This is a genomic window from Aeromonas sp. Y311-2, from assembly GCF_027706025.1.
GTDB lineage: Bacteria > Pseudomonadota > Gammaproteobacteria > Enterobacterales > Aeromonadaceae > Aeromonas > Aeromonas veronii.
Map to the genome: position 1 here is coordinate 399796 of NZ_JAPDCL010000001.1, position 57671 is coordinate 457466.

Here is a 57671-nt window from a genome sequence, read left to right on the forward strand (position 1 = left end):
GGGGCAAGCAGGTGCAGGGGGAGTGGATCCTCGCCGAAGATGGCCGCACCCTCTATTTCCCGAACGTCCAGCCTGATAAAAGCTATGAGGTGAGCCTCAAGGCGGGGCTGGGCCCATCCCCCCAGAGCTGGACCCTCAAAACCCGGCCGCTGGAGGCGGGAGCCTCCTTTACCGCCAGTGGCATGGTATTGCCGCTGCGCCAAGAGCTGCGCCTGCCCATCAGCGCGGTCAATGTGGATGAGGTCAATATCGACTTCTTCCGGGTCGATGCGGAATATCTGCCCCGTTTTCTGGCGGAATATCGCCCCGGTGCCGGCATGGGTAACTGGGAGCTTGAGCAGATTACCCAGCGGGCCAAGCGGGTGTTCAGTGGCCGCTATGCGCTGGAGCTCGATGCCAACCGGCGCGAGACCCGTCTCATCAATGTGAAAGAGCCGCAGTTGGCCGAGGCTGGCGTCTACTTTGCTGTGATGTCGCCCCTTGGCAACTATGACTGGCGCAAGGAGACCACTTATTTCGCGGTGAGCGACATGGGGCTCAGTGCCCGCCGTTACCGCGATCAGCTGGAGGTGTTCGTGAGCTCCTTGGCCAGCGCCGACCCGCTCAAGGATGTGCAGCTCTCCCTGCTCGATGAGAAGGGCAACCGGTTGCAGGTGCAAACCACGGATCCACAGGGTCATCGTCGCTTCGATCAGGTGCAGGGGGCTCGCCTGCTGCTGGCCGAGCAGGGCAACCATCTGGCGGTGCTGCGTCTCGATGGGGCTGCGCTCGATCTCTCCACCTTCGATCTCGGCACCCAGCCCTGGCAGGCCCAGCAGTTGTATCTCTTTAGCGGGCGCGACCTTTATCGCCCCGGCGAGCGGCTCGACAGCGAGATCCTGCTCAAGGGCCAAGATGGCCAGCTGCTGCCGGGGATGGCGGTGGAGCTGGAGGTGAAACAGCCGGATGGTCAGCTGCTCGAACAAAAGCGGCTGCTACCGGACAATCTTGGCGCGGCCCATTACGGCCTGCGTCTGCCGGACGATGCGCCGCTCGGGCGCTGGACCATTAACCTCAAGACCGCCGCTGGTAGTCGTTTCGAGTGGCCCTTTTTGGTGGAGGAGTTTCTGCCAGAGCGCTTGAAACTGCAGCTTGGCAAGGGGCCGGATGGTGAAGTGACGGATCTGGACGCCGCTCTCGCCCTGTCGCTGCAAGGGGACTATCTCTACGGTGCGCCAGCGAGTGCCACTAAGGCCAAGGCAGAGGTGAAGATCAGCCGCGCCACCATGCCCTTTACTCAGTGGCAGGAGTTCACGCTGGGTGACGTGCTGCTCGCCGAGCAGGCCAAGGATCTCGAGGCGCGCAGTCTCACCCTCAATGAGCAGGGGCAGGGGACTTTTTCGCTTACTGATGAGCTCGATGGGGTGCGCGCCCTCGGGCCGCTGGAGGTGGCCTATCGGGTGTCGCTCTCCGAGCCCGGTGGCCGCGCCGTCAATCGCAGCCGCACCCAGTATGGCTGGCCTGCGGGCAGCCAGTGGCCGGCGCTCAAGGCCGACTTCGTGGCGGATCGGGTAGAGGGGGGCAAGCCTCTGCCCTTCCAGATCCTCAATCTCGATGAGCAAGGCCAACCGGTGGCGGGGGCGGTGAAAGTGCGCCTTATCAACGAGTACCGCGACTACTACTGGCACTACGCCGATGGCGAGGGGTGGAAGTACGAGTTCAACAGCCAGCCCTATCTGGAGCAGGAGCAGACCCTGCAGCTGGACGGCAAGGGGCCGACTCCGCTCACGCTGCAACTGGCGGCGGGCTGGTATCGGTTGGAGGTGGAGAACAGTCAGGGCCATCAATCGAGCCTGCGGGTGGAGATCGGCAGTTACGCCTGGGGCGGCGGTGGCGAGCAGGCAAGGCCCGACAAGATTGCCATCACCCTCGACAAGCGCGCCTATCAGGCGGGTGACAAGGCCAAAGTGACGCTGGTGGCGCCGCGCCCCGGCAAGGGGTTGCTGCTGGTGGAAGATGGCGACGGTCTGCGCTGGTGGCAGCGTATCGAGCTCAAGGGGGCCGCTGACGATGCCAAGGATGCCCGCGGCGAGTTCGAGATCCCGGTCAGCCCCGAGTGGCAGCGCCATGACTTGCATATCTCGGCCCAGCTCGCCGCGCCAGACAGCGCCTCCAAGCCGGTCAGTAGCCAGCAAGGGCAGAGTCTGCGCTCGGTTGGGCTGGTGCCGCTCACCCTGGATCGGGAAGCGCGCCGTATGCCGCTCACCCTGAGCGCACCGGATAAAGCGGTGCCGCTTACCCGGCTGGAAGTGACCGCCACCTCCACCCCCAACAGTCAGGGACGGGTGGTGCTGGCGGCGGTGGATCGGGGCGTGCTCAATATCAGCGACTACCAGCCTCTCGACCCGTTCGAGATCTTCTTTGGTCGCAAGCGCTTCGCCCAAGATTTGTTCGACAACTACGGGCAAGTGATCCCGCCGCAGGATGGCAAGCTGGCCCGCCTCAATTATGGGGGTGACCGGGCACCGCTGAAAAAGGGCGGCGCGCTGGAGAGCCGGGTCGAAGTAGCCGCACTGTGGAGTGGCGAGGTGAGTTTTGATGAGAGCGGCAAGGTGGTGATCCCGCTCGATCTACCCAACTTCAACGGCGAGCTGGCACTGATGGCGCTGGCCTGGAACGAACAACAGGTCGGTGAGGCCGAGCGCGCCGTCAAGGTGGTGGCGCCCTTGGTGGCCGAGATCGGCTGGCCGCGCTTTGGCGCGAGAGGGGATGAGACCCGTGCGCTGGTGCAGCTGCGCAACATGAGCGGCGAGGATCAGACCCTCTCCCTTGTCTGGACCCTCAACGGTGGGCTCAAAGCAAACGGCGAGCTGCCCGGCAACCTTTCCCTTAAAAATGGCGAAGAGCAGTGGTTGACCCTGCCGCTCACCGTGACCGGGGCGAGCGGTGTGGCGAGCCTGCAGTTGGCGGCCAGCGGCAAGGATTTTGCCATCAGCCGCGACTGGACTTTGCCGCTGCGTTCCCCCTGGCCTGCCGAGACTCGCCAGCGCTATCAGATGTTGGCTCCCGGCCAACAGATGAGCTTTGCGCCAGCTGAGCTGGTCGGGCTGGATCGTGCCAACCTGCAGGGGCTGCTCAGCCTCTCCGGTACTCCCCCCTGGGATCCGGCAGCCCAGTGGCAGGCTCTGGCCGACTACCCCTACGCCTGTCTGGAACAGACCCTGTCGCGGGCCTGGCCTTACTTGTTGACAACGGCGGATGAGCGGGCCGCCTGGAGCAAACCAGCAGAGGACAAGAAAGCGGCGAGCGAGGCGGATGTGCAACGCGTCCTGCTGCAGCGGCTACAGCGGTTGCAACTGCCCAGCGGCGGTTTTGGTCTCTGGGATGGTCGCTCCGACGAGGAGCAGTGGCTCACCGCCTATGCCGCCGACTACCTGCTGGCGCGCAAGGAGGCGGGCGACGCAGTGCCGGAGGCCATGCTCAATCAGGCGCTGAACCGGCTGCAAAGCTATCTCACCGACAGTCAGTATGGTGAGCGCTGGAGCAGTGCCCCCGAGCACAGCCGGTTGGCCTATCAGGCCTACAGCGCCTATGTGCTGGCCCGGGTGGGCAAGGCACCGCTCGCTACCCTGCGTCTTATCTGGGAGCAGCAGGCCGATCACGCCCGCTCAGGTTTGCCGCTTTTGCACCTCTCGCTGGCGCTCTCGGCCATGGGGGATGAGCAGAACGCCGCCAAGGCCCTCAGCCGGGCACTGGCGACCGAGCGTGGTGACGACTATCTCGGGGATTACGGCTCGACGCTGCGCGATCAGGCCCTTGAGTTCTCCTTGCTGCGCCAGCACAAGCTGGCTGCGGAGCGCTGGCCTGATCTCAGCGCCAAGGTAGCCGATACCCTGGCCCATCGTCAGTGGCTCAGTACTCAGGAGCGGCTCGCTCTGTTGCGACTCGCCCGCTTCGATCCGGCCGTCGACTGGCAGGCCAAGGTCGCCTCATCCTCTGGCATCGAAGCCTTGAGCGGTTCGGCCCCGTTGCAACTGGGTGCCCCCGAGGCACTGGCGGCCAGTGTGGTTACCAACGAAGGCAAGGGAGCCCTCTATGTACAGCGCACTCTGGTCGGCTACCCCGAACAGGCGCCAGCACGGATTAGCAAAGGGATGAGCGTGACCCGCAGCTGGTTCAACAGCGATGGTCAACCGTTCGATCCCGCCACAGTGATGGTGGGCGATCTGGTGGTGGTACGGCTCAATGTCAGCAGCGAATCGGCGGTGCCCGATGCCCTGCTGGTGGAGATGGTGCCCGCTGGCTTCGAGCTGGAGAACCCGGCCCTTGGCAACAGCATCAAGCTGGAAGAGCTCTCCATCGAGGGGAAACCAGCGTGGCAGAGCGAATGGAACGACTATCTCAAGCATCAGGAGTTTCGCGATGACCGCTACACGGCAGCGCTGGATCTGAGCGAGGGGAGCAACCAGCAGCTGGTCTACCTGATGCGGGCGGTGACGCCGGGTCGCTATCAGGTGCCGCCGACCCAGGTGGAGGATATGTACCGGCCCGAGCTGCGGGCTGTCGGTGAGGATATCCACGAGGTGCGTATTTCTGAGTAACAAACCCTCCCTTGAGCGGGTTCGCCCGCTCACTTTCTGGCAGCGTGGCTGGCTGAAATTGGGTCGCAGTGGCCGCGCTGGCTGGCGCTGGCTTGGCCGTCTACCACGCTGGCTGCGTGTCTCGGTGCTGGGGGTTGTCGCACTGCTGCTGTCATTGCTGGCGCTGGATCGACTCTTCCCGCCGCCGCCACTCGACCCTGCCTATGCACGGGTGGTGCTCGACATGAAGGGGCGGCCGCTGCGCGCCTTTGCCGATACCAGCGGCGTGTGGCGCTACCCCGTGACCCTGGAGCAGGTCTCCCCCCGCTATATCGAGGCGTTGCTGGGTTACGAGGATCGCTACTTCTGGCGTCATCCCGGGGTTAATCCGGTGGCCATGGTGCGCGGGGTCTGGCAGTGGCTGCGCTATGGGCGGGCTGTGTCGGGCGGCTCGACCCTCACCATGCAAGTGGCGCGCCTTATCGAGCCCTACCACAGGAGCGTGCCCGGCAAACTGCGTCAGATGGCCCGTGCGCTGCAACTGGAGTGGCACTACGACAAGCGCACCTTGCTCACCGTCTACCTCAATCGGGCGCCGTTTGGCGGCAACCTGGAGGGTGTGCAGGCGGCAAGTTTTGCCTACCTTGGCAAGAGTGCGGCCAAGCTGACCTATGCCGAGGCGGCGCTGTTGGCGGTGCTGCCGCAGGCTCCCAGCCGCAATCGGCCGGACCGGCATCCCGAGCGGGCCCGCGCCGCCCGTGACAAGGTGATGCAGCGGCTGGTAGCGCAAGGCGTCTGGCCCGAACAGGTGTGGCTGGAGGGGCGTATCGAGCCGGTGCTGGCCCGCGGTCACTTCACGCCGATGGAGGCGCCGCTCTTTGCCCGTCTCGCCGCCGACCATCAGGCCGGGGCGCTGGTGCACACCACCATTGATGGCGATCTGCAGCGCTGGTTGGAGGGGCGGGTGGCGAGCTACATTCGCCGCTTCCCCGAGCAGACCTCAGCGGCGTTGCTCTTGGTAGATAACAAAACCATGGCGGTGCGCGCCTATGTGGGCAGCGCCGAGTATGGCAATTTGCGCCGCCACGGTTATCTGGACATGGTGCAGGCGATTCGCTCTCCCGGCTCTACGCTGAAGCCCTTCATCTACGGTCTGGCGATGGATGAGGGGCTGGTGCACTCGGCCTCCCTGCTCTCCGATGCGCCAAGGCTGGGATCTGATTATCGCCCCGCCAACTTTTCCGGCGCCTTTCAGGGGCCGGTGACCCTCGCTCAGGCGCTGCAGCAATCCCTCAACGTGCCGGCGGTGCAGGTGCTGGAGGCGCTCGGGCCGGACAAACTGGTCAGCCGCCTCGACAACGCCGGGGTGAGACTGGCGCTCTCCGACAAACCCAATCCGGCCATCGCGCTGGGGGCTGCGGGCATTAGGCTCGAGCAGCTGGTGGCCCTCTACAGCGCACTGACCCGGCAGGGGCAGGTGGCGATGCCGGTCTGGCTGGCGGGGCAGCAGGCGGTGTCACGCCCCTTGCTGAGCCCGGGAGCGGCCTGGATCATCTGGCAGATGTTGAGTGCCCAGGGGCGCGCGGATCAGCCCTTTGCCAGTGAGGCGACCGGCCGGGTCAACCGACTGGCCTGGAAGACCGGCACCAGCTACGGCTATCGCGACAGCTGGGCGATGGGAGTCTCCGGTCGCTGGACCATCGGCGTCTGGCTGGGGCGCCCCGACGGTACCCCCATGCCCGGTTTTTACGGCCAGAGCGCGGCGGTGCCGCTGCTGCTTTCGGTTTACTCGCGACTGGCTGACAACAGCCCTCTGCCGGCACAGCCCAACACGGTGAGCGAGGCCGAAGTGTGCTGGCCGCTGGGGCGCAAGGCCAGCGCGACCCTGTCTGAGGTTTGTTTGCAGCGCCAGAGCGCCTGGTTGCTGGCAGGGCGCGATCCTCCCACCTTGCCGGATCCCATGGACTGGCCCTCGCCGCTGCGCCAAGTTGCACTCACTACCGAAGGCAAGCCGACTCTGACCCGTTGCCCCGATGCGGCGCAATCCGGTTTTCGGGCGCTCTGGCCATTGTCACTGGAGCCGTGGCGAACGCCCGGCGAGCGACGACAGGCGCTGCTGGCAAGTGGTTGTGCTGGGGAAGGGCAGAGCGCCGAGCAGCAAGCTCCAATTCGCATCATGGCGCTGGGGGAGGGCAACCTTATCCGCAGCCAGCGCTACCGGTTGCAGCCCAAGGTGCTTGGCGGTGTTGGCAAGCCAGCCTGGTTTCTCAACGGCCAGCGACTGCGCTGGGACGGGGATCAGGTGCTGAGTGTGGCGGGTCGTTATCAGCTGGTGGTGGTGGATGAAGCGGGCAACAGCGATCGTATCGAGTTTCGCGTGGTGCATCCTGACAGTGATGCCAGCACCATCACCCGTTGATCGTTTTGCCGACAGCCATTGAGGTGAATGTAATTAACTATTTGAAATGCATCAATATTTGATTGGATGAATTAATTTGTGAATAATTACGAATTCATTCAAATCCAATCGGGAGTTCTCTTTTGCTGCGTGTTCTGTGTCCCTTGCTGGTGCTGATGAGTTCGGGTTGTGCCACAACCAATCATGGTGATCACCATGTTTCTCCTGAACGTACCGGGTTCTATTCACCTTTCGAACCTGCTTCCGAGAGTTTTGCGCGTTGCTATCAGAAACAGTTTGCCTGTACCCCTGCCAATATCCGCCGTGACAGGGCGATGGAGGCGCGCAGGCAGGCGCAAGAGCGGGCCAATCACCGGGGTGATGATTGGTAGGCAGCAGAAAACGAGAGGGGTTGGCAGATGCCAACCCCTTTTTCATTCCGCCAATTCAGCCCTGTTGGCGCAGATGACCGAGCCGGGTGAAGAAGTGCTGGCTCTTGCGTTGGTGAAAGTGGCTCTTCTTGATGGGATGGAAGATGAGGCGGCTTTCGGGATGGCTCGCCTTTAACTGGTGGAGCATGGCTACGGCGGGCAGGCTGGTGCTGACCAGGGTGGTGAGTGGCATGCTGAGGGTCTCGGGCCCGAGCAGTTGATTGAGCCCTTGCTGAGCCTGCTCAAAGCGGGTCACGGCCGCCGGGTCGGCATAACCGCTACCCAGCATGGTGAGCAGGTTGTCGAGGGCCAGATGAAATTCGGCCAGCTGTTGGCGAAAGCCGCTGCGCCCGCGCAGGGCAATCAGCTCTGCCAACGGAATGTCGGCCAGGTGAGTGGGCACTTGCAACGGGATCTCGAGGTGGAAGCAATCCTGACCACCGCGATTGTGGTAGCGGGATTCGAGCAGATGGAGCAGTCGGTCGAGATAGTCGTGATCGGTAATGAGCGCCCCGTCATTGGCGAGTGCCCACTCACGGGCGAGACGCATGGAGAGCAGATTGGCAAAGCGCCGCGCCATTCTGATCCCACCCTCATCCCGGGTCGCAAAGCCGTGAGTCAGGCAAAAGCCGTGTAGTCGCTCCAGTCCCGCCTGATCCGGGCAGAAGCAGTCGTGGTTGGCCTCCTGACGCCAACGACCAATCAGCTCCTTGTTGCCAAACACCTTGTGGCGGACGAAATCGGGGGCCACCAGGCCGCTTATCTGGTTCTCCAGTTGCGGGGTAATGGCGGCAAAGAAGGCGGCATCGGGTCGCTCGGCCAGCAGATCGGTCTGCTGTTGAAGGGTATCGAGCAGGGCGGTGAGGCCGCTCTTTTCGCTGACGGTGAAGACGAAGGCGAGCCGCTCCAGATAGAGCAGGGCAAATTTGAGCCAGAGTTCGTCGCGTACCTCCATGCCGGGGTAATAGATATAGGTCTTCATCGGATCAGTCTGTTGTCAAAAATCTGGCGAGGCGCAGGGTCGGGAATATACGCAAGATTGCGGCCGCGCGGCAAACACTGCGTGGGGGAATGTGAGCAAACGCTCATCCAGTAGGCGCTGGCCACAAAGTTCTGATATAATTCGCGCCCTTAAATCAAGGTCACCCGAGTCATTACCATGAAGTTCATTATCAAGCTGTTCCCGGAAATCACCATCAAGAGCAAGTCGGTTCGCCAGCGCTTTATCAAGATCCTGCAGGGCAATATCCGCAATGTCCTGCGCCGCTTCGACGACGATGCCCGCGTACGGATGGATTGGGACAAGCTGATCGTGAGCTCCCGCAATGACCAGTTCCGCGAGCAGGCTATCGAAGCTTTGGCCTGTATTCCGGGCATTCAGGCCTTCCTCGAGGTACAAGCCAGCAAGTTTACCGATCTGCACGACATCTTCGAGCAGGTGAAAGCCGTATGGGGCGACCAGCTCAAGGGCAAAACCTTCTGCGTGCGCGCCAAGCGCCACGGCAAGCATGAGTTCTCCTCCCTCGAGGTTGAGCGTTACGTGGGCGGTGGATTGAATCAGCACTGCGAAAGCAATGGTGTGCGCCTCAAGAACCCGGATGTGAAGATCAACCTCGAGATCGACGGCGAGGAGCTCTTCATCGTCAGCGCCATCCATCAGGGCCTGAGCGGTATGCCCATCGCGACCCAGGAAGATGTGCTGAGCCTGCTCTCCGGCGGTTTTGACTCCGGCGTGGCGTCGTTCCAGTTCATCAAGCGCGGCTGCCGCGTGCACTACTGCTTCTTCAATCTGGGCGGTGCTGCCCACGAAATCGGCGTCAAGCAGGTGGCCTATCACCTGTGGAACCGTTTCGGCTCCTCCCACCGGGTACGCTTCACCGCTGTGGACTTCGAGCCGGTGGTTGCCGAGATCCTCGAGAAGATCGACAACGGTCAGATGGGCGTGGTGCTCAAGCGGATGATGATGCGTGCTGCCGCCAAGGTGGCCGACGAATTCCAGATCCCGGCGCTGGTGACCGGCGAGTGCGTGGGTCAGGTATCGAGCCAGACTCTCACCAACCTGAACGTGATCGACCGGGTGACCGACAAGGTGATCCTGCGCCCGCTCATTACTTGGGACAAGCCGGATATCATCAGTGAAGCCCGCCGCATCGGCACTTTGGAGTTTGCCGAGACCATGCCGGAGTACTGTGGCGTCATCTCCAAAAAGCCGACCGTGAAGGCCGAGCTCTCCCGCATTGAAGAGGAAGAGGCCAATTTTGACTTCTCCATTCTGGACAAGGTGGTCTCCGAGGCCCGTTACCTTGATATCCGCCGTATCGGTGAAGAGACTGCCGCTGAAGTGCAAGAGGTGGAAACCACCCAGGTGCTGGGCGCTGACGAGGTGATCCTGGATATCCGCTCTGCCGATGAACACGACGAGAAGCCGCTGGTGGTGGAAGATCGTGAAGTACTGCATATCCCCTTCTTCAAGCTGGCCACCGCCTTTGGCGATCTGCCCAAGGAGAAGACCTACCTGCTCTACTGCGATCGCGGCGTGATGAGCAAGCTGCAGGCGCTCTATCTGAAAGAGAAGGGCTTTGACAACGTCAAGGTGTACCGCCCGTAAGCGCGCTTTCGCCTTCAATAAAAAATCCGGCCAATGTGCCGGATTTTTTATTTCACTGAGTAATGACTATCAAGGGCAGGGAACCGGGGTGAAGGAGTCTTGCCCCTGGCAACGCCAGCCCATTTCAGCTTCCCGCATCTGCCACAAGTTGTCGCTGCGATAGAGGGTCAGGATGTAGATCATGTCGCTCTTGCTGCCATCGAGGGCGACCGAGAGTACCAGATCATTATCTAGTTGCTGGGCATGGATGCGACTGGGTATGTCGCCATGGCCGACGAATCGCAGTGCTACCTCACGGTAGTCATTTACCCAGTTTTGCTGTTGATGGCTTGCCTGGCGTATCTGCTGGTTGAACTGCTGCACCGGCGCCGAGGCCAGTCGTCCAAATACCACTTGTGCTTCGGCGTGGGCTGCCGTCACGTTCGCCAGGAGAAGGGTGGTAAGCATACCGATTTTGCGCATGAGAAGTTCCGGCTAACAACGACTGCTTCTATGACAACAGAAAAGCTTATTTGGTTCAACGCGTGGCCCACAGCGACATGATGACGCTGTGGGCCTGCTCTCAATTGCGTTGCAGGGAGAAGGTGGGCAGCGACAGATGCCAGTAGATAGCCGCGACCCGCAGGCCAAACACGGCCGTCATGCAGATGAGCATGGCCGTTACTCTGTCCATGTTGGCCTCAAGCGCCAGGGTATAGAGAATGCCGCCAAGGATACAGGCGGTGGCATAGATCTCTTTTTGCAGCACCATGGGTACCTCCCGCGCCAGTACATCGCGGATCATGCCACCGGCTACCCCGGTCATGGTGCCCATGATCACGGCAATCAGCCCCGGGGTGCCGAAATTGAGGGCCTTCTGGGCACCGATAACGGTAAAGAGGGCCAGTCCGAAGGCATCCGCCACCGGCAGCACATACCAGGGCATCCTGCGGGGCAGCTTGACCATCCACATACCGATCAGCGCCGTTGCGATGACGACCCATATATAGAGGGGATCGCGCACCCAGAATACAGGGGTGGCTCCCAGGATCATGTCGCGGATGGTGCCGCCGCCGATGGCAGTGACCGCCGCTAAAACCATGACGCCAAACCCGTCCATTCTGAGTCGGCCAGCCACCAATACCCCTGAAAACGCGAATACCGCAGTACCAAACATGTCGCTGATGTAAACAATCTGCTCAACCAGTGTCTGCATGGAGAACAACTCACGCCAAATTGTTGATGGGGCCGCGATTTTAGGGGCTGGTGAGCCCAATCGCCAACAGTGCTCGACAAAATTGAGAGTCGGGACGGATTTTTTCTCGCGGCATGAACCGGGTGAGGCTCGTGCGTGCCCGTAGCTCTCCGCCGTTGGCGAGCTTTAGAAGGTTGAGTTCCATCACAGGTTTAGGCCCGATTTTTTCCTTAAGTATCCCCCCGACCCGCCGATATATAAGATAAGCGGCGTTAATGCGATGAAGCGTTGAAAAAAATGCTAAAGACATCCAAAAACGAGCCGTTAAATAAGACGCATCGGGCACAGAAAATAATAAAGCTCGAGCAAATAGAAGAGTAAATTTAATAGCTTAGGAGAATAGTCATGGGCCTTTTTATCAACACTAACGTTTCATCACTCAACGCTCAGCGTAATATGATGAATGCGACCAAATCACTGGATACTTCCTACACTCGACTGGCATCTGGTTTGCGTATCAACAGCGCCAAAGATGATGCCGCGGGTCTGCAAATTTCCAACCGCTTGACCTCTCAGATCAACGGTCTGGATCAAGGTAACCGTAACGCTAATGATGGTATCTCTCTGGCACAAACTGCGGAAGGGGCCATGGATGAAGTGACCGGCATGCTGCAGCGTATGCGTACTTTGGCACAACAGTCGGCTAACGGTTCCAACTCTGCCAAGGATCGTGAAGCACTGCAAAAAGAGGTGGATCAACTGGGAGCAGAGATCAACCGTATATCTACCTCTACCACATTTGCGGGGACCAAACTGTTGGATGGTTCTTTCGGGGGGACTTTCCAAGTCGGTGCTGATGCTAACCAGACAATCAGCTTTAGCTTGTCACAGGCCAATGGTTTCAGTATCTCCGGTATTGCGGCTGCAGCAAACACAACAGTGGATGTTGGTACTGTTATAGGTACAGCTATCAACGTGACAGCTATATTTGTCGCCGGTAGTTCTATCAGCATCAGTACCCAAAGTGGTGCACAGCAAGTGTTAGCTGCTGCTGATGCGATGCTCGGGGTCGTTGATAGCAAGCGTGCTGAACTTGGTGCAGTACAGAACCGGATGGATTCGACTATTCGCAACCAAGCCAACATTTCGGAAAACGTTAGTGCAGCTCGTTCGCGTATCCGTGATGCTGACTTCGCGATCGAAACTGCCAATATGACCAAACAGAATATCCTGCAGCAGGCAGCTTCCAGTATCCTGTCACAGGCCAACCAGAGACCTCAGTCAGCACTTCAGCTGCTGCAAGGCTAACAAAAGAAAACAGGGCGGTTGTTCAGGCCGCCCTGGTCAAGAGATGGAACAAAGGGGTGTTCGGGTTCGCACTCTGTTCTATCGGGAGAGATATAATTCTCTACTAGTAATGCCAAGTGTTGTCCAGCTGTTCAGTTCTGTCACGCTTGGTCATATTCTCCTGAGCATATGCTCATTTTTAGGCCGGTTCTCCGGCCATTTTTTATTGTGTCGCCAAATTGGCGTCACTCCTCCCAGTGTGTGCATACATCATGCCAAAATTATATTTCCTCAGGCTCATCTATGGGCATGGCTGGAAGGCTCTCCCATAGAGGGTGGGGTGATTGAGTATGTTACCCCTCACAGGAGAAGACTTGCCGCTATCGGCAACAATTTTCCTAAAGCTTGGCTAAATTCTGCCGCTAAAAAGATGACGCAATCGAGGGGTGTTCGGAATCCAACGTTTGCATAGCTGCGGGTAGTCTGTCTGTTCAAACAGGTACCCGCCAGAAGAGAGAGGCCAGTTCAACCTCCTCTTCTACGGTGGGTCGTCACTCAGTTATGGTGACGCAACCCGCAGTCGCATGTTCTTCGGGAGAATTTATTATGGCTATGTTCATTAACACTAATACGTCATCACTGAACGCCCAGCGTAATTTGATGAATACCACCAAATCTCTGGATACCTCGTATACCCGTTTGGCATCCGGTTTGCGTATCAACAGCGCAAAAGATGATGCTGCGGGTTTGCAGATCTCCAACCGTTTAACTTCTCAGATCAATGGTCTGGATCAGGGTAACCGTAACGCTAACGACGGCATCTCTCTGGCACAAACGGCTGAAGGCGCAATGGATGAAGTGACCGGCATGCTCCAGCGCATGCGCACCTTGGCGCAACAATCTGCCAACGGCTCAAACTCAGCAAAGGACCGTGAGGCTCTGCAGAAAGAGGTTAACCAGCTTGGGTCCGAGATCAACCGTATCTCTAAAGACACTACGTTTGCAGGTACTAAATTACTGGACGGCACTTACGGTGGAACTTTCCAAGTCGGTGCTGACGCCAACCAGACCATCGGTTTTAGCTTGTCTCAAGCTGATGGCTTCAGTATCTCTGGAATTGCTGCTGCGGCGAATACTACCGTTGACGTAGGCACCGTGATTGGTACCGCGATTAACGTTACTGCTATTTTTGCTGCAGGTAGCTCCATCAGCATCAGTACTCAGAGCGGAGCACAGCAAGTCCTCGCTGCTGCAGACGTCATGCTGGGAGTTGTGGATAGCAAACGAGCTGAGCTTGGTGCCGTACAAAACCGCTTGGACTCAACCATTCGCAACCAGGCAAACATCTCTGAAAACGTCAGTGCTGCACGTTCGCGCATCCGTGATGCCGACTTTGCGACTGAGACAGCCAATATGACGAAGCAGAATATTCTGCAGCAGGCGGCCTCAAGCGTTTTAGCTCAGGCTAATCAACGTCCTCAATCAGCACTATCTCTGCTTGGTTAATAGTTCCTCACTTTTGTGTAGCAGTCTTGAACTCAAGCGGCCAACTTAAGGCCGCTTGAGTTTTATTGAGCTTTCTGAATACAACCTGGGAAAAGTCGGGTAATGCTTGCGTTATGTCTGCAAGGCTGGTTGAAAAAGTGATGAGAGAAAGCGTTCTGTTTTTGCCAATAATGTCCTAAAGATTGCGACTTGGCCGCCGTTAACCAAGATGAGGCAATCGAGGGGTGTTCGGAATCCAACGTTTGCATAGCTGCGGGTAGCCTGTCCGTTCAAACAGATACCCGCCAGAAGAGAGAGGCTCGTTCAACCTCCTCTTCTACGGTGGGCCGTTGTCAGCTTTGACAGCGCAACCCGCAGTCGCATGTTCTTCGGGAGAATTTATTATGGCCATGTTTATTAATACCAATACGTCATCATTGAACGCCCAGCGTAATTTGATGAATACCACCAAATCTCTGGATACCTCGTACACGCGTTTGGCATCCGGTCTGCGCATCAACAGCGCGAAAGATGATGCAGCGGGTCTGCAGATTTCCAACCGTCTGACCTCCCAGATCAACGGTTTGGATCAGGGTAACCGTAACGCCAACGACGGTATCTCTCTGGCTCAAACGGCTGAAGGCGCGATGGATGAAGTGACCGGTATGTTGCAGCGCATGCGTACGTTGGCACAGCAATCTGCTAACGGTTCCAACTCAGCCAAAGATCGTGAAGCATTGCAGAAAGAGGTTGACCAGCTGGGGTCAGAGATCAATCGCATTTCCAAAGATACGACTTTTGCGGGAACCAAGTTACTTGATGGTTCTTATACAGGTACTTTCCAGGTCGGTGCTGACGCCAATCAGACGATCGGCTTTGCACTTGATCAATCCGCTGGTTTTAGCATCTCCGGTATTGCTGCCGCCGCAGCGACAACTATTGCTACAACGGCAGCTGCTGTTGGTGTCACGACCATTTTTGTTGGTGGAAGTGCTGGTGGTATCAGCATTAGTAGTCAGAGTAACGCTCAAAACGTATTGGCGGCAGTGGACTCAATGTTGGGAGTGGTTGATAGCAAACGAGCCGAGCTTGGTGCGGTACAAAACCGATTAGATTCGACTATTCGTAACCAAGCTAATATCGCGGAAAACGTTAGTGCCGCTCGCTCTCGTATCCGTGATGCGGATTTTGCGACCGAGACTGCTAACATGACCAAGCAGAATATTCTGCAACAGGCCGCATCCAGTGTCTTGGCTCAGGCTAACCAGAGACCGCAGTCTGCTCTTTCCCTGCTTGGGTAATGGGTTGACTAGGCTGACTAAGATGGGAGAGATAAGATGGCAACCGAAATAGGCAATCTGTCATCTGCCAATGGCGCTTCCTTACAGCTAAGTGACAAGAGCGGCCAGGTGGCCGCTCAACTGCTTTCTGGCACGGTAGAGGATGCCGGGACTGTACAGCAAAAAAGTCAGGAGCAGGCCAAGGAAACTGAGCTTCAACAAGTGCAGAGCCAGGCAGATTTTGAAAAACAGGTACAAAACTTGCAGGAATTTGGCAAATTGCAAGGGTGGACCGTTAATTTCAGCATGGAGCAGGAGTCTGGCCAGGTGGTAATAAAGGTAATGGATTCTGATACCCGCTCGGTGATCCGCCAGATCCCTACAGAAGAGTTGATTGCTATCCACAAGCGGATCCAGGCGTTGCAGCAAGGTGAAGCAGGGGCGAACCCTAAACGCGGACTGTTGTTTGATAGCGAGATTTGAACCGAATTGATGAGGAGAAGATAACATGGCCATTACTTCTGCCGGGGCGGGCTCTGGGCTTGATCTTGAGAGCGTCATCGCTGCTAGCGTAGCGGCCAAGAAGGCCCAGCTACAGAAACCGATTTTGACCAAGCAAAACAGCACCCAGATCAGCATATCTGGTATAGGCCAGCTGAAGTCATCCCTCACCGCATTCACCGATATTCTCGATACCTTGAGCAAACCAGGGGCCTTCAACAAGCGAGCCGTCACCATCACCCAAGATAAAGATAACCCGGTGATGAAGGTGGAGAGTAAAAGTGGTGGCTCCAATGGTCAGTACAATATTACCGTCAATAAATTGGCAACCACTAGCCGTGTTGAAGGTGAATTTGCCAGTTCGACAACTCCACTTGTGACTCAGGATGGTCAGTTGACCTTCAAAGCCGGTGACAAGGAATTCAAGGTTGATGTCAAGGCCGGGGATACTCTGCAAGACATTCGTAAAAGTATTAATAGCAACGGAGATAACTTCGGTCTTAGTGCAAATATTGTCAATACTGCCGATGGTAAGGCAAAATTTGTTATTGACTCTGGGATATCTGGAGATGGCAAAGATTTGCTGATCACTGGTAATAATTCTGAGCTGGATATCTTTGCAACTGGTGCTACTGGTTCTGCGATGAGCCAAAAGCAAGCCGCTAGTAGTGCTGAAATTACTGTTGATGGTAATACACTTAAAAGTGATACCAATGTGTTTGACGACTCTATTCAGGACTTAAAATTAACGGTTTTACGTGTATCCGATAAAGAGAATGATGGCACAACTCTGAAATCCAATAAAGTTGCCATAACAACTGATAAAACTGCGATTCAGGATATGGTCAAGCAGTTTATTGATGGTTATAACGCGCTGCAAGATAAAATGGACGCGTTGGGCAAGCGTAATAGTATCGTTGGTGGAGTTAGACAAGATGATGGTGGCGCGCTCGCTGGTGATGCGAGCACTCGTACCATTAGCAGTTTTATGGCTAATACTGTAACAAATAAAGCAGGTACCAGTACGACTTACTCAACCATCTTTGAAGTAGGCATTAAGATGGATAATAAAGGCAAGTTGTCTCTGGACAAAACAAAATTTGATGATGCTGTTGATAAAAACTTTGACCAAGTCGTTGGGCTTTTCGGTGGAGAAAAGGGTATTGCTGCAACCTTGAATACAGGTTTAAAAGAGTATTCCAAGTCTGGCGGTATGCTGGATCAACGTACAGATGTTTTGAATGCCGATCTGCGTAGCTTGAACCAGAAGCAGGCCACATCAAACGCTCAATTGGTTAAATACGAAGCTTCACTACGTGCTCAATATGGTAGCCTAGACGCCTTGTTAGTGAAAATGAATCACTCAGCGGCAGCACTGCAATCATTACAGATTAATAACAAGAAATAAATTTATATTACGAGGAGCAGGCTATGTACCAGCGTAATCTTAAAGCATATAAGGCAACCAGTGTCGCTGCTGACTTGGCTGTTGCCGATCCTCATCGTGTTATTCAGCTCATGATGCAAGGTGTACTTGAACGTTTGGCTCAAGCCAAAGGTGCAATTGAACGTCGTGATATGGAAGCAAAATCTACCGCTGTATCGAAAGCTCAGGGGTTATTACATGGTTTGCAGGATGCACTTGATATGAGTCAAGGGGCTATTGCTGAAGATTTATATAGCCTCTATTCCTATATGGATGAGCGAATTTGGGATGCAAGCCTTGCATTGGATGTAGCCCCGATTGAAGAGGTCATGGCTTTGATGGTTACTATAAAATCTGGTTGGGATCAGTTACCAGATTCTGCTAAACAACAGGGCTATCAAATGAGACAGCAACTGGGTGAGTTGTAATGACCACTTTAGCCTCTTTGCAACAAGCTCTCACAGAAAATTACGAGCAACTTCAATATCTATTAGCCAGAAAAAGCTATGATGATGCTCTGATCTGTATGGATTATCGGATTTCTTTGATTGACCGTTTGTTGTATCTCGTTGAAAGTGAGCCTTCACTAAAACAAGATGCCACTTTATTGGCTACATTACTTTTTCAACAAGAAGAAAGCATGAAAAAAGTGGCATCTGATCACCGTAAAATCATTTTCAATGAGTTGTCTGTGATTGGGTTGGCGAGTAAAGCAAAGCAAATTTATAGTGTGAATAGCAAGGAGTTCTGATGTCGGAAAATATTGATGATATTTTGGAAAAAGCTGAAGGTGTTGCTTTACGACTAAAAGAACGTGCAGAGCAAGAGGCTGCCATGTCGGTGGCCTTGCCGCTTCGATTCTCACAGAATATTGCTGCATTTCGTAAATATATCCCCCATATTGCAGATATGTATGAGTCATATCAACCAAGCCGACCATTTCGTTTTTTTTGTAATGAAAATGGCCAGCCAAATATGGCTTGGATCGATGATGATGTCGCGGTATATGGTGATGAGCCGTATCTTATCTGTGAGACATTAGTTAAAGAGTTCATGGATAAAGGGGGATTATCCAAGTTCTCATTTAGTCAAGAAGCCAACCCACTCGGATTTATGCACGTTGAGTATCTTAATAAACTCAATGCTTATCTTGATGATCTTGCTGCTCGAGAAGAACCATTAAAAAAAGTACCAACTGAAGTTCCGACCGCACTGGTGTTTGGGGTTGGGTTGGGTTACCACCTTGGTTATCTTTATGAACAATGCAAAATTGGCACCTTATTTCTTTTTGAACCAGATCTAGATCTTTTTTATGCATCTCTTTTTTGTTTTGATTGGGCACCTCTGCTTGATTATTTATATAAAGAGAACCTTGGTCTCCATATCCTGTTAGGCCAGGATGAAGATACTATTTTTAATGATTTTGCATCTGCTATTCATAGCCGTGGTTCTTTTCTTATCGCTAATGCCTTTATCATGTGGGGTTACCAAAATGATAAAATTAAATATTTAATTGAGAGAATCCAGCGGGAGTATTATCTTCTGGTGATGGGGTGGGGTTTTTTTGATGATAATCTGATAGCTCTTTCTCATACGGTTGATAATCTTGAACGAACTGTTCCGTTCCTGGTGCAGGGGAAGAAAATTCCATCGGAATATAATAGAACCCCAGTTTTTGTGATTGCTAATGGTCCATCTTTGGATGCATCTCTTCCTGTTATTGAAAGGAATAAAGAAAAAGCAATTTTAATTTCATGTGGTAGTGCTATTTCTGCATTGCATAAAGTAGGTATTAAACCAGATATTCATGTTGAGACTGAACGAACTAAGGTTGTTTATGATTTCTTGGTTAATATGAATGACCCAGATTATCTTAGAGATATACTTTTCCTAAGCACGGATGTTATTCACCCCTATTGCTCAACGCTGTTCGACAAATCAGCATTAATGTTTAAACTTAGTGAGCCTGGAGTTATCCTCTATCATGTAAACTTCCCTCTTCTTCCCAAATATGCTGCATTGGGAGGGGTAAACCCTTTAGTCGGGAATATCGGGGTGAGTGCACCTATTCATCTTGGTTTTAAAAATATATATTTATTTGGCCTCGATAATGGTTATAAAAACAAAGGGCATCATCACTCGAAATTTAGTGCTTATTATAACAGTGATAAAGGTGCTGAGGTACTAGGTGAGTTGATGTATGGAGACAGCCAGTGGCAGCATGAAGGTAATTTTGGTGGTGTTGTAATAAGTAACGCCATGTTTAATACATCTCGAAAAGTTATTGAGCAAGTATTAGCTGCGAATGAACATGTTCAGTGTTTTAACTGCAGCGACGGGGCTAAAATTGCAAAAGCAAGGCCATTGCCTGATAGTGAGATCAGTTTTTCAGGAGTCATAGATAAAGCTGAGCTGATTCACCAAATTACACAGCTATCAACCCCGATCCCTCTGTCAAAAGAAGACTTCAAACCATATCTTGATGTTGAGTTTTTCGATGTTTTAATCGATAAAATGATGGGTGAGTGGCAACAGAAGTTCTCATCTAGAAATGAAATTAATCAATTAATGTTGCGTAATTTTGGTTATCTCGCACAGATTGCAGCAACTCGGCAAAAACATATATCTCAAATTATGATTGGCTCAATGAACTATGTGTTTACCATATTGAGTTCAATTCTCTATTCTTTTGATGGAGAGGAAAAAACGATGGAGCTGATGAGGCCAGCAATCAGCTTATGGTTAGACTTTTTGGCGAAAGTAAAAGAGATGTATCCAAGAGCTTTCGATAGTGTTGATATGGTTGATAATGAAATTATGTCATTTTTTAGAAAATAATGATGTTTCTGATGTAGTGAACAATGCATTATTCTTTTTGTGGGAGGCTAATGCCTCCCTTTTTTATTATTAATTTGGGTGGGGATATGGATTTTTTGCATCAAGAAGCTGCGAGTCTTTTTTCAATAGTTGAACAGAAACCAATGCATCTGGTTCCAGCTCGTGAGTACCATCATGATGCATGACGTGCTCAAATACTCGACAATAACTTGGGTGCCAACTGAACATACTACTGTAATTCATTTTATGGCTAAAAAGGTTGGCATGATGCTGGTAGTCATTTCGATAGTGTCCTGTCGGAGGACAAAAATCGTAAATAGCCATTACCCCCTTGTCTGCGAGCAATCTGTCACTATTAGCCGCAATTGTGAATAAATCCTGTGGATCGCATAGATATAAACAAAAACCGAAAATAATCAGGTCGACAGGTTCAAAGTCAGGTAAACCATCTGCAGTTCCAACACTTAGATTTAATGCGGGATAGCTCTTAGCTCCATCCTCAATAGCTGCTTGTGAGGGATCTATACCATAGCAGGTGGCACCATAATGGTTAGCCAGTTGTGCTAATCGCCAACCATTGGCACAGCCAATTTCAAGGATTCGTTTCGGTTGGTAGCCGATATTTTGTAGTGCTGTGAATATGGGGTCATTACTCAGAGATTTTTGATTGATGCAGAACTTATTTCTCTCATACCATGCATCAGCCTCTTCTTGCATGAAGATGCTTTTCTGTATCATGTAAATTCCCCTTTATTGCAAGTTATCAGAAAATGTCATTTAAGGTATTATAAAACGTCATCAAAATGGACAGATTTACCTCGATGAATATCATAACGAGCTTTTCTTCCCAGTATCTTTGGTAAAGCTTCGGGTGGCAATCCATAGCCAGGCCTTATCCTTCGAATATGCTCCGGTTTGATGATTTCTCCAGCCTGTATATCAGAGACAAAATAAAGAGAGCGACGAAATATTAAGCTGGATTCTTCAGCTTGGTTGTTACCACTTTCACCGGTTCCCAATGTTTGCCAACAGAGGTTGGTCTGGTCACATAGTGCTTTCAATTCATCTGGCTCTAAAGAAAATTCAGCATCAGGTCCGCCATCTTCACGAGCCAGAGTCACATGCTTCTCGATGGCTACAGCGCCCAAGGCGACAGCCAACTGAGCGGCGGTATTGCCCAATGTATGATCAGACAGACCAACGGGTACTGAAAAGGTCTCGGCCAAACGAGTGATTCGTTTGAGGTTGATATCGGCAAGTGGTGTCGGGTAGCCGCTTACACAATGAAGCAATAGAATCTGTGTACATCCGTTCTCACGTAAAATGGTCAGAGCTTGGGCTATTTCGGTTTCACTAGACATTCCTGAAGAAATAATGACTGGTTTTCCTTGTTTGGCCACATACCTTATCAAAGGGTGATCTGTGATTTCGAATGAGGCAATCTTGTATGCAGGTGTGCCTAGACTCTCTAAAAAATCGACAGCACTCTCATCAAATGGTGTCGAGAAAATAATTAGTCCTCTAGTTTTTGCTCGCTCGAAAAGTGCTTGATGCCATTCCCACGGCGTATGGGCTTGTTTATATAAATCATACAGTTTATACCCATCCCATAATCCACCTTGAATATGAAACTCTGGCAAATCGATATCCAATGTCATTGTATCAGCAGTATAGGTTTGTAATTTTATGGCATCAGCACCAGCATCCGCAGCTGCATCGATGAGCGCTAGTGCATTTTCTAATCTCCCATTATGATTACCTGATAGCTCCGCAATAATGAAGGGTTTTTTGTGATGCCCAATCTCTCTTCCATCAATAGAAAAATATGACATGGTGTCCTACTTGCTTAACATGTGATCATAGTTGAAGTATTCATTTTTGCAGGCAATCTGTCAAATAAACAGTTACCATCATAAAAATTGACTACATTGCTTTTTGCTATGTATTACTTACTCGAAGTAAATTATTTTATGATTTTTTCAATTTTTATTTTATACGTGTGACCATTTCTTTCAAAGAAAGCGGGATAGCGTTCTGGATCTGCCACGCGTAGCAAGTTAAATTGCTCATCAATGGTCTTTTTGATATCAATTCTGCTATCTTCAGGAGTTCGCTTTCTGTAGAAAGTTGGTTCACCAACTTGTTCAAATGGAGATGATGTGTAAATATTTTTTATTGCCCATGACATCAACTCTATTTCGGATGAAAAAATTTTATTATTTATTTCATCGAAAAGCTCACTACCATCAAAGAATATTTCTTTTTGTTTCCATATTTTCCCAGAATCTAGTTTGTCTTCTGCATTTAAAAGTGTTAGGAGAATACGGTTTTTCCCTTCAACTATTTGCCAAATATGAGGAGACATGCCCCTACCATAAGGCAGATTACTTGCGTGGAGGACTAGTGTGTAATCGAAATTGTCTCTTGTTTCTTTATCTATTATTTCATGGCAAGAAACTAAAAAGAGAATGTTGCCAGTGGTTAACTGGTTTGATTTAGTTACTATGTTGATCTCGTGTCGTTCACTTATATTGTTCGCCCAAGTGTGAATCCAACTATTTACAGGGTGGTTACTCTCTGAACAAATTATTGATATCTTCATTTAAGAACCTATCAGCACATTAATTAATTTGTTAACGCCCTGCCCATCGATGAGTGATTGTGCATGTTTGGCAATTGAATCTCTATATATGGGGGATGACATTTTCGTTAACTGAGTGGCTATTTTTTCATCAAAGAATGGATCATCCCAATATATCCCATCTGGGAATAAGCTATTTTCCTGACTCCATTTAAATTGTTTTTCTTGATTGTCAACAACACAAACCAAAATGCTAGGTAAGCCACATTTAGCAAGTTCAAACATGGTTTGTCCCGCCGAGCTAATGGCAAGGTCACATTGAGACATCAATTGCAACATCTCAATGTCATTAATATTTTTGTAGATGGTGCACTCTTTATTAAACGCAACATCTTGATTGTTTGAAATAATATTTACATGTGCGTTTGGATACATGGCAATAACTAGGTTGAATATACGCTCAGTCAGATTTCTGATATCTGTTGCACCCATAATGATTAAAATATCAATAATATCGCTGGTCGATTTTTCCCTCACAGCAGTATTCCAAAAAGCTGGCCTCAATGGTTGCCACTCAATACCCATAAGCCATTTTGCATCAACAAGATGATCAGGTTTTTGCTCTGGTATACAGTGAACTACTAATCCATTTGGATAATTCAATCGGAAAGTATCATCAAGATACACAGTTTGTAAAAAACAATCAGAAATCTTTTTTAAAACAGGTGGTGATGCATAGTAACTATCAATAAGTGCAAAGCCAGTGATGCTATTAACTACCCCCGGATTATCTTGCCAGCATATCCAGGAGATATTTTCATCTGGAATAAAATTCTGCGCACATGAATCCCCATCTATTATCCAATAGACGTCACCGCCTCTTTGCTTCCATGCGCATGCATAGGCACTACAGCGGCTTATATGTCCCATGCCGCGCTGTAGATCTCCTTCGGTAAATATCCATAGTGGTAGCAATTATCTCACCTTGAATACAGGTTGAATAGGTTCTCCATCAAGCGCACTGGCCAGTGTCAGATCTCTATCGTGACGAATGAGCACTGGCAGTATGTCGCGATAGGCGGCCAGCAAAGCGGCCACATCCTGTTCGCTGTGGGCCAGATTCATATTGTGACTGCCAAGGGTGAGGATCCCTCGCTTGCACAACTCCTGGATCAGATAGCTCTTGAGAAGCCAGGTAGAGTGGTTTACTGAATCCGCAACCAGCAGAAAGCTCCAGCTCGGATGTCCGGCGGTATGCAGCCAGTCCGGGGCATCGATCTCTTTTAGCAAGCTATCGAGCCCATCCAGTACCTGTTGTCCCCGCTCTGCAAGCCTCTTTGGTACATCCAGTCGCCGCATCTTTTTGATGACGGCGTTGGCCGCAGCGAGGGCAATTACATCCCCGCCGAAGGTGCCGGAGAAGAAGATATCTTCCATCCGTTTCATATATTGGCGGCGGCCAACAACGGCGGAAATCGGGAAACCATTGGCCATGCCTTTGCCGAACGCAGCAAGATCCGGCGTCACACCAAAGAGGCTCTGTGCCCCGCCCAAGTGGTAGCGAAAACCGGTAATGGTTTCATCAAAGATGAGTAGTGCGCCATGAGCATCGCAGAGTTGGCGCAGACCAGGCAGAAAATCCGGGGTTGGCCAGGTTACATTCATCGGTTCCAGAATGACGGCTGCAAACTCGCCCGGGTGAGCTTCCAGTAGGCACTGTAGCGAGGCAAGATCGTTGTAGTCAAATCTGTGGGTCAGCTCTCTCACGCATTCGGGGACCCCCAAATGGCGGGTGGTTGAGCCGATGTACCAGTCTTGCCAGCCATGATAGCCACAGACGGCTACTCGCTCGCGGCCTGTGACTGCTCTGGAGAGCCTGATACAGGCTGAGGTGGCATCAGTCCCGTTTTTGCCAAAGCGAACCATTTCGGCGCAGGGGATGAGCTCAATGAGCTGTTCTGCGACTTCAGTCTCCAGCCGGTGGGGAAGGGAGAAGATCGAGCCAAGACTGAGTTGCTCCATTACCGCTTCATTCACATCCGGATCGCAATATCCAAGACTGATGGCCAGTAGGCCGCTGGCAAAATCAAGATACTCGTTGCCATCTACATCCCAAACATGCGCCCCATTGCCGCGCTCGATAAAGAGTGGGGCGGCGCCATAGGGGAAACAGAGGCGACTTTTGGAGAAGGTTTGGGAGCCGAGTGGAATGCTCTGTTCCGCACGTGCCGAGAGAGCGAGTGAATGTTGATAACGTGAGGTCATATATGATTCTCCTTGGCCAGCGAATTAGCCAATCCTTCGTTGCGCTTGTGCCGGGTATTAAGTGTTGTCAGCTCCGGCTGCTGCGCCAGCAGGGCGAGGATATCGTCGGTCGTAAAGGTTGGGTTGGCAGGATAGAGAGCCTGATAAATTCGCTCTACCAGTTCAAAGTCGGCAGGCTCATCGACAGTCCAGCGCAGGTGGGCCAGCGAAGGCGAGCGCTGTAGTTCGCCGATAGAAAACTGTTCGGAATGACAGCGAACGTAATAGGTGACATGTTCCCGCTCGGTCTGCGTGGCGGCCTTTTCCTGCAAGGTTGCCAGAGTCGCTCCACTCATGATCTCGGCATCCAGCCCATCCGGATAACTGGGGTTGCCGCAGTTGCTGCTGTAGTCGAACTTGCCCGAGAGATGGAGGGCTATCAGCTCGTCTATTACCATAGGGTCAGCCAGTGGGCAGTCACCAGTGAGACGCACAACATGGGTCGGACTGTAGGGTTGGGCCGCCAGATAGAAACGCAGCAACACATCGTCAAGAGGACCGCAGAAACAGGGGATATTCAACCTCTCGCACAGCTCGGCAATGGCGCGATCTTCCGACTGATCGCTGGTGGCAACCAGCAGCTTGTCCAGTAGCTTGCTCTGTTGCAACCGTTCAATCTGCCTTGCCAGCATGGGTTCGCCCAGCAGTTCCTTTAGTACCTTGTTGGGCAGGCGGGAAGAACTGGTTCTGGCCTGCAGAATACCCAAGATCATCGTGTTCTCCAGAGTCCGGGGTTGATAAGTTCCTGTTCCATAGACGCCAGGTGTGCGATATCGGCCTCGTAGCACTCGTGCTGTACTTGACTGGCCGCAACGATGGCGGCCAGCTCTTGGGCATGACAAACACCGACAACAAAGCGGCTCACCTGTGGTAGGGCTGTCATGATGGAGAGGGCTCTGCCAAGCGGGGCCACCGAGGGATGCCAGTGGTCAAACCGTTCAAGTGCGGTAGCGAAACGCTGAAAATAGTCAGGTCGCTGCGCTGGTTGCATCAATAACAGGCCCTGTAAAAAGAGCGAGCGAACATGGATTTCACACCCCATATCTACCAGTTTGTCGAGCCATCCAGTGCGTAAAAAGCGTTGATCGAGCAAATTGGCAGGTAATTGCACCAGTTCCAGAGGATAGCCAGCTGCGCTCCAGGTATCGAGCTCGTCCGGGGAGTAGACGGAGATCCCGAGTTTTCCGATCGCGCCCTGTTGCTGCAAATCGGTGAGTAACTCGAACAAGGCAGGTGAGGCATCTTGGCTACGGTGCAGCAGCAAACCATCGAGCCGTTTTCGCCCCAGCCAATGCAAGCTGTTGTTGAGCGCAGCCTTAACATCGGACAGCGGTAGCCCTGGTGCCAGCTTGTCGATGAGAGTGAAGTCGGTGATATCTCTTTGCCCCAGCCTCTGCTCGGCATTGCCATAGGCTTGCGCCGTATCCAGGGTATCGATACCTGCTTGACGAGCTAACGCAATGATCGCGTCGAGTTCCTCATCGCTGACTTGTCCGTCGTGATTGCTGATCCCGTAATCCAGACCGAATTGCACTGTGCCCAGAGCTAGCCGCATAGTGCCTGCTCCAGCGCATCTACGACCTGTTGCTGCTCTGAGAGAGTCAGAGCCGGGAACAGTGGAAGAGAGATTGCTCCCTGATAGTAGGCTTGTGCGCCCGGATAGGCTGCTGGGTCATGTCCCAGCCCACGGTAGTAGGGCTGGGCTGGGATAGGAATATAGTGAACGTTGACGCCAATGCCGGCAGCACGCAGGCGGGCAAACACCTGATCGCGTTCAGCCACCTGAATGACATAGAGGTGATAACCGCTCTGGCGATTATTACTCTGCTGCAACGGCTGGACTGGCAAGGGGGATAACAGCGTGTCATATCGCCTGGCAAGTTCACGACGCTGGGTAATGAACTGGTCAAGACGGCTCAACTGACTAAGCCCTAGTGCCGCCTGAATGTCGGTCAAGCGATAGTTGAAGCCCAGAAGTTGTTGCTCGTAATACCACTCTCCGGGAGAGGGCATGAGCAGCGCTTGCGGATCTCGAGTGATTCCATGGCTGCGATAGAGTCGCAATTTGTCGGCCAGCACCTGATCCCGGGTGGTGACAGCGCCTCCTTCTGCGGTCGTAATCGGTTTGACCGGATGAAAGCTGAAGACCGTCATATCGCTGTGACGGCAACTACCGATAGGTGACCCCTGATAGTGGGCACCCAGTGCATGGCAGGCATCCTCGATCAGAATGATTCCGTACTGGCGACAGAGCGCACCGATCTCTTCGAGATCGCAGGGCTGTCCGGCCAGATGTACAGCAATCAGCGCTTTTGGAAGGGAGTGGGTGCGCATAGCTTGCTGCAGTTTCTTATCCAGTGCCACTACATCGAGGTTACCGGTAGCAGGGTCAACGTCGACAAAATCAACGTTGGCATTGTAGTAGCGAACGCAGTTCGCCGACGCAACAAAACTGACCGCAGAAACCCAAACTGTATCTTGGGCGCCAATATCCAGTACTGCACAGGCCAGATGAAGCGCAGTGGTGCCGTTACTGCAAGCAACCACATGCGGCACTTGGCAGTAATCGGCCAGTCCTTGTTCGAAAGCGGGAACGGCTTGGCCTTGGGTCAGATAATCAGATTTCAGTACGGCAACGACGGCTTCTATATCGGCATCGCTGATCGATTGGCGGCCATAAGGGATCATTCGGACAATACCTGCTGGTTCATGCTCTGTAGTTCGGCTATCGACAGAAAGTGCTGATTATTTAGGGAATTGTATTCAAAGCCCGGTGCAACCAGTGTGGCTGTTTCACCCAGAGCATTAACGCTGAAATCATTGTTGCGGCTGGTGAAACTGATGCTGGGGGCAATCACGTAGTAATCGTTGAACTCATAAGTGTGGAAAGAGTCGTCAGCCGGACACATCACCTCGTGCAGCTTCTCCCCCGCACGGATGCCGATGATCTCCTGCTTAAGGGTCGGAGCCATGGCTGCCGCCAGATCGGTGATCTTGACCGACGGGATTTTCGGCACGAACAGTTCGCCACCGCGCATACGCTGGAAGTTGCTAAGAACAAAATCTACGCCTTGCTGCAAGGTCAGCCAGAAGCGGGTCATCTCGGGGTGGGTGATAGGCAGCGTACTGGCGCCGCTCTTGATCAGATTGTCGAAGAAGGGAACTACTGAGCCCCTTGAGCCGACCACGTTGCCATAACGTACCACCGAGAAGATGGTCGGGTTCTTGCCCGCCATATTGTTGGCGGCGACAAAGAGCTTGTCAGAACAGAGCTTGGTTGCCCCGTAAAGGTTGATCGGGTTGGCAGCCTTGTCGGTTGAGAGTGCAATGACCTTCTGCACGCCATTGTTGAGAGCGGCCTTGATGACGTTTTCGGCTCCTCCAACGTTGGTCTTGATGCACTCCATTGGGTTGTATTCGGCAGCTGGCACTTGCTTGAGTGCAGCGGCATGCACCACAAAGTCGACGTCGCGCATCGCCATGTCGAGGCGCTCGGCATCGCGAACATCGCCGATAAAATAGCGCATGCAGGGATGGTTGAAACGCTGCTGCATTTCAAACTGCTTGAGCTCATCACGGGAGTAGACGATCAGTCGTGCCGGTTGGTAGCGGGATAGCACGGTTGCGATGAATTTTTTGCCAAATGACCCTGTGCCACCGGTAACCAGGATTGTTTTTCCATTAAACATGACGGTGTCCCATGATGAAGATTGGTATCTATGGAATTCTAAAGCACTTTTTATGCCATTTGCAGACGTAAATTGGAAGGCGTGATCTGAATGGCTGTTTTTTGGCTATTTGTTGCTGCGTTGGGCAATGGCTCGGCAAACCTGCTCCACCGCATTGAGGGCTCTCGGGGTGAAGCGGTGCAGCTCATCCGAGTTGATCAAATCGAGTCGCTGATGCTGCACCGCGTCGAGATTTGGCCACTTTCGCCAGTGAAGCAGGGCGTCAGGATCTTGACTTCCTGCCAGGATCAGCGATGGGTTGGCTCTGATCACCTGTTCCATGTCCACTTGAGGGTAAGGGGTCTTGGCATTCGCCATGATGTTGATCCCGCCGCAAAGCTCGATGGCCTGAGCCGGCCAGGCATTGCCACTGACGCTGGTGAGCGGCGGGTACCAGAGCTGGTAGAACACCTTGACACCGGTTGGTTGGCCATAGCGCTGTTGCAGGGAATGCAGGCGCGTCAGATAGCGATCGGCGGCTTCGTTGGCACTCTTCTCCACTCCAAGCAATTTGCCCAGCGCCCGCATTTCGGTGGCCAGCGAGGCAAAATCGGTGGGCTCAGAGTAGAAAACCGGGATTCCCAGCCGCTCCAGCGGGGCCAGCATGCGAGACTGGGCCGAGCGCCAGCCCAGGATCAGGTCCGGTTTTTGCGCCAGCAGCGCCTCGACATTGATGCTGCGATAATTGGCCACCTTGGGTTTGTTTTTCACCTCGGCGGGATAGTCGGAGGCATCGTCGATGGCCACCAGCTTGTCACCGGCACCTATGTCGTAAAGCAGTTCGGTAAGATGGGGTACCACGCTCACCACCCGGCTCGGAGTGGCTGCCTGCAGCGCAGCGGGCAACCAGGCAAGCAACACGCAGGGCAGCCAGATAGGCAATCGCAACCATCTAACCATGAAATAACCCCGCCACAGTGACAAGCAGCGCCAGCATCAACCAGCCCCAGCCAATTCCTTGCAGAATATTGAGCACCTTGCGCGGTGACTCACCGTCGGGGTCATCACCGCTGCCAAGTATCGGCCAGCGTTGCAAGGTTCCCTGATAGTAGCGAGGGCCACCAAGACGGATCCGGCACTTGTCTACCAGCAGAGTGAGCAGCATCCCGATGGCGGGATAGGGCCAGATCGCGCCACTTCGCAGCAGCTGTGCGGCCTGTTTGAGCCGCGGTAGCAGGAGCGGTAGCCCCAGTAGCAGGATGGTGGGAGCATTGAGCCCCTGATAGAGGGCGCTGGCGGCGCGGCCAAAATAGCCAAACGCGGGATCCTTCATGCTCCAGCCCTGGCTCATCAGCTGTACCAGCCGCCAGAGCAGGGCGCCTTGTACCCCCGCGAGGGCATACCCCAGCAGCGGGCCAGCCCATTGGCCGATCAGGCGCAGGGCGCAGCTCTCCGTCACTGCTTTGGCGAGCCCCATGGCCGAGAGCTTGCCAGTCTCTCGCTTGAGCCAAGGAGCCGCCTGCAATCTCGCCAGCGGCAGGGTCTCCTGCGTGGCGAGTGAGTGAGTGGCATGGGCGAGTTCGCGTAGTGGACGAGATTCGATCATCAACAGCAGAAACAGCAGGTCGAAGAGCGGCTCGCTCAGGGCCAGATTGCGTAGCGACCAGAGCCCGGCAGCGCAGGGTGTCCAGACCACCAGTATCGCCAGCATACCTGCTTGCAGCTGCTGGTGTGGCGTGCCATCAGTCCTGTGCACCTTGTGCCCCAGCCGGGTCAGCAAGGGCGTTACGGCCGAAAGACGCAGATGGGATGGCCACGGGATCACCGCCTCCAGCAAAGCAGCCCCCACCAGAATGGCCGCCGTCGTCGAGAGGAGGGCGTCGGCCATCAAATCAAGCGAGCCGGTTTCGATCACAGTTTGCCGAGCATCTTGATAATCACTTCGGCGGAGTGCTTGCCGGCCACTTCGATAAAGGCATCGAAGGATTCAACCTGTTCCTTGCCGGCGATATCGGACATGGCACGCACCACCAGATAGGGCACTTTGAACATGTGGCACACCTGACCGATCGCGGCACCTTCCATCTCGACCGCCAGCATCTGCGGGAAGTCGGCGCGAGCCTTGGCGATGGCGTCCGGTTTGCACATGAACTGATCGCCGGTGCAGATAAGGCCGACCTTGGTCTGGTGTTTGCCTTGTTCGGCGATGCAATCCTGAGCGACCGCGATGAGCTTCTCGTCGCAGGGGAAGGCGGCGGGTTGCTGCGCCATCTGGCCCATCTCGTAACCAAAAGCGGTCACGTCCACATCGTGGAAACGCATCTCGCTGGCGATCACCACATCACCGATGTGCAGATCCTGGGCAAAGCCGCCCGCAGAGCCGGTATTGATGACGCAGTCGGGGGCGAATTTTTCCAGCAGCAGGCTGGTGGCCACGCTGGCGGCGACCTTACCGATACCGGAGCGGGTCAGGATCACCTCTTTGCCCGCCAGCATCCCTTGATAGAACTCGCAGCCGCCCAGTTGCAGAGTGGTGGGGTTGCTCATCTGGCTGCGCAGCAGGGCTACTTCTTGCTCCATGGCGCCGATAATACCTACTTTCATTGCTGACCTCGTCTTGCTAGCCGTGTGGCTGAATTTAAGTTGCTGTAGATCATAACAAAAGATGGCGTCGGCGCCGAGAGGCACACGCGAAAGGAGAGATGAAGTGCGGCGCCCCATATGGAGGCGCCGCAGGTGACCACAACAGCATTCATTGGTTAGAGATCAGAGGGGGCCTTTAGCCGAGCGCGGTGTCTAGCGTCATCATCAGGGCAAAGCCTGCCATCAGGCCGAGGGTGGCATAGGTCTGGTGACCGTTGCGGTGAGTCTCCGGGATCACCTCGTGCGAGACCACAAACAGCATGGCGCCGGCGGCGAGCCCAAGTCCGATGGGGTAGGCGATGGCAAGGCCGCTGGAGAGCCCCACCCCGAGCAGGGCGCCAATCGGTTCGAGCAGGCCGCTGGCGATGGCGACCAGCACAGCCACCGAAGGGCGAAAACCGGCGGCGCACATGGCCAGCGCCACCGCCAATCCTTCCGGAATATCCTGCAGTGCGATGGCAGTGGTAAGCGGCAGCCCCACCGACATATCCCCCTGCGAGAAGCTGACCCCGATGGCCATCCCTTCCGGCAGGTTGTGCAGGGCGATGGCAAAGACGAACAGCCAGACCCGGGAGCAGCTCTCATGGCCGGGGCCGCAGGGGCCGGTCTTGTCATGCTCGTGGGGGGTGAACTGATCCAGTCCCAGCATCAACAGCACCCCGAGGGTCATGCCGACCACCACCACGGCGGCGGCACTGAAGCCGTTGCCAGTGATCCCCTCGGCGGCCTCCAGCCCCGGCAGCAGCAGGGAGAAGGCACTGGCCGCCAGCATCATGCCGGCGGCAAAGCCCAGCATGGTGTCCTCTACCTTTTGCGGCACCGAGCGCAGAAACAGGGCGGGCAGGGCGCCGATGGCGGTGGCGGCAAACCCGGCGGCACCACCGACAAGGCCATAGCGCACGCCGCTGGTCACCTCGCCGGTAGCGAGCATGATGAGACTCTGCAACAGCAGCAACAAGACGGCAGCCAGCGCGATAAAGAGGCCGAGAGCAGTGAGCGGGCGGCTTTGCATCTGGCTGCGCAGTTGCTGTGACCAGGATAACGGAGGAAGAGCTGAGAGATGGTCCATGGCATGACCTCAAGGTGTGCAAAGTGGATGGTGGCATTACATCCACTTGGCCGCCCCTTGTCTATGTCTGCAAGGCGATTGCCGCTATCGAAAAATGGCGTCAGGTGAATATGAAGTTTTTTGTGATCCGGCTCTGATTGTTGGTTTTGTTAAGTTGCTTTTAATTTTTAAAGAAAAGTGAGGGCGTGGTCGCTTTGTGCTAGAGTGCGCGCCTTTGCGGAACTCTACCTTCCCGGTGTTCTGCATTTTTTCCCGTCAGGAAGGTCCGGGGATTTGCTCATAGGGACGTGATCGCCACACTCCATTCGCCTGTCAGCAGTAGAGGATCACCCGCCACTATGTTTTACAAGAATCTCTCCATCGGCAAAAAGATTGCCGTGGTTTTTGCGGTCATTGCCGCAGTCAACGTTCTCTTCGGTGTTTTTCTCTCCAGCGAATTGCGCGGTGTGCGTGATCGGGTGCTGAACTTTACCGACTCTACGCTGCCGAGTGTCCTGTCGGTTGAAACCCTGCTCTATGACGTCTCCTATGTCCGTCGTGCCCAGTTCGCCTTGCTGATGGTGAACGATGCCGCTGATCTGCAGGCTCGCCGCAGCCGGATCCAGCAGAATATCCAGAAAGTAGACAACGCATTTCACGCCTATGAGGCGACCGTCGGTGCTGATCATGAGCGTCAGGTGTTTAATCAGGCCAAACAACAGTGGCTCAGTTACCAACGTGCAGTGAACGAGTTTGATCAACTGCTGGTACAAGGACAACAAGAGCAAGCCAAGGCACAGTTATTTGCCTCGAATGCTGCTTTTGGTTCTCTGGAGCGGGCAGTTAATGCTCTGATCGATGTGAACCTCGGTTTTGTGAAGGAAAACCGCAGCAGCTTGCTTGGCAGCGTCAGCATGGTGACCACTTTCGCCATGGTGAGCATTGGTGCTCTGCTGGTGTTCATGGTGGTGATGACCTGGTTCCTGACCCGCCAGATCTGCCTGCCGCTGCAAGCGGTAGTGGCTCAGGCCAACGCCATTGCCGCCGGCGATCTGACTCATCAGCTGGAGCGTCAGCATATCGGCCGCGACGAGCTTGGCATGCTGGCCAAAGCTTCCCTCAAGATGCAGGACAACCTGCGTGGTCTGATTGAAGAGGTGGTGGCTGCGGTTACCCAGTTGGGGGCGGCGATTGACGAAGTGAGTGCGGTTTCCGAACAGTCTGCCAAGGGTATTCAGAGCCAGCAGCAAGAGATTTCGCTAGTGGCGACGGCCATGACCCAGATGAAAGCGACCGTTGCTGATGTGGCGGGCAATACAGAGCACACTTCTGAGTCTGCCAGTGCGGCTAATACCTTAGCCCGCAAAGGTAATCAGGATGTGCAGCGTTCGCTGGTGGCGATCACCCGTGTGGCGGAAGAGATTGAGCAGGCTGGCACGCTGGTGGCCGAACTGGAGCGTGAATCCGCCCAGATCAACGTAGTGGTCGATGTCATTCGCAGCATTGCCGATCAGACCAATCTGCTGGCTCTCAATGCCGCCATTGAGGCAGCCCGTGCCGGTGAACAGGGCCGTGGCTTTGCGGTGGTTGCCGATGAGGTGCGCACCCTGGCGGGCCGCACCCAGGCCTCTACCGGCGAGATCGTCGCCATCATCGAAACCCTGCAGTCTCGCGCCAATCAGGCGAAAGAGGTGACCGGGCTGAGCTGTGACATGATCCGTCAGTGCGTCACCCAAAGCGAGCAGACCGGCACCGGTATCCAGCAGATCGAAGAGGCTGTCGCCCAGATTGCCGATATGGCGATCCAGATTGCCAGCGCCTGTGGTGAGCAGGATGCGGTGTCTGATGAGCTGGGTCGCAATGTTGAGCGGATCAACGAATCCGCCAATGAGGTGGCGCAGGGGGCGGATCATACTGCCCGCGCCTGTCTGGAGCTGAGCCAGCTGGCGGTGGGTCTGAAGCAGACCATCGGTCGCTTCCGCCTTGCCTGATAAAGGGGCTGGCGTACGCCGACCTCTTCATTCATAAAAGTCGGGGCGCTTTGCCTGCCCTCACGACACCCGGCCATGTGCCGGGTGTTTTTTATCTGGCGATGGGTACGAGGCCTGATGGTTGGGGCTCTTCATACAGAGGATGAAGATCAGGGCAAACTGGGAGGGAGATCAGATGCTTATCTCTGCCTGTGTGGTGATATTCAAGATGGTTGGTTAAGGCGTATTTGCTAACGAGAGAAGGGCGACGAACTGTTTTGGGGATGGGGAACGGGGTGAGCTGTTGGGGCGCGAGCTACGGGGAAGAAGAGCATAAGCAGTTGGTTGGAATGCCCTGACAGGGCATATCGCAGCAATAAAAAAACCGGCTTGCGCCGGTTTTTTTATATTGGTGAAGTCTGGGGAGCTGGCTTATTTGGCCAGAGACTCCGGCAGCTCTTCACGGATCTTGCCGAGCATCTCTTTCAGGACTCGCGGGTTGGCAACCACGATGTTGCCGGAGTTTTCGTAGTTGTGACCGCCTACGAAGTCGGTGACGATGGCGCCAGCTTCTTTGGCCAGCAGTTCACCGGCAGCGGTGTCCCAGGGTTTCAGGCCGATTTCCCAGAAACCGTCGACGCGACCGGCAGCCACGTAGGCCAGATCCAGTGCGGCAGAGCCGGAGCGACGGATGTCGGCACATTCGATGAACATGCTCTGGAACATCTTCAGGTAGGACTCGATGTGGTGCTTTTGTTTGTAGGGGAAACCGGTAGCCAGTACGGTGCCAGCCAGCTCTTTGGCTTTGCCGACACGGATACGGTAGCCGTTCAGCTGGGCGCCGCTACCACGGGTAGCAGTAAACAGCTCGTCACGGATGGGATCGTAAACAACGGCTTGTTCAGTCTTGCCTTTTACGCGCAGGGCGATGGAAACGGCAAAGTGCGGAATGCCTTTGACAAGGTTGGTCGTGCCATCCAGTGGGTCAATGATCCATTGGTAGTCCGGATTGGTACCGGCAATCTCACCAGACTCTTCAGCAACAATGCTGTGCTCCGGGTAAGATTTTTTGATGGTGTGAATGATGGCCGCTTCGGCTTCACGGTCAACGTTGGTCACGAAGTCATTGCTGCCTTTTTGGATAGCCTCAATGTTCTCAGGCTGGGAGAAGGCTTTTACTACAACTTGACCGGCGTTGCGCGCAGCGCGCACGGCGATATTCAGCATCGGATGCATAGGTTCACCACTGGATGTTAAAGAACGGGGGATAAAAGGACGCGGTATAATACCAGTATTTTGTGCGATGGCAACTGTTATCCCCCTACGACCAATTGATTACCACTGCCAGATTTGACGGCTCCAATATAGACCAGATCTGCGCTAGTCTTATCCCAGCAGCCGGATACAGGCTGTCATGAGCATAGGGATGTGAACCATGAATTTGTCATTAGTGAGTCAGAACGTGTCAGCGGCCAGCGAGGGACTGTTGGCCATCTTGCGGTCATCACCTGAGTATGGTGATCACTTTGCCCACATCACCGTGACCCCCCTGGCCCAGTGGCAACCGGCCAAGACGGAGGCGGCGATCCTGCTGATCGACGGCGATGCGCCCTGGCAGGATGCCGGATTTGCCCGGGGAGAGGATGAGACGATCGGTTTGCCGGTCTTGCCGCTGCTGATCCGCAAGGGGGACAAGGAGCTGACGGTCTGCGGGCCGGATGTGCGTGACCCCCGTTTCTATTTTGTCTCAAACGGCATCGTGCTGGATGAGTCGGAGCTGGCCGAGCCTGCCTGCAGCCGGGTGCTGTTGCGCAAGCTGGAGTCCTACTTCCCGCTGCTTTCCCGCCTGATCATGCTGCGCCAGCGCAAGCCGGTCGCCGTGATTAACTAATATCTACTATTGCCAGAGAGCACCAGCGGCGCACCGTGGCCTTGTTTGGCCTACGGTGCGCCGCTTTTTAATGGTCTGGAGCCGGTCACTTGTTGCAAGATGAGGCGGCTATGGTGTTGCACCCTGTTCCAACCGTGCAATCTGGCTATGACCAACAAGGAGTGAATCATGATCGACTTTTACACCGCCGCGACCCCCAATGGTTTCAAAGTGGCGATCGCCCTCGAAGAGCTGGGTTTGCCCTATCGGGTCATTCCTCTCGATCTTTCGGCGCTGGATCAGAAGAAGCCCGAGTTTCTCGCCATCAACCCAAATGGCCGTATTCCGGCTATCGTCGATCGGGATAACGACGATTTCGCCGTATTCGAGTCGGGGGCCATCCTCATCTATCTGGCGGAGAAAGCAGGCAAGTTGCTGCCCGCTGATCCCAAACGCCGCTCTCAAGCCATCCAGTGGCTGATGTTCCAGATGGGCGGGGTAGGGCCCATGATGGGGCAGGCTAACGTCTTCTACCGCTATTTCCCCGAGAAGATCCCCGCCGCCATCGAACGTTACCAGAAGGAGGGGCGCCGTCTGTTCGAGGTGCTCGACAGCCATCTGGCCCATCACGAATATCTGGCGGACGAGTACAGCATCGCCGATATCGCCACCTGGCCCTGGGTGCGTATTTATGACTGGAGCGGTATCTCCATCGAGGGATTGCCCCATCTGCAAGCCTGGATGGATCGCATGGCAGAGAAGCCAGCCTGCCAGAAGGGGATCACCATACCGCCGCGCAAGGAGCAGCCCGATGAGCTGATCAAGCAGGCGCAACAGATGGTAACGCGTTGATTTTTAACTGCTGACGGGGCGAAATGCCCCGTAATATTAGAAAAACTAAGGCAAGCCGATTATAAAGATTCGTTCGTTTTTTGTGAGCTGAATCACTATGATGCCCCCATACCACCAAGCGTCCTGTGCGGTGGCTTGGCGGGCTCCCCGCCTACTGTTTCCAACACTGTTTTTGATTGCATCACAGCCTCTGTGATCAGATTCCTCTGGGCCATTTTGTGCCAGAGGGGCGGCAGCATTTTTTCGATTTTTTGGGACTGATATGGATCGGCACAGTTTTTATCCGTTGTTTTTACTGACCATTCTGATGGTCGCTGTGGGCCAGATGACCCAGACCCTTTATGTTCCCTCCATTCCCATGATGGCGGGGGACTTCAATGTGGCCTCGGGCCAGTTGCAGGCGGTGATGGCCTGTTACCTGATCCCCTATGGCCTCTCCCAGTTTGTCTACGGGCCGCTTTCGGATCGCATCGGTCGTCGTCCGGTGCTGATTGTCGGCATGATGGTGTTTCTGGTGGGCACCCTGACCATTCAGGTCATCCCCCATTTTGCCGCCCTGCTGGTGGGTAGCTTTATTCAGGGGCTGGGTACCGGTGCCGGTGGCGCCATGAGCCGTACCGTGATGCGCGATCGCTACAACGGCGCCGAGCTCAACCGCGCCAACAGTCTGGTGAGCATGGGGGTGATCTTCTCCCCGCTGCTGGCACCGGTGCTGGGGGGATGGCTGACCGAGCTGTTCAACTGGCGCGCCGGTTACTGGTTCCTGTTCGGTTTTGGTGCCGTAGCCACCCTGGCGATCATGGCCTGGTTTGGCGAGACCCTGCCTGCTGCTGCCCGTCAGCCACTGCGCGTCGGTGCTGCCTATCGCCATGTGCTGGGCAACCCCAAGTTTCAGGGCAACCTGCTCTGCCTGATGGCGACCTTTGCCGGTTTGGCTGTGTTCGAGGCTGCGGCCGGTGTGCTGCTCGGCGATGTGCTGAAACTGAGCGCCCGCACAGTGAGCGTGCTGTTCGTGCTGCCGCTGCCCGGCTATCTGTTCGGGGCCTGGCTCTCTGCCAAGCTGAGCTTCCGTTTGACTCAGGGCAAGCTGATGCGTCTGGGGATCGCCTTTCTGGCGCTCGGCTCACTCATCATTCTGGTGCCGGGGCTGTTCGGGGTGGTGAGTGCCGCCTCGCTGGTTGGTGGTGCGGCTGTCTACTTCATCGGTAGCGGTATTCTCTACCCGACCGCAACTTCCTGTGCCATCGAGCCCTTCCCGGGTCAGGCCGGCACCGCGGGGGCCATTCTCGGCGGGATGCAGAATCTGGGGGCGGGTGTGGTGACCCTGCTGGCCGCCGGTTTCCCGATGACTGGACAGGTGACCCTGGGGGCCATCATGACCCTGATGGTGCTGATCGTGGCGCTGAGCTTTGTCTGGTTACGCCACCACGGTTCTCCTCACGAGCAGATGGCCATCTAAATTTGCTTGCCAGTTGCAAAACAAAGCCCGCCTTTTGGCGGGCTTTGTCGTTATGGCTGTGTCCGTTTCACACCTTGTCCCATCGGGTTCTCCATTTATTGGGGGGGAAAGGTGTAAACCATGTTCAGGACGGGACAGTTCGTTGATCATCAGGCAAAGAAAAAGCCCGTCACGCTGGTGACGGGCTTTTGCTGTTGGTACCCCGAGATGCCGTTGCCGGTTTGGGCCCTTGAACCGTCGGTTCAAGGCGGGGATCGGATCTGACCGCAGGCTTCTCGGTCGTGCCGAGCATGCGCAATAGCCAGAAGGCAGATCCCCTGTTTGGTATGAATATCGGCTCGGGGACTTGAACCGGCTGACAAACATCCCAGGGAATTTTAAAACGGTTTGCGATTAGGGCTGTTGCCCCTCTTCGCTGGAATCACCATATTGTCCGTGCTCGATCAGGGCCGCTTCGATGGTGCGCTGCAGCATCTTGATCCGCTTGTCCATGGTCTCAGAGTATTGGTGGTTCTTCTCTTTTTCAAGGCAGAGCTCATGACAGAAATTGAGCGCCGCCATGATAGCCAATTGCTCGTTGCTGGAGACTTTGGAACGTTGACGCAGGTCGATCAACTTGTCGGTCAGCTGCTCGGCGGCCTGGCGCAGGGCATCCTGCTGTCCCAAGGGACAGGATACCTTGTAGGGACGTCCCAAAATGACGATTTCTACGGCCTCTGTGCTCATGCCTTCCTCAATACGGCGGAGCTGATTTCCGCCTTTATCCACGTGGACAACTGGGCGGGACTATATAGCGCAGATGCATAAGTTTCAAGGCCTTGCTGGCTCTGCAAGAGGGAGAATGCTAGGATCCTGACCATTAATTCTGCAAATTTGCCTGAACTTTGAGCGGATCCTCTATGAGCAAAACAAACCCCCTTAAATATGCGGCTGTGGCCGACATCATGGAGCAGCATGAGCTGATGGCCAGTGCAGTCGAGGCCCATGGTGTGATCTGCGGTCTGGTGTGTGGTGGTGTGGCACTGGATGAGAAGAGCTGGGTCCCCCATTTCAACGATCTGGTGAACGACGGTTTCGGCCTGCCGGCCCCGGTGCGCCAGGTGATGACCGATCTTTATCACAATGTGGTCGAGAGCCTGATGGCCCAGAAGGGCGTCGAGCTGCTGCTGCCAAGTGATGATGCCCCCCTTGATGAGCGCATCGATTCGCTGGTGGATTGGTCACAGGCATTTCTGGCCGGTTTCGGCGTGGTGCAGCAGGAGCTCTCCCGCGCGTCGGAAGAGCTGCAGGAGATGATCCAGGATATCGCCAGCATCACTCAGGTCTCTGCCGAGTTCGATCAGGAAGATGACGAGAACGAAGCCTCCTTCCTGGTGCTCTACGAACACGTCAAACTGGGTGTCATGATGGCATTCGAAGAGTTTGGCAAGCGCCCCGATACCCCGAGCGCACCGCCGACCCTGCATTGAGGTGCGGGTCAACGCGACCCTTACTGAATCTGCAAGAGCGCCTGATGGCGCTCTTTTTTATTCCCTTGTGGTGGCTAACCCTGTGAGGCGCAACCGGTTTTTTGCCGGTGACCTCGCATTCGGCCAGCGGCTTTGTGATAGCATGAGGCCACCTTTTTCACTTCTTCCTCTCTGCTTATGTCTCAATCTGATGTGCGACAGGTCGATGTCACCCTGGTCGGCGGTGGAATGAGCGGCGCCGTGCTGGCCCTCTCGCTGGCAGCCCTGCTTCGATCCGATGGCTCCCCCCTCGAGATCCTGCTGCTGGAGGCAAGCGTCCCCGAACAGCACACCCATTCAGGGTTCGACGCACGCGCCATTGCGCTCTCGGCCGGTACCTGCGATGCGCTGTTGCGACGCGGACTCTGGCCGCTGTTTGCCCCCCATTGCGCCCCCATTACCCAGATTCATGTCTCGGATCGGGGCCACTTCGGTCAGGCTCGCCTGTCGGCTGCCGAATACGGTCTGCCCGCGCTGGGCCAAGTGATCGAGCTGGCAGCTGCCGGTCATGAGCTGCAACGGGCGATGGCGGCCTCTCCCAATATCCGGGTCTGCTGTCCGGCTCGGGTGAGCGAGATTGCGCCCGATGAGGAGAAGGTGACCCTCACCCTCGAGAGCGGTGAACAGATTGAGACCCGCCTGCTGGTGGCGGCAGACGGCGGCAACTCCTTTGTGCGTCAGCACTTCAAGTTGCCGGTGACCCGCCACGACTTTGAGCAGCACGCCATCATCGCCACGGTCAAAACGGCGCAAGACCCTGAGGGACGCGCCTTCGAGCGTTTTACCGAAGGGGGGCCGCTGGCCCTGCTGCCGATGCAGGATGGGCTCTCCTCGCTGGTATGGAGCGTCGGGCAGCATGAGGTGGATGAGCTGATGGCCCTCGATGAGGTGGCGTTTCTTGCCCGTCTGCAGCAGGCCTTTGGCTGGCGGCTCGGCCGCTTCGAGCGATGTGGCGTGCGTAATGTTTATCCGCTCATTCTGACCGCCTGCGACTACCCGCTGGCCCAGCGCACCGTGCTGGTCGGTAATGCCGCCCACGCCCTGCACCCGATTGCCGGGCAGGGCTTCAACCTCGGGATGCGGGATCTGGACCTGCTTACCGGCGCCGTAGCCAAGGCGTTGGCAGAGGGGGAGGATATCGGCAGCTTCAAGGTGCTGAACGGTTACTGGCAGCAGCGTCAGCGCGATCAGGCGCAGACCGTCTGGCTCACCTCTTCGCTGGCCCAGCTCTTCTCCAATGGTCACGATCCGCTGGTGGCGGGGCGCAATCTGGCGCTCACCCTGATGGGGCGATTCCCGTGCCTCAAGGCGCCGCTTGCCTCGCGCACCCTGGGCTTTGTCGCCGATGTGTGCGGCAACTAGCCAGCACTTGTTGAGTGGAACCTGTTGACCGGAAGATGGTGACCGCCATTCGTTGATCAAAACCTATTGAATAAAGAGGTGATGCCTGCGGGCGTCCCCTCGCTGGCCAGCCGGTCAGCCCTGAAAGGATGAGATGATGCAGATGCAAAATGTGGATGTGGTGATTGTCGGTGGCGGCATGGTGGGGCTGGGGCTCGCTGCGGCCCTGAAACATAGCGCCCTCAAGGTGCTGGTGGTGGAGGGACAACTGCCCGACCCGCAGCTGGGGGAGGTGGCCGATAACCGGGTCAGCGCCCTGAGTCTGGCCAGCCAGCAGATCCTGCGCCATGTCGGCGCCTGGGACGGCATTGAAGCGCGCCGCCTGCAGGCCTACGACAAGATGGCGGTGTGGGAGCAGGACAGTTTCGGCCATATCGATTTCGATGCCGCCAGCCTGCGTCAGGCCAACCTCGGCCACATCGTCGAGAATCGGGTGATCCAGCTGGCGCTGCTTGAGGCGATTGAAGGTGCCAGCAATATCCAGTTGCTGACCCCCGCCAGAGCCAAGAGCCTGCAGAGCGGCCCGGCGGGCGCCCTGCTGCTCCTTGAAGATGGTCAGGCCATCTCGGCCAAACTGGTGGTGGCTGCCGATGGCGCTCACTCCTGGGTGCGCCGTCAGGCCGATATCCCGCTCACCAGCTGGGATTACGGTCACCACGCCCTGGTGGCGACGGTGCGCTGCGCCGAACCCCATGAAGCTGTTGCTCGCCAGATCTTCACCCCGGATGGCCCGCTCGCCTTTTTGCCGCTGTGGCAGGAGAACCTCTGCTCCATCGTCTGGTCGCTGCCTGCGGCCCGCGCCGAGGCGCTCTGCGCCTGCAATGACGAGCAGTTCAATCGCCAGCTTACCGCCGCCTTCGATGCCCGCCTTGGTCTGTGCAAGGTGGAGGGGGCGCGTAGCGCGATTCCTCTTACCGCCCGCTATGCCCGCGACTTTGCTCGCGAGCGGCTGGTGCTGGTGGGAGATGCTGCCCACACCATCCACCCGCTGGCGGGGCAGGGGGTCAACCTTGGCCTGCTGGATGCTGCCGCGCTGGCGGAGCAGATCTTGCAAAATCATGCCGCGGGCGAGGATATCGGCCTGCTCGCCAACCTGCGCAGTTACGAGCGCTGGCGCAAGAGCGAGGCGGCTCGCATGCTGGCGGCGATGGAAGGGCTCAAGCGGTTGTTCAGCGGGGCCAACCCGCTCAAGAAGCTGGTGCGGGGCGTGGGATTGCGCGCGGCCAATCTGCTGACGCCCTTCAAGGAGGGGGTGATCCGCGCCGCCATGGGATTGGAGGGAGAGTTGCCCGCATTGGCCCGTCCTGACTGGGCTGTTGCTGCGACCAAGGGCAGTGCCATGCAGGCCAAGGCTGAAAAAAACTAATATTACTCGCCGTTTTTGACAACAAAAGTAATCCGACAAGGCTGATGACCCGTTTTGGGTGTCAGCCTTTAATTTTGCTCTGGAGCGAAACGTTTTTCTGCAAATTGTGACGAAACGGTAAAAATCGAAATTTAATCTCGCCTGAGTCGGCTTATGGCTGTTTTTATCACTGCATTTATCTTAGTGTCTGGAGTCAGTTTTACGGGAGGGGATTAGTTTTTTTTGAGCGGCACGCTCGCCTGCTTGTCATATAATCCGCTCCGTTCAAGGAATCCCTCTTGCCTGGCAAGGGCAGGAGCGAGCACACACTTTTGGATCCGGTCGCTTTTTGCTGTACGTAGTGCAGTCAGAGCGGTGGCGTGGGTCGCAAGGGTGGTCGCCAAAGCGAAAAGGCTTTTTGCTAAGGAAAGAATGCGATGATCCAGACTACTGTACTGCATCCCAAACACCTGGAAGCCGGCGCCAAGATGGTGGACTTCCACGGTTGGGAAATGCCCATCAACTACGGCTCCCAGCTGGAAGAGCACCACGCGGTGCGCAGCGATGCCGGTATGTTCGATGTATCCCACATGACCATCGTCGATTTGACCGGCGAACGGGTCAAAGCCTTTCTGCAACACCTGCTGGCCAACGACGTGGCCAAACTCACTGCCCCCGGCAAGGCCCTCTACAGCGGCATGCTCAATCCGGAAGGCGGCGTGATCGATGACCTCATCACCTATTACCTCACCGATACCTTCTACCGGCTGGTGGTCAACTCCGCTACCCGCGAGAAGGATCTGGCCTGGATCCGCCATCACGCCATCGATTTCGATATCACAGTGACCGAGCGTCCCGAGCTTGCGATGATCGCGGTGCAGGGCCCCAACGCCAAGGTCAAGGCTGCTGCTGTGCTGAGCGCCGCTCAGCGTACCGCCGTGGTGGGGATGAAACCCTTCTTCGGCGTGCAGGCTGGCGATCTCTTTATCGCCACTACCGGCTACACCGGCGAAGATGGTTATGAAATCGTGGTGCCGCAAGAGAAAGCCTGCGAGCTGTGGCAAGCGCTGCTGGATAACGGCGTGGCCCCGTGCGGCCTCGGTGCCCGCGATACCCTGCGCCTCGAGGCGGGGATGAACCTCTATGGTCAGGATATGGACGAGTCAGTCTCTCCACTCGCCGCCAACATGGCCTGGACCATCGCCTGGGAGCCGAGCGATCGCAACTTCATCGGCCGCGACGTGCTGGAAGCGCAGAAAGCGGCGGGCAACCAGCCCAAGCTGGTGGGTCTGGTGATGGAAGAGAAAGGGGTGCTGCGTGCCGGTATGCCGGTCACCTTCACCGCGGCAAACGGTGAGAAGCGGGAAGGTGTGATCACCTCCGGCTCTTTCTCCCCCACCCTGGGCTACAGTATTGCCCTGGCGCGGGTGCCCCGTGATATCGGTGAGCTGGCCGAGGTGGAGATCCGCAAGAAGCTGGTCACCGTGAAGGTCACCAAGCCCGCTTTCGTCCGTAACGGCCAGAAGCTGGTTTAATACCGTCTTGGGGGAGGGCTGTGCCTCCCCCATCCCTTTTCATATTCGTTTTTAAACGCGACTCAAAGATCAAAGGAAGCACAAATGAGCCATATCCCGAGCGAACTGAAATATGCCACTTCCCACGAGTGGATCCGTGTTGAAGCCAACGGCGAGGCCGTGGTCGGTATCACCGAGCACGCCCAGGAGCTGCTGGGTGACATGGTGTTTGTCGAGCTGCCGGAAGTGGGCAAGCAGGTCAGTGCCGGTGACGACTGCGCCGTGGCCGAGTCGGTCAAGGCGGCCTCCGACATCTACAGCCCGGTGAGCGGCGAGATCATCGCCGTCAACGAAGAGCTGGAAGGGAGCCCCGAGCTGGTCAACTCCGACCCCTACAGCGCTGGCTGGCTGTTCCGCATCAAGCTCGATGACGAGAGCGAGTTGGCCAACCTGCTGGATGCCGAAGGCTACCAGAACGTGGTGGACGAAGAGTAATGCCCCCGGGCCCTGCCAATACAGCAGGGCCCCTTTGTATGACCGCCAGCCGGGCAAGCACCGGCCGGTGGAAGGGTGAAGTCGCCCGCGCCTGCCGTTTGCCAGCCTGGGAGCCTAGGGGGCAAACGGGCCGGTTCGCAACAAGGCGATCCCCTCTCGATGCTGCCGCAGCATCCGGTGCCGCGCCCTGTCTGCGGGACCCAGAACATGAGTGGAGTCGGTATCAGCCGACGATCAGGAACATCAGGTCTTGGTTATCAGGATGTCATGCCAGGACTTATTTATCAGGAAATAGGGAAATGACCCAGTCACTGTTTGAACTCGAGCAAAAAACCGATTTTGTCCGCCGCCATATCGGCCCGGGCGAGGAAGAGCTGCGCCAGCTGCTGGCGACCGTCGGGGCCGAAAGCCTGGACGATTTGATTGAACAGACCGTGCCTGCCGCCATTCGCCTGCCGGGCCCGCTCGGCATCGGTGCCGGCATGACCGAAGTGGAGGCGCTGGCCAAGCTCAAGGGCTATGCCGCCCAGAACAAGATTGCCAAGAGCTATATCGGCATGGGTTATCACGATACCCATGTGCCCCACGTCATTTTGCGCAACGTGCTGGAAAACCCGGGCTGGTATACCGCTTACACCCCGTACCAGCCCGAGCTGGCGCAGGGCCGTCTCGAAGCCCTGCTCAACTTCCAGCAGCTGACACTGGATCTCACCGGCATGGATCTGGCAAGTGCCTCCCTGCTGGATGAAGCGACCGCCGCCGCCGAGGCGATGGCGCTGGCCAAGCGGATGGCCAAGTCCAAGTCCAACCTCTTCTTCGTGGCCGATGACGTGCACCCGCAGGTGATCGACGTGGTCAAGGAGCGCGCGGTTCACTTTGGTTTCGACGTGGCGGTTGGCGCCGCCAGCGATGCGGTGAGCGAAGAGGTGTTTGGTGCCCTGTTCCAGTACCCCACCACCACCGGTGAAGTGAAAGATCTGCGCGCCCTCATCGCCGCGGTACAGGCCCAGAAAGGGCTGGCCTGCGTCAGCGCCGATCTGCTCTCCCTGCTGCTGCTCAAATCCCCGGGCGAGCTGGGTGCCGACGTGGTGTTAGGCTCCGCCCAGCGCTTTGGCGTGCCCATGGGTTATGGTGGCCCCCACGCCGCCTTCTTCGCCACCCGCGATGCCTACAAGCGCTCCATGCCGGGTCGCATCATCGGTGTCTCCAAGGATGCCCGTGGCAAGAGTGCCCTGCGCATGGCGATGCAGACCCGCGAGCAGCATATCCGCCGCGAGAAGGCCAACTCCAACATCTGTACCGCACAGGTGCTGCTGGCCAACATGGCGAGCTTCTACGCCGTCTACCACGGCCCGGTGGGGCTGAAAACCATCGCCTCCCGCGTGCACCGTCTCACCACCATTCTGGCGCTCGGCCTCAAGGCCAAGGGTGTTGCCCTCAAGCACGCCAGCTGGTTCGATACCCTGACCGTGCTGACGGCAGATAAAGCAGCACTCATTGCCAAGGCCGAAGGGCTCGGCATCAACCTGCGTGCGGATCTGGACAGTGCGGTAGGGGTGTCGCTTTCGGAAACCACCACCCGTGGCGATGTAGCCGAACTGTTTGATCTCTTCCTCGGCCAAGGCCATGGGCTCGATATCGAGGCCCTCGACAAGGCGGCCCAGGCTCATCACGCCATTCCGCAGGATCTGCTGCGCACCGATGCCGTGCTGACCCACGAGGTGTTCAACAAGTACCACTCCGAAACCGAGATGCTGCGTTATATTCACCGTCTCGAAGCCAAGGATCTGGCGCTCAACTACGCCATGATTTCACTCGGCTCCTGCACCATGAAGCTCAACGCCACCGCCGAGATGATCCCGGTGACCTGGCCCGAGTTCGGCAAGTTGCACCCATTCGCCCCGCTGGCACAGGCAAAGGGCTACCAACTGCTGTTGGCCGACCTCGAAAACTGGCTGGTGAAAGTGACCGGTTACGATGCGGTCTGCATGCAGCCCAACTCAGGTGCGCAGGGGGAGTACGCAGGTCTCTTGGCCATCAAGAAGTACCATGAATCCCGTGGCGAGGGGCATCGCGATATCTGCCTTATTCCGGCTTCTGCCCACGGTACCAACCCGGCCTCTGCCCAGATGGCAGGACTCAAGGTGATCGTCACCGCCTGTGACAAATCCGGCAACGTGGATCTCGACGACCTGCGGGCCAAGGCGGCCGAGGCAGGGGAGCAGCTCTCCTGTCTGATGGTGACCTACCCCTCCACCCACGGGGTGTATGAGGAGACCATCAAGGAGGTGTGCGACATCGTTCACCAGCACGGTGGCCAGGTCTATCTGGACGGCGCCAATATGAACGCGCAAGTCGGGTTGACTGCACCGGGCTTTATCGGGGCGGACGTCTCTCACCTCAACTTGCACAAGACCTTCGCCATTCCTCACGGTGGTGGCGGCCCGGGCATGGGCCCCATCGGCGTGAAGAAGCATCTGGCACCGTTCGTGGCTGGCCACGCCGTGGTCAAGACCGACAAGGAGAGCCGTGACAATGGCGCCGTGTCGGCGGCACCGTTCGGCTCGGCCAGCATCCTGCCCATCAGCTGGATGTATATCGCCATGCTGGGTGACGAGGGGCTGAAGAGATCCACTCAGGTGGCCATCCTCAACGCCAACTATCTGGCCAAGAAGCTGGGTGACTCCTTCCCGGTGCTCTATTCCGGCCGAAACGGTCGGGTGGCCCACGAGTGCATCCTGGATATCCGCCCGCTCAAGGAGGCTTCCGGCATCAGCGAGATGGACGTGGCCAAGCGGCTGATGGACTACGGCTTCCACGCACCGACCATGAGCTTCCCGGTAGCGGGCACCCTGATGGTCGAGCCGACCGAGTCGGAATCCAAGCGCGAACTGGATCGCTTCGTCGAGGCGATGACGTCCATCCGCGCCGAGATTGCCAAGGTGCAGGAGGGGCAGTGGAGCCTCGCCGACAACCCGCTTGTCCATGCGCCGCACACCCAAGATGACGTGATGGATGCAGAGTGGTCCCGTGACTACAGCCGCGCCGAGGCGGTCTTCCCGTCCGACGCCGTGCGTGCCGCCAAGTTGTGGCCGTCGGTCAACCGCATCGATGACGTCTACGGCGATCGCAACCTGTTCTGTGCCTGTATCCCGACCGAGGATTACGCCAAGTAAGTGGCGTTTATGATCACGGCCATTTAAGTTGGAAACCGTGACATTGAAGTTGGAAACCGACCATTCAAGTTGGAAACTCAAAGGCCCTGCAACAGCAGGGCCTTTTTATTATTCCGTGGACTGAGAGTCATTAAATTATAAAAATGATCGCATTTTGATCTTTCAGCCGTGTTGGGGAAGGTGCGAACAAGACTCTGGTGTGAGACTATCAGTCTCACTTGGTATCAGGGATGAGGTTCAGCATGGTCCAACAGTTTACTTTCGCGGATAGCAAGTTCAATGGTAAACGCCGCAAAACCCGCAAAGAGACATTCCTAGCCCGCATGGACGCTTTGCTCCCATGGGCCAGAATGCTCAGTGTCATTGAACCGGTCTACCCGAAAGCTGACAACGGCAGCCGTTCCTATCCACTCGACACCACGCTGCGAATTCACTACATGCAGCAGTGGAATAACCATCTGCGATGGCGCCATGGAACATGAGCTCTACGAGATTACTTCTCTGTGCGGTAGATGGGCATACAGATGACCGAGTTGATAAGAGAAGAGCCCACCAAAAGAGGTGACGCTACCAACCAATACCGAAACGGCGCAGATATCCAAGCCATTTGATAAGGAAACTCCACCTTCAGAGAGGGTTTAGAACAACATGAATATTGATTGGGATGTTGTGCGAAAAAACATAAAATTTTTAGTTGCACTATATAGACCTTCATTAGCGAAAGCACTAAGTGTACCGTTGTTGTTGGCAGGAGTAGGCATTCTCAACACTCCTTTATGGCTAGATATTTTAAATTGGCTTTTGAGTAACCAAAAATTCTTCCCAGAATATAGTGGACCAATATCAACTCCAATGTTTATAACCGGGTGGGTGTTAATTGGTCTAAGTATTTTTATTTATTTTATTGAAGTGTGGCTTCAAATTAAATCAATGCGCCAGGAAAGTGAAAAAAAGCTACTGGATACCGTTAAAAATCATCCAAAACAAACAGCGGATTTGATAGTTGATCAGATGAGGGGGGCCGGATTTACCGCTCAGCATCTTCAAGACGAAAGAATAGAAAAACTTGCCCACGAAATTACCTTGCTGAGATTTTTCGGTTCTTTTCCTAAGGAAGAGAAATCGATTGCTTTAGCAGAAAGCATTATTGATGGAGAGCTGTCCGGCGGCACCCCTCAAGTAAAAGCTAGGGCGCTAGCGCTAATTGCAAGATACTTATGTGTAGGAGAAAGGGCTCAGCTAGCGAAAAAATGGCTATCATGTTCTAAAAAATTGTGTCAAACGGAGGAGGCTGCGATAGCACAGGCCTTTATCGATGCTATTGAATTGAACAGAGTAGATGCGGCGTCTGGTTTGCTTGCAGGGGGGGCTTCAAATTATTCTGCCTTTTTTATGATTAAAAAAATAGTAGAAGGAAACGACGCTGCTTTGCTCTGGTTAGAAAGTGCAGGATTAAGCTCTCAAGATTTAGACAATGATGGCAAAGTCTTTTTGGTTTCTACATTGTTGATAGAGCATCAATGGGAAAAGGCTTTAGATTCGGCGCAGACGATAGGCGACGCATCATTTTATATTTCACCAGCACTGGCGCAGATTTCTGCGTTTGCATTCTTGGTAAATGCAATTAAGGCTGTTGAACTCCGCGAGAGCGTGTTGGCTTTTATTCCTTTAGCAGCAGATAAGTTTCCACTTGCAGATGATTCTGAATCGACAGCGCTTAGAAATAGAGCTGTCGAACTATTCAAATATTGTTCAGGTCAGGCAAGGCACCTCGGTGCTGAAGATGTCGCTAATGTATCAGATAAATATGTGCTGTGGTTACAGCTTAGAAACAGTGAAACACACGAACAAGCAATTTCAGAACTTGAGAGCTACTTTGTTAGTTACACTCAGAAAACACTTGAGAATTTGTCATTGGCATTTGCTTTTGGAATTGAAATCGATTTTGATGCGATAGAAAAGGAAGTAAATAGACAAACAGCACTAAGTCCAGAGAATGATGCAACTCTTGGTTTAGCCAGATTTGTATTGGCACAGGTACAAAAGCCAATATCGGCAGCAGTGGATTATATTAACCGCCACAGAACTCAAATGGAAGCCGCCGTTAATTCCATTGCAATTAGTATGCTAGAGATAGAGGCATTAGCGAAGTCAGGGTTGGTCGATGATGCACAACAGCTTTTACAGAAGGTCGGGAATTCTGGAGCGTCAGATGCTGATGTCAGAAAATTGCAAAATATCATCGAATCAGTTAAGGGGGCTGACCCAGTTGCATTAGCTATAAGTCAATATCAACAAAGTGAAGATACAAGTGATCTTGCTCATTTGGTTAATTTGTTAGAAAGGACAAATCGAGGTAGTAAATACTACTCATACTGCCGAGATCTTTTTTACCGTACAGGCCAGGAAACTGATGCTATCAGAGTCTGTAATGCGGCCTGTTTATTGGGGCGGTTTGCTGAACTTCATCAGTTTTTATTAGATAAGATAGATCTTGTAAAAAGAAGCGAGAGGCTGCAAGCCCATTGGGCTTGGTCTCTTTTTAGAAAAGGAGACTTAATCGGTGCTCATGAACAGATTGTTCGATTGAAGCAGTATAAGTCGCAACAGACTGATCTTAAAACTCTTGAGATCAATCTATCTATTTTTGGTGGTGACTGGGAGTCTCTTAGCATTTTTGTGGAAGATTGCTGGAATAATCGGGATGAGTTAAAGGCCAATGACCTTTTACAAGCTGCCCAGTTAGCTAAAGCAATTTCTCCACGGAGAGCAAGGCAAATTTTAGATTTCTGTACAGGAAAATATATGGATGATCCTCAAGTGCTAGCATCATCATACTTCATCGCTACAACAATGGGCATGGAGGACAATCAAGAAACATCAGCATGGCTCAATAAGGCAATAGATCTCTCTAATGACAACGGTCCATTGCGAAGGGCTTCATTCGAAGATGTAAGGGAGATGGTGTCCGAGGCTAGAGAGAAAAATGAGAGGGTCTATAAAGCCTATTTAGATGGCGATGCACCCATTTTTACAGTGGCGGAACTATTGAATAAGACAATGTCTGATTTTTATCTGATCCAGCCATTTGAAAATAAAAAGGCTAAAGATATAAGGCGGAAAAATGTAATTCCGCTATTTCATGGTGTAAGGTTGGATCAGGTCATTGTTGGTAATACAATTGTAGTCGATGCTTCCAGTGCTTTGGTGATGGAAAATATTGGTATATTAACCCATCTGTTTGATTGTTTTGAAAAAATAGTTATCCCGCATTCTTTTATGCGATGGCTTTTTGAAGAGAAGCAGAAAGTTGCTTTTCATCAGCCGAGCCAAATTGAAAAGGCAAAGTATTTTGAGCGGCTTGTTACTGATGGCAAAATTTCCGTTTTTCATCCTAAGAAAATTAATAATCCTGAGCTGGCACTAGATGTAGGTGAAGAGCTTGCGTTTATGCTAGAAGAGGTGCGTGAGAATCCTGCGAATGAGTCGCAATCTGTGGTCGTGTGTTCCTACCCTGTATATAAGGCAGGAGGCACCTTTAGAGAGGTGGAAGCTGACCTTTCTTTATTTCATCACAGTCTGACTTCATGTTCCCAATTAATAAAAAAACTCAAAGATCTAGCCGTAATCACTGAATTTCAGTGTGTTAAAGCCTTAAATTATCTTAGCCAGCACGAAAAAGAATGGCCTGTCGATCTTGAAGTGGTCAGTGGAGCACGATTATTTCTCGATTCACTGTCAATTACCTACCTGATTACCGTTGATATGCTTGATAGACTTAGCGAAGCCGGATTCGAAGTGTATGTATTTAAGGGCGAGCGCGATAGATATAGAACGCTGATAAACTACGGTTCAGTTGTCGAGCAGGCAGATTCGAAAATAGAAAGTATAAGAAAGTTGTTTTTTAATGGGCTTACATCTGGGAAAGTTACACTCGCTGAAATACCTTTAAAAAAAGACCAAGTAGCTGCTTCTGAGAACAATTATGCCAAGCCAACAGAAGAGCTTTTTGAGGCGCTAAAAATATGCGATGCAGCTTTGATAGATGATCGATTTATGAATAAGCATCGAAATATTGCATTTGATGAAAGAACAGTACCAATCTATACATCATTAGACTTTATCGAGACGCTACACCATAAAGGACTTATTTCTAAAGCTCAGAAGCTTGAATTCAGAACATTACTTCGGGAGTTTGGGTTAGAGATTGTTAGCATTTCCAGTGAAGAGCTTGAATATCACCTAAATCACTCCGTTATGTCTGATGGTGAGTTTAAACCAACTAAACAGCTAAGAATGATAAGAGAAAATCTGTTTTTGATCAGGATTAGTGGTCTGGTTCAGCTCCCAAGAGATGCCCAGTGGCTACATGAGACGATGAAGACTATTGCAAAAGCAATAAAAACTCAGTGGACCGCCGATATCTCACCTGAACTAAGTCGCGCTAGCTCCTGCTGGCTATATGAGCTTATGGGTTATAGGGAGTGGGCCCAAGCTCATAAAATAAGAGGGGATGAAGGTATGGCCTATTTAGGCGAGGTTATTAAAGTGAATTCAGTGTTGATTCCGCCGGAGTCTTTATCAGACGAGCAAAAGAAAGGCTACAAAGCATGGTTGGATGAGTTTGTTTTGGGGCCGCTAAAGGATAATGACCCGTGGAGCTTTAAGACTGTAATTGATTCGATGAAGTCGGAGGTTAAAAGTATCGCTCAGAAATCGATACTGGAGGAAGAGGTTTATGACTAACTCATATTCAGTGCGAGCTTATATGGTTTCGCACACTCTCAATTTATTCCCCAGTTTGGTGAGAGAGGAACTATTATCTGATAGTAAGTTGTTGGAAGAACTAGAGCTAGTAACAGATGTCACGATTAGTTTTGGTGATAAAGAAGTCGCATTTTCCAGAACCGCTCTCTTTAAAGCTATTCGCAGTACTTTTGACAATGTCGAGGAAGAGTCCTCCTTAGAGGATATTAATCGCAATGTTTGGTTTCTACGAAATATTCCAGAAGAAAGTTCAGCATTTTCTTTAACCAAAGGTGATGTGCAGATACTTAATAATAGTTTTTGGCCGCTTTTGGGAGATATCGACAGACGGTTAAGTATATTTGAGACAGTAGCGAAGAAGAGTTGCCTTTCGAAAGAGGAGTTTGAGTACTGGAGAGCAGTTCTCTCAATGGAGGCAGTAAGTGATGATGATGTATCTGACTTGTTGCTTGATTTGGATTTATCACCAGCCCACATTAAAGGTGTGTTAAAGAATGAGTTTCAAGGACCATCAAATAGTGTTTCAGCACTGGTCCCAAATGAAACCCGTTATTATGAACGGCTTGTGGGTAAGTACAGCGGGAGTAAAAACATTGAGGAGTTCTGTAATAATGAACTCAAGCAGTACCTCGAAGGTAGAATAGAAGGTGGAGTAACTGAAAATAATTTATTGCTTTGTATGCATAAGTCAATATCAAAAGTCATTTCAACTAGGCTCGTTGACGAAGATTCGTATCAGTCAATAGCAAAGCGAGCAATTGAAAGCAGTCATCCGATACTTTTGATATCTTGCCTTGAAATCGGTATTTTGAAATTCGCAAATTCATTAGATGCGACTCTTAAAGCTCTTTTTGAGAGTGTGTCGGCTGTAAAAACATTAGAAAATCTACGTCTTTTTTGCTCGATGGCTGTTTTCGTCGATGGTGAACTGGCGCGACTTCAGATATTTCGCAGTATGCCACCATTCTACCGGCGTCTCGCTTCACTTGCCCAGTCAGCCTTAATTGTTGAAGCTGCACTGGAAGAAAATGTTACCTTTGACAAAGTAGAGCAATGGGCGGCTCAACAGAGAGGGCTTTATTTTTACTGTCAAAATTTTATTGATCTACTAGAGGAGCCAAGATGGTTACCAACGTACTTGACAGCAGATCAATTCATTAATGAGATTTATGGACGGGTATATAATGTATGTCAAGAAGTTGGTGAATTCGAGATCGCTGAATGTCTGCAAGAAGAGCTTATGACTGGTTCTCGACTCAATATGAATTCGTTTTTACCTGGACCGTTGGAAGGTAACTCTATTCCAGCTGATGTGCCGAGAGAAATATTTAATTTGCTTGATAAGCAAGTCGGCGCTAATGTTTCATTAGCATCGTTCAAAGTTTTGATGAATTCAGCGCCTTTCTGGAAAATTGATGAAAAATATTTGGAACATACAGTTTCGCTGTTAGAAAGCGCACAGCATAAGTTATCCTCGGTAAACGATAAAGATTCAGTCTATCAGGTGCTGAACGGGTTAGCGCAAGTTTCTTGTCTGACTAGAAGCAGAAAGCTTTCTGCGTCGGTAGTGATTTTAAGTCGTCTATATCGGGACTATATTGATGTGGACTCTGAGCCCGAAAACTATCTTTCATTAGGTTTAGTCGCAGGAGCTGCCTTTGAGGATAAGAATGACTGGGCTGAATATATAGGGCGATGGTGTACAGAATTAGCATATCTGCCAATCAGTGATGATGCAATTTTTAGAATAGAGGCAATGCTCGAAAGGCTTTGCATCTTGGAACCTTATTTGTATCACACCTGTTCAAAGGCTCTAGACATATTTAAGATGCTGAGTAGAAAATAATTTGTATTATCAACTGGTGTCCTGACATTAAGGGAAGGTTAGGGAAAGAGCGAATAAGTCCTTGATGTGAGATCATAAGCCTCTATTGGTATGTACAGATCTAGTTATCACCTGACACCGGCCTCAAACCGGTGTCTTGTTTACGCTATTTTAGTGCGCACTTCCTTCGGTATCAATTTCAGACTCTTCTTGAACATGTTGTAGGGGGGTTGACCCTCCATCATCCTGCCTTGATGTGACCGCTGGGTGTTGTAGTGCTCCAGGTAGCTATCCTGGTCTGCCTGCATCTGTTCTACCGACTCATACCAGGTCGTCCTCCCCTTGATACGGAAGTGTTCATCCAGCAGTGTGCGATGCAGTAGCTCGATAAAGCCGTTGCGCTGCGGCCTGCGTACCTTGGTTGTCCGGTGCTCAATCCCCTCCAGTTGCAGGAACAGCTCGTAGGGATGGTGGTCAGGTCGTCCACAGAACTCACGCCCGTTGTCCGACAAGATGGTATAGATCAGTGCCTCGTGGGCTTCGAAAAACGGCAGTACCGTTTCATTGAGCACATGGACCGAGGTCACCGGCAGCTTGCTGGTGTAGAGCCCCCAGGCGTGGCGACTGTAGCAGTCCAGCACTGTTTGCAGATACACCTTACCAACCCCCTTGAGCGCGCCGACGAAGAAGGTATCGACCGCCACCAGTTCCCCGGTGTTGTGGACCTCAATCTGACGTTCGCGAAACTCGGGGCTGAAGCGCTCTAACAGGCGAATTTGCTCGTCATTGAGCTCAATGGTCTGCTCACGTGCGTTTTCTCAAGGCGCAGCAAGCGGTCGTGTTTGGAGAGCAAGTCGTGCCGTTGCCACACGCCACGCACTCCACCGGCACTGACGTTGATACCATGCAGAGCCAGTTCTTGGGCGACCCGCAGTGGGCCATGGGTTGGTCTGGTGAGGGAGTAATCGAGGATGGCCTGTTCAATCTCGGGAGCGACCCGATTGGGATGAACCCCTTTGCAGCCGGGCAATTTGTCGAGCAATCCCTCGGCACCATAGGTCTGGTAATTACGGCGAATTTCGTAGAACTGCTGACGGCTGTAGCCGATGAGCTTGCAGGCTTTGCTGACGTTATTGAGCTCTTTGGCGAGCTCTAACAGGCTGAGTTTTACCGGTTGATGAGTCAGGTGATGCCCGGTTGGGAAAAGACCAAAGCGAAGCTGGATGGCATGTCTAATCGCTTGTTGACGTGAGTTATCCGCTCGTCAGTCACCCACAGCCCGGCAGGCCACCCTTGCCGGGCTGAATTTTTTGGTATGGATGCATTGATTGCTCTTCGCATGGAGCCTTTTGTAGCCCAAAATGGACATTTTTTCTGAGCGGAATCACCAATCGCCTCAGAATAATGTTCTATATCCGCCGTCCTCTTATGTCAAAAAAGGAATAAAAAACATTTACTTATTATTTATAAAAATAAATATTCGTGATTATGTATGCTTATGTGATTTTTTATAAATATATGTTTTTTAAGATAAAAAATGAAATTTAGTTGAGTGTGGTATTTTTGCCATGATAGCGTCGATAGTTATTATTTATAAAAATAAATAAGTAAAAACAACGCCTTACGTGCACTGTTGCGGTTGACGACCCCCTGCCCAGTTACTAGGTTGTATGTAGGTCTGGTAGGAGTAGTCATGCAGCAAAAAACGGTTCAGCAGCCCATCGTCACCGATGCGGAGATCGCAAAAACAGCACGGTATAACCGAGACATCAAAGCTTCGGGGTATCGCCCCTGGGTCACGGTGCGGCAGTCCCATACCTATGGTCAGGGGCAGATTGTGTATAGTCACAAGACCAAACGTGAGCATCATCTGCTGAGTCGCGGTGAGAGGGCGCCATTTTTCTATTTCGAGCGCGATCCAACCGTTATCGACATTCTCGAACAGTATCCGTTACCACTGCATGAAACGCTCAAAATTGCGGCATCTCTGCACATTGTCCATCCTGGTAATTACAAAGAGCGGGCGAATTATGGTGGCCGCATCCCAGCCAAAACAATGACTCAGGATTTTGTCATTATTCGGAAAACGGAGGCAGGGAAGCATATATTGGCTCCATATAGCTTCAAATATTCGGATGCGCTGGATCCGGAAATAACATCCCCCCGTGTTGTTAATCGTACAAGGGCAAAGGAGAAAATTGCCATTGAATATTGGCGTACTCAAAATATTGATCATGTGCTGTTAACGGAAAAAAGCTTCAATAAAGTACATATATATAATCTGGAATTCCTACGTGAGTGTTTTGATACGCCTGAGTATATTCAGGTATCTGAGACCATATACCTCATTATATTGGGACGTATCAAACATCACCTGATTGCCCATCCCTCAAATACCTTGTTAGTGTTGATCAAGCAGGTGGCTAAGGAGTTGAATATTTCTGACGTGCAGGTGAAATGTGTATTTCAATATGCAGTCTATCATGGTGTTATAATCGTTGATCTTACACAACGTTTAGAGTTATATAGGCCTGTGCCATTCAACGAGGTGGTTCATGCGAGTTAACCAGAAACTGATCACTAATACAAATGGTGGTTCAGAGTTTCTGATTGTCTCTATTTGTTATGACATGGGGTTGTTAGCTGTAAGTGAATTATTGGATGGGCCACCAAAACGGCCGATTAATCTATTAATAGAGAACGTCGAGTCTAATATTGAAAGTGGTGAGTGGACTCTGGCTGAACATCAATTTCCAAAAGTTTTGTTTTTCTCTGATAGTGAGCTAGAACCTCAATGGATCAAGATTCGCAATGAGAGACTGGCTGTAATTAGTCCGCTGCTTAGTCAGCCTGAATTGTTACATCGCTATTTATATGGTGATGCAAGTGGTATATTGAAAACGTTGATTGAAAATTCCGGTCGAAGTAGGAAATACATTTGTGCTCAATTGAACAGTTATTTCATTTTTGGATCATTTCCAAATTCATTGCTCCCACACTATTTTAATTGTGGCAGCAACTTTCAACTGCCAGAAGTGCCCTTAGGTCAGAGAGCAACCAAGAGCGGCCCAATTACGCGATATGGTACACCATATCGTGGCATTACTCGGCGAGATATTATACAGATTGAGCGCTTTTCAAAATCTATTAAATCTGGCTCGGAAGTGAGGTTGTCAGAGCTATACTTTGACTATTGTTTGAAATATGAGTGCGTCAATGTTTTACCGAAGGGTGTTGAGGATTGTGACATAGCAGAAC

General features: G+C 53.5%; 43 protein-coding genes, 1 other RNA gene and 2 pseudogenes (2 of these 46 only partly in view). 26 read left to right on the top strand and 20 right to left on the bottom strand.

Annotated features, from left to right (window positions below; translation table 11 throughout):
* On the top strand, positions 1-4580 hold the 3' portion of the coding sequence (locus OKC42_RS01755; protein WP_270819002.1) for an alpha-2-macroglobulin family protein. It extends 307 nt beyond the left edge of the window; the window shows 4580 of its 4887 coding nt (coding positions 308-4887); the start codon falls outside the window, past its left edge; the stop codon is at positions 4578-4580.
* Positions 4581-4632: 52 nt separating this feature from the next.
* On the top strand, positions 4633-6978 hold the full coding sequence (gene pbpC, locus OKC42_RS01760; protein WP_270803988.1) for a penicillin-binding protein 1C: 2346 nt from the start codon (positions 4633-4635) through the stop codon (positions 6976-6978).
* A gap of 426 nt (positions 6979-7404) precedes the next feature.
* Here pbpC and OKC42_RS01765 read toward each other — a convergent pair whose 3' ends face one another.
* On the bottom strand, positions 7405-8370 hold the full coding sequence (locus OKC42_RS01765; RefSeq protein WP_270803786.1) for a hypothetical protein: 966 nt from the start codon (positions 8368-8370) through the stop codon (positions 7405-7407).
* A gap of 177 nt (positions 8371-8547) precedes the next feature.
* On the opposite strand from OKC42_RS01765, the gene thiI reads away from it, so the two are divergent.
* On the top strand, positions 8548-9996 hold the full coding sequence (gene thiI / locus OKC42_RS01770) for a tRNA uracil 4-sulfurtransferase ThiI (RefSeq protein ID WP_139463962.1): 1449 nt from the start codon (positions 8548-8550) through the stop codon (positions 9994-9996).
* 69 nt (positions 9997-10065) lie between these two features.
* Here thiI and OKC42_RS01775 read toward each other — a convergent pair whose 3' ends face one another.
* Positions 10066-10458, bottom strand: a complete 393-nt coding sequence (locus tag OKC42_RS01775) for a hypothetical protein (RefSeq protein WP_033138631.1) — start codon at positions 10456-10458, stop codon at positions 10066-10068.
* A 100-nt stretch (positions 10459-10558) separates the two neighbouring features.
* Positions 10559-11191 (bottom strand): trimeric intracellular cation channel family protein, encoded by a 633-nt coding sequence (locus OKC42_RS01780; protein ID WP_005333975.1) that lies wholly within the window; start codon positions 11189-11191, stop codon positions 10559-10561.
* A gap of 384 nt (positions 11192-11575) precedes the next feature.
* Here OKC42_RS01780 and OKC42_RS01785 point away from each other — a divergent pair, with 384 nt between their 5' ends.
* The 8 genes from OKC42_RS01785 (at position 11576) to OKC42_RS01820 (ending at position 19987) form a co-directional block, all read left to right on the top strand.
* Positions 11576-12478: a flagellin N-terminal helical domain-containing protein gene (locus OKC42_RS01785; protein ID WP_236272150.1), complete on the top strand. Its 903-nt coding sequence runs from the start codon at positions 11576-11578 to the stop codon at positions 12476-12478.
* Positions 12479-13063: 585 nt separating this feature from the next.
* A complete protein-coding gene (locus tag OKC42_RS01790; protein WP_064336736.1) occupies positions 13064-13963 on the top strand; it encodes a flagellin N-terminal helical domain-containing protein in 900 nt (299 codons plus the stop codon).
* A gap of 383 nt (positions 13964-14346) precedes the next feature.
* Positions 14347-15243 (top strand): flagellin N-terminal helical domain-containing protein, encoded by an 897-nt coding sequence (locus OKC42_RS01795; RefSeq protein WP_064336735.1) that lies wholly within the window; start codon positions 14347-14349, stop codon positions 15241-15243.
* Between the two features lie 36 nt (positions 15244-15279).
* Positions 15280-15705, top strand: a complete 426-nt coding sequence (locus OKC42_RS01800) for a flagellar protein FlaG (RefSeq protein WP_064336734.1) — start codon at positions 15280-15282, stop codon at positions 15703-15705.
* Between the two features lie 25 nt (positions 15706-15730).
* Entirely contained in the window at positions 15731-17131 is a 1401-nt protein-coding gene (gene fliD / locus OKC42_RS01805; RefSeq protein ID WP_270803785.1) for a flagellar filament capping protein FliD, read from the top strand.
* 23 nt (positions 17132-17154) lie between these two features.
* Positions 17155-17577, top strand: a complete 423-nt coding sequence (gene fliS, locus OKC42_RS01810; protein ID WP_042083790.1) for a flagellar export chaperone FliS — start codon at positions 17155-17157, stop codon at positions 17575-17577.
* The gene (locus OKC42_RS01815) at positions 17577-17900 is read left to right on the top strand and encodes a hypothetical protein (protein WP_270803784.1); all 324 of its coding nucleotides are present in this window, start codon (positions 17577-17579) and stop codon (positions 17898-17900) included. The genes fliS and OKC42_RS01815 overlap by 1 nt, the downstream gene beginning before the upstream one ends.
* Complete coding sequence (locus tag OKC42_RS01820; RefSeq protein WP_270803783.1) at positions 17900-19987, top strand: motility associated factor glycosyltransferase family protein; 2088 nt, start codon at positions 17900-17902, stop codon at positions 19985-19987. Before OKC42_RS01815 ends, OKC42_RS01820 begins: the two co-directional genes overlap by 1 nt.
* A gap of 69 nt (positions 19988-20056) precedes the next feature.
* On the opposite strand, the gene OKC42_RS01825 is transcribed toward OKC42_RS01820, so the two are convergent.
* The 13 genes from OKC42_RS01825 to OKC42_RS01885 form a co-directional block, all read right to left on the bottom strand.
* A complete protein-coding gene (locus OKC42_RS01825; RefSeq protein WP_263086031.1) occupies positions 20057-20725 on the bottom strand; it encodes a class I SAM-dependent methyltransferase in 669 nt (222 codons plus the stop codon).
* A 47-nt stretch (positions 20726-20772) separates the two neighbouring features.
* Positions 20773-21819, bottom strand: a complete 1047-nt coding sequence (pseI, locus tag OKC42_RS01830) for a pseudaminic acid synthase (RefSeq protein WP_270803782.1) — start codon at positions 21817-21819, stop codon at positions 20773-20775.
* A 131-nt stretch (positions 21820-21950) separates the two neighbouring features.
* Positions 21951-22589: a formyltransferase family protein gene (locus tag OKC42_RS01835; protein ID WP_270803781.1), complete on the bottom strand. Its 639-nt coding sequence runs from the start codon at positions 22587-22589 to the stop codon at positions 21951-21953.
* Positions 22590-23543 carry a hypothetical protein gene (locus tag OKC42_RS01840; RefSeq protein ID WP_270803780.1) on the bottom strand — a complete coding sequence of 318 codons (954 nt, stop codon included), beginning with the start codon at positions 23541-23543 and terminating at the stop codon, positions 22590-22592.
* Complete coding sequence (locus OKC42_RS01845; protein WP_236272156.1) at positions 23544-24833, bottom strand: aminotransferase class III-fold pyridoxal phosphate-dependent enzyme; 1290 nt, start codon at positions 24831-24833, stop codon at positions 23544-23546. It abuts the gene before it with no gap.
* Positions 24830-25585 (bottom strand): cytidylyltransferase domain-containing protein, encoded by a 756-nt coding sequence (locus OKC42_RS01850; protein WP_113739249.1) that lies wholly within the window; start codon positions 25583-25585, stop codon positions 24830-24832. Before OKC42_RS01850 ends, OKC42_RS01845 begins: the two co-directional genes overlap by 4 nt.
* Entirely contained in the window at positions 25582-26427 is an 846-nt protein-coding gene (locus OKC42_RS01855) for an aldo/keto reductase (protein ID WP_270803779.1), read from the bottom strand. Before OKC42_RS01855 ends, OKC42_RS01850 begins: the two co-directional genes overlap by 4 nt.
* On the bottom strand, positions 26418-27560 hold the full coding sequence (pseC, locus tag OKC42_RS01860) for a UDP-4-amino-4,6-dideoxy-N-acetyl-beta-L-altrosamine transaminase (RefSeq protein WP_270803778.1): 1143 nt from the start codon (positions 27558-27560) through the stop codon (positions 26418-26420). The genes OKC42_RS01855 and pseC overlap by 10 nt, the downstream gene beginning before the upstream one ends.
* Positions 27557-28561 carry a UDP-N-acetylglucosamine 4,6-dehydratase (inverting) gene (gene pseB, locus OKC42_RS01865; RefSeq protein ID WP_064336725.1) on the bottom strand — a complete coding sequence of 335 codons (1005 nt, stop codon included), beginning with the start codon at positions 28559-28561 and terminating at the stop codon, positions 27557-27559. The genes pseC and pseB overlap by 4 nt, the downstream gene beginning before the upstream one ends.
* A gap of 105 nt (positions 28562-28666) precedes the next feature.
* Positions 28667-29500: a cobalamin-binding protein gene (locus OKC42_RS01870; RefSeq protein WP_270803777.1), complete on the bottom strand. Its 834-nt coding sequence runs from the start codon at positions 29498-29500 to the stop codon at positions 28667-28669.
* Positions 29493-30455 (bottom strand): cobalamin biosynthesis protein CobD/CbiB, encoded by a 963-nt coding sequence (locus OKC42_RS01875; RefSeq protein WP_270803776.1) that lies wholly within the window; start codon positions 30453-30455, stop codon positions 29493-29495. Before OKC42_RS01875 ends, OKC42_RS01870 begins: the two co-directional genes overlap by 8 nt.
* Positions 30452-31144, bottom strand: coding sequence for a 5'-methylthioadenosine/S-adenosylhomocysteine nucleosidase (gene mtnN / locus OKC42_RS01880; protein WP_040067225.1), 693 nt, complete (start codon positions 31142-31144; stop codon positions 30452-30454). Before mtnN ends, OKC42_RS01875 begins: the two co-directional genes overlap by 4 nt.
* 175 nt (positions 31145-31319) lie before the next feature.
* The gene (locus OKC42_RS01885) at positions 31320-32252 is read right to left on the bottom strand and encodes a ZIP family metal transporter (protein WP_103251745.1); all 933 of its coding nucleotides are present in this window, start codon (positions 32250-32252) and stop codon (positions 31320-31322) included.
* Positions 32253-32590: 338 nt separating this feature from the next.
* On the opposite strand from OKC42_RS01885, the gene OKC42_RS01890 reads away from it, so the two are divergent.
* The gene (locus OKC42_RS01890; RefSeq protein ID WP_158112290.1) at positions 32591-34222 is read left to right on the top strand and encodes a methyl-accepting chemotaxis protein; all 1632 of its coding nucleotides are present in this window, start codon (positions 32591-32593) and stop codon (positions 34220-34222) included.
* Positions 34223-34633: 411 nt separating this feature from the next.
* Here OKC42_RS01890 and suhB read toward each other — a convergent pair whose 3' ends face one another.
* Entirely contained in the window at positions 34634-35437 is an 804-nt protein-coding gene (suhB, locus tag OKC42_RS01895; protein WP_005352992.1) for an inositol-1-monophosphatase, read from the bottom strand.
* A gap of 199 nt (positions 35438-35636) precedes the next feature.
* On the opposite strand from suhB, the gene OKC42_RS01900 reads away from it, so the two are divergent.
* The 3 genes from OKC42_RS01900 (at position 35637) to emrD (ending at position 38382) form a co-directional block, all read left to right on the top strand.
* On the top strand, positions 35637-36092 hold the full coding sequence (locus OKC42_RS01900) for a hypothetical protein (protein ID WP_005352991.1): 456 nt from the start codon (positions 35637-35639) through the stop codon (positions 36090-36092).
* A gap of 168 nt (positions 36093-36260) precedes the next feature.
* Positions 36261-36923, top strand: a complete 663-nt coding sequence (locus OKC42_RS01905) for a glutathione S-transferase family protein (RefSeq protein ID WP_005333923.1) — start codon at positions 36261-36263, stop codon at positions 36921-36923.
* Between the two features lie 262 nt (positions 36924-37185).
* Entirely contained in the window at positions 37186-38382 is a 1197-nt protein-coding gene (emrD, locus tag OKC42_RS01910; protein ID WP_216948412.1) for a multidrug efflux MFS transporter EmrD, read from the top strand.
* Positions 38383-38577: 195 nt separating this feature from the next.
* On the opposite strand, the gene ssrS is transcribed toward emrD, so the two are convergent.
* A non-coding RNA gene (gene ssrS, locus OKC42_RS01915) (6S RNA) lies at positions 38578-38759 on the bottom strand.
* 16 nt (positions 38760-38775) lie between these two features.
* Positions 38776-39108 carry a cell division protein ZapA gene (gene zapA / locus OKC42_RS01920; RefSeq protein WP_005333910.1) on the bottom strand — a complete coding sequence of 111 codons (333 nt, stop codon included), beginning with the start codon at positions 39106-39108 and terminating at the stop codon, positions 38776-38778.
* A gap of 173 nt (positions 39109-39281) precedes the next feature.
* Between zapA and OKC42_RS01925 the strand changes: the two genes are divergently transcribed.
* The 9 genes and pseudogenes from OKC42_RS01925 to OKC42_RS01965 all read left to right on the top strand — a co-directional run bounded on the left by OKC42_RS01925 (position 39282) and on the right by OKC42_RS01965 (position 54434).
* Complete coding sequence (locus OKC42_RS01925) at positions 39282-39851, top strand: UPF0149 family protein (protein WP_033138039.1); 570 nt, start codon at positions 39282-39284, stop codon at positions 39849-39851.
* A 177-nt stretch (positions 39852-40028) separates the two neighbouring features.
* Entirely contained in the window at positions 40029-41252 is a 1224-nt protein-coding gene (gene ubiH, locus OKC42_RS01930) for a 2-octaprenyl-6-methoxyphenyl hydroxylase (RefSeq protein WP_270803775.1), read from the top strand.
* A gap of 136 nt (positions 41253-41388) precedes the next feature.
* Positions 41389-42657, top strand: a complete 1269-nt coding sequence (locus OKC42_RS01935; protein WP_270803987.1) for an FAD-dependent 2-octaprenylphenol hydroxylase — start codon at positions 41389-41391, stop codon at positions 42655-42657.
* Between the two features lie 416 nt (positions 42658-43073).
* Positions 43074-44171: a glycine cleavage system aminomethyltransferase GcvT gene (gene gcvT, locus OKC42_RS01940; RefSeq protein ID WP_005346577.1), complete on the top strand. Its 1098-nt coding sequence runs from the start codon at positions 43074-43076 to the stop codon at positions 44169-44171.
* A gap of 84 nt (positions 44172-44255) precedes the next feature.
* Positions 44256-44645, top strand: coding sequence for a glycine cleavage system protein GcvH (gene gcvH / locus OKC42_RS01945; RefSeq protein WP_005333898.1), 390 nt, complete (start codon positions 44256-44258; stop codon positions 44643-44645).
* A 299-nt stretch (positions 44646-44944) separates the two neighbouring features.
* Positions 44945-47821, top strand: a complete 2877-nt coding sequence (gene gcvP, locus OKC42_RS01950; RefSeq protein ID WP_270803774.1) for an aminomethyl-transferring glycine dehydrogenase — start codon at positions 44945-44947, stop codon at positions 47819-47821.
* 242 nt (positions 47822-48063) lie between these two features.
* Positions 48064-48325, top strand: a pseudogene (locus tag OKC42_RS01955) (IS5/IS1182 family transposase); the annotation flags it as partial.
* A gap of 144 nt (positions 48326-48469) precedes the next feature.
* Complete coding sequence (locus tag OKC42_RS01960; RefSeq protein WP_130632597.1) at positions 48470-52567, top strand: HTH domain-containing protein; 4098 nt, start codon at positions 48470-48472, stop codon at positions 52565-52567.
* A complete protein-coding gene (locus tag OKC42_RS01965; protein ID WP_270819003.1) occupies positions 52560-54434 on the top strand; it encodes a hypothetical protein in 1875 nt (624 codons plus the stop codon). The genes OKC42_RS01960 and OKC42_RS01965 overlap by 8 nt, the downstream gene beginning before the upstream one ends.
* A gap of 140 nt (positions 54435-54574) precedes the next feature.
* On the opposite strand, the pseudogene OKC42_RS01970 reads toward OKC42_RS01965, so the two are convergent.
* Positions 54575-55599: pseudogene (locus OKC42_RS01970) on the bottom strand (IS481 family transposase).
* A 507-nt stretch (positions 55600-56106) separates the two neighbouring features.
* On the opposite strand from OKC42_RS01970, the gene OKC42_RS01975 reads away from it, so the two are divergent.
* Both OKC42_RS01975 and OKC42_RS01980 read left to right on the top strand, forming a co-directional pair.
* A complete protein-coding gene (locus OKC42_RS01975; protein WP_017784504.1) occupies positions 56107-56979 on the top strand; it encodes a TnsA endonuclease N-terminal domain-containing protein in 873 nt (290 codons plus the stop codon).
* Positions 56969-57671 carry the 5' portion of a transposase gene (locus OKC42_RS01980; RefSeq protein ID WP_130632595.1) on the top strand. It continues 1454 nt past the right edge of the window, so only the first 703 of its 2157 coding nucleotides appear in the window; the start codon lies at positions 56969-56971; the stop codon falls past the right edge of the window. Before OKC42_RS01975 ends, OKC42_RS01980 begins: the two co-directional genes overlap by 11 nt.

Coding starts and splice junctions, on each gene's coding strand:
- OKC42_RS01765 (WP_270803786.1), bottom strand. CDS start 8,370: ATGAAGACCTATATCTATTACCCCGGCATGGAGGTACGCGACGAACTC.
- thiI (WP_139463962.1), top strand. CDS start 8,548: ATGAAGTTCATTATCAAGCTGTTCCCGGAAATCACCATCAAGAGCAAG.
- OKC42_RS01775 (WP_033138631.1), bottom strand. CDS start 10,458: ATGCGCAAAATCGGTATGCTTACCACCCTTCTCCTGGCGAACGTGACG.
- OKC42_RS01780 (WP_005333975.1), bottom strand. CDS start 11,191: ATGCAGACACTGGTTGAGCAGATTGTTTACATCAGCGACATGTTTGGT.
- OKC42_RS01785 (WP_236272150.1), top strand. CDS start 11,576: ATGGGCCTTTTTATCAACACTAACGTTTCATCACTCAACGCTCAGCGT.
- OKC42_RS01790 (WP_064336736.1), top strand. CDS start 13,064: ATGGCTATGTTCATTAACACTAATACGTCATCACTGAACGCCCAGCGT.
- OKC42_RS01795 (WP_064336735.1), top strand. CDS start 14,347: ATGGCCATGTTTATTAATACCAATACGTCATCATTGAACGCCCAGCGT.
- OKC42_RS01800 (WP_064336734.1), top strand. CDS start 15,280: ATGGCAACCGAAATAGGCAATCTGTCATCTGCCAATGGCGCTTCCTTA.
- fliD (WP_270803785.1), top strand. CDS start 15,731: ATGGCCATTACTTCTGCCGGGGCGGGCTCTGGGCTTGATCTTGAGAGC.
- fliS (WP_042083790.1), top strand. CDS start 17,155: ATGTACCAGCGTAATCTTAAAGCATATAAGGCAACCAGTGTCGCTGCT.
- OKC42_RS01815 (WP_270803784.1), top strand. CDS start 17,577: ATGACCACTTTAGCCTCTTTGCAACAAGCTCTCACAGAAAATTACGAG.
- OKC42_RS01820 (WP_270803783.1), top strand. CDS start 17,900: ATGTCGGAAAATATTGATGATATTTTGGAAAAAGCTGAAGGTGTTGCT.
- OKC42_RS01825 (WP_263086031.1), bottom strand. CDS start 20,725: ATGATACAGAAAAGCATCTTCATGCAAGAAGAGGCTGATGCATGGTAT.
- pseI (WP_270803782.1), bottom strand. CDS start 21,819: ATGTCATATTTTTCTATTGATGGAAGAGAGATTGGGCATCACAAAAAA.
- OKC42_RS01835 (WP_270803781.1), bottom strand. CDS start 22,589: ATGAAGATATCAATAATTTGTTCAGAGAGTAACCACCCTGTAAATAGT.
- OKC42_RS01845 (WP_236272156.1), bottom strand. CDS start 24,833: ATGACCTCACGTTATCAACATTCACTCGCTCTCTCGGCACGTGCGGAA.
- OKC42_RS01850 (WP_113739249.1), bottom strand. CDS start 25,585: ATGATCTTGGGTATTCTGCAGGCCAGAACCAGTTCTTCCCGCCTGCCC.
- OKC42_RS01855 (WP_270803779.1), bottom strand. CDS start 26,427: ATGCGGCTAGCTCTGGGCACAGTGCAATTCGGTCTGGATTACGGGATC.
- pseC (WP_270803778.1), bottom strand. CDS start 27,560: ATGATCCCTTATGGCCGCCAATCGATCAGCGATGCCGATATAGAAGCC.
- pseB (WP_064336725.1), bottom strand. CDS start 28,561: ATGTTTAATGGAAAAACAATCCTGGTTACCGGTGGCACAGGGTCATTT.
- OKC42_RS01870 (WP_270803777.1), bottom strand. CDS start 29,500: ATGGTTAGATGGTTGCGATTGCCTATCTGGCTGCCCTGCGTGTTGCTT.
- mtnN (WP_040067225.1), bottom strand. CDS start 31,144: ATGAAAGTAGGTATTATCGGCGCCATGGAGCAAGAAGTAGCCCTGCTG.
- OKC42_RS01885 (WP_103251745.1), bottom strand. CDS start 32,252: ATGGACCATCTCTCAGCTCTTCCTCCGTTATCCTGGTCACAGCAACTG.
- OKC42_RS01890 (WP_158112290.1), top strand. CDS start 32,591: ATGTTTTACAAGAATCTCTCCATCGGCAAAAAGATTGCCGTGGTTTTT.
- suhB (WP_005352992.1), bottom strand. CDS start 35,437: ATGCATCCGATGCTGAATATCGCCGTGCGCGCTGCGCGCAACGCCGGT.
- OKC42_RS01900 (WP_005352991.1), top strand. CDS start 35,637: ATGAATTTGTCATTAGTGAGTCAGAACGTGTCAGCGGCCAGCGAGGGA.
- OKC42_RS01905 (WP_005333923.1), top strand. CDS start 36,261: ATGATCGACTTTTACACCGCCGCGACCCCCAATGGTTTCAAAGTGGCG.
- emrD (WP_216948412.1), top strand. CDS start 37,186: ATGGATCGGCACAGTTTTTATCCGTTGTTTTTACTGACCATTCTGATG.
- zapA (WP_005333910.1), bottom strand. CDS start 39,108: ATGAGCACAGAGGCCGTAGAAATCGTCATTTTGGGACGTCCCTACAAG.
- OKC42_RS01925 (WP_033138039.1), top strand. CDS start 39,282: ATGAGCAAAACAAACCCCCTTAAATATGCGGCTGTGGCCGACATCATG.
- ubiH (WP_270803775.1), top strand. CDS start 40,029: ATGTCTCAATCTGATGTGCGACAGGTCGATGTCACCCTGGTCGGCGGT.
- OKC42_RS01935 (WP_270803987.1), top strand. CDS start 41,389: ATGCAGATGCAAAATGTGGATGTGGTGATTGTCGGTGGCGGCATGGTG.
- gcvT (WP_005346577.1), top strand. CDS start 43,074: ATGATCCAGACTACTGTACTGCATCCCAAACACCTGGAAGCCGGCGCC.
- gcvH (WP_005333898.1), top strand. CDS start 44,256: ATGAGCCATATCCCGAGCGAACTGAAATATGCCACTTCCCACGAGTGG.
- gcvP (WP_270803774.1), top strand. CDS start 44,945: ATGACCCAGTCACTGTTTGAACTCGAGCAAAAAACCGATTTTGTCCGC.
- OKC42_RS01960 (WP_130632597.1), top strand. CDS start 48,470: ATGAATATTGATTGGGATGTTGTGCGAAAAAACATAAAATTTTTAGTT.
- OKC42_RS01965 (WP_270819003.1), top strand. CDS start 52,560: ATGACTAACTCATATTCAGTGCGAGCTTATATGGTTTCGCACACTCTC.
- OKC42_RS01975 (WP_017784504.1), top strand. CDS start 56,107: ATGCAGCAAAAAACGGTTCAGCAGCCCATCGTCACCGATGCGGAGATC.